General features: G+C 68.9%; 45 protein-coding genes. 18 read left to right on the top strand and 27 right to left on the bottom strand.

Annotation, left to right across the window (positions count from 1 at the left end; genetic code table 11):
- The first annotated feature begins 159 nt into the window (after window positions 1-159).
- The 4 genes from QHF84_RS31430 (at window position 160) to QHF84_RS31415 (ending at window position 3,789) form a co-directional block, all read left to right on the top strand.
- Window positions 160-489, top strand: coding sequence for a four helix bundle protein (locus tag QHF84_RS31430; RefSeq protein WP_281317167.1), 330 nt, complete (start codon window positions 160-162; stop codon window positions 487-489).
- A gap of 238 nt (window positions 490-727) precedes the next feature.
- Window positions 728-1,273, top strand: a complete 546-nt coding sequence (locus tag QHF84_RS31425; RefSeq protein WP_281317166.1) for a sigma-70 family RNA polymerase sigma factor — start codon at window positions 728-730, stop codon at window positions 1,271-1,273.
- 275 nt (window positions 1,274-1,548) lie between these two features.
- Window positions 1,549-3,081: an SBBP repeat-containing protein gene (locus QHF84_RS31420; RefSeq protein WP_281317165.1), complete on the top strand. Its 1,533-nt coding sequence runs from the start codon at window positions 1,549-1,551 to the stop codon at window positions 3,079-3,081.
- A gap of 288 nt (window positions 3,082-3,369) precedes the next feature.
- Window positions 3,370-3,789, top strand: coding sequence for a hypothetical protein (locus tag QHF84_RS31415; protein WP_281317164.1), 420 nt, complete (start codon window positions 3,370-3,372; stop codon window positions 3,787-3,789).
- Between the two features lie 694 nt (window positions 3,790-4,483).
- Here the strand turns inward: QHF84_RS31415 and QHF84_RS31410 are convergent.
- The 9 genes from QHF84_RS31410 to QHF84_RS31370 form a co-directional block, all read right to left on the bottom strand.
- Window positions 4,484-5,137: a DNA alkylation repair protein gene (locus tag QHF84_RS31410; RefSeq protein WP_281317163.1), complete on the bottom strand. Its 654-nt coding sequence runs from the start codon at window positions 5,135-5,137 to the stop codon at window positions 4,484-4,486.
- 221 nt (window positions 5,138-5,358) lie between these two features.
- On the bottom strand, window positions 5,359-5,700 hold the full coding sequence (locus QHF84_RS31405) for a YciI family protein (protein WP_348652898.1): 342 nt from the start codon (window positions 5,698-5,700) through the stop codon (window positions 5,359-5,361).
- Between the two features lie 521 nt (window positions 5,701-6,221).
- Window positions 6,222-6,935, bottom strand: a complete 714-nt coding sequence (locus QHF84_RS31400) for an SMI1/KNR4 family protein (protein ID WP_281317161.1) — start codon at window positions 6,933-6,935, stop codon at window positions 6,222-6,224.
- Between the two features lie 230 nt (window positions 6,936-7,165).
- The gene (locus QHF84_RS31395) at window positions 7,166-8,656 is read right to left on the bottom strand and encodes a S28 family serine protease (protein WP_281317160.1); all 1,491 of its coding nucleotides are present in this window, start codon (window positions 8,654-8,656) and stop codon (window positions 7,166-7,168) included.
- A gap of 224 nt (window positions 8,657-8,880) precedes the next feature.
- On the bottom strand, window positions 8,881-11,385 hold the full coding sequence (locus tag QHF84_RS31390) for an MXAN_6577-like cysteine-rich protein (RefSeq protein WP_281317159.1): 2,505 nt from the start codon (window positions 11,383-11,385) through the stop codon (window positions 8,881-8,883).
- Window positions 11,386-11,569: 184 nt separating this feature from the next.
- Window positions 11,570-12,997: a class I SAM-dependent methyltransferase gene (locus QHF84_RS31385; protein ID WP_281317158.1), complete on the bottom strand. Its 1,428-nt coding sequence runs from the start codon at window positions 12,995-12,997 to the stop codon at window positions 11,570-11,572.
- Between the two features lie 10 nt (window positions 12,998-13,007).
- A complete protein-coding gene (gene fabZ, locus QHF84_RS31380; RefSeq protein ID WP_281317157.1) occupies window positions 13,008-13,478 on the bottom strand; it encodes a 3-hydroxyacyl-ACP dehydratase FabZ in 471 nt (156 codons plus the stop codon).
- Complete coding sequence (locus tag QHF84_RS31375; protein WP_281317156.1) at window positions 13,475-14,476, bottom strand: UDP-3-O-(3-hydroxymyristoyl)glucosamine N-acyltransferase; 1,002 nt, start codon at window positions 14,474-14,476, stop codon at window positions 13,475-13,477. Before QHF84_RS31375 ends, fabZ begins: the two co-directional genes overlap by 4 nt.
- 25 nt (window positions 14,477-14,501) lie before the next feature.
- On the bottom strand, window positions 14,502-15,104 hold the full coding sequence (locus tag QHF84_RS31370; protein WP_281317155.1) for an OmpH family outer membrane protein: 603 nt from the start codon (window positions 15,102-15,104) through the stop codon (window positions 14,502-14,504).
- Window positions 15,105-15,287: 183 nt separating this feature from the next.
- Here QHF84_RS31370 and QHF84_RS31365 point away from each other — a divergent pair, with 183 nt between their 5' ends.
- Window positions 15,288-20,054 carry a MopE-related protein gene (locus QHF84_RS31365; RefSeq protein ID WP_281317154.1) on the top strand — a complete coding sequence of 1,589 codons (4,767 nt, stop codon included), beginning with the start codon at window positions 15,288-15,290 and terminating at the stop codon, window positions 20,052-20,054.
- 21 nt (window positions 20,055-20,075) lie between these two features.
- Here QHF84_RS31365 and aqpZ read toward each other — a convergent pair whose 3' ends face one another.
- Together aqpZ and QHF84_RS31355 are read right to left on the bottom strand one after the other, a co-directional pair.
- Window positions 20,076-20,825: an aquaporin Z gene (gene aqpZ / locus QHF84_RS31360; protein WP_281317153.1), complete on the bottom strand. Its 750-nt coding sequence runs from the start codon at window positions 20,823-20,825 to the stop codon at window positions 20,076-20,078.
- Window positions 20,826-20,947: 122 nt separating this feature from the next.
- Window positions 20,948-22,045 carry a class I SAM-dependent methyltransferase gene (locus tag QHF84_RS31355; protein ID WP_281317152.1) on the bottom strand — a complete coding sequence of 366 codons (1,098 nt, stop codon included), beginning with the start codon at window positions 22,043-22,045 and terminating at the stop codon, window positions 20,948-20,950.
- A 260-nt stretch (window positions 22,046-22,305) separates the two neighbouring features.
- Between QHF84_RS31355 and QHF84_RS31350 the strand changes: the two genes are divergently transcribed.
- Window positions 22,306-24,990 carry a hypothetical protein gene (locus QHF84_RS31350; protein WP_281317151.1) on the top strand — a complete coding sequence of 895 codons (2,685 nt, stop codon included), beginning with the start codon at window positions 22,306-22,308 and terminating at the stop codon, window positions 24,988-24,990.
- A gap of 93 nt (window positions 24,991-25,083) precedes the next feature.
- On the opposite strand, the gene QHF84_RS31345 is transcribed toward QHF84_RS31350, so the two are convergent.
- Window positions 25,084-25,914, bottom strand: coding sequence for a hypothetical protein (locus QHF84_RS31345; protein WP_281317150.1), 831 nt, complete (start codon window positions 25,912-25,914; stop codon window positions 25,084-25,086).
- 229 nt (window positions 25,915-26,143) lie between these two features.
- Entirely contained in the window at window positions 26,144-27,829 is a 1,686-nt protein-coding gene (locus QHF84_RS31340) for an aminotransferase class I/II-fold pyridoxal phosphate-dependent enzyme (RefSeq protein ID WP_281317149.1), read from the bottom strand.
- Window positions 27,830-27,960: 131 nt separating this feature from the next.
- On the opposite strand from QHF84_RS31340, the gene QHF84_RS31335 reads away from it, so the two are divergent.
- From QHF84_RS31335 to QHF84_RS31290, 10 genes are all read left to right on the top strand, one after another.
- Entirely contained in the window at window positions 27,961-29,322 is a 1,362-nt protein-coding gene (locus QHF84_RS31335) for a sigma-54 dependent transcriptional regulator (protein WP_281317148.1), read from the top strand.
- Between the two features lie 140 nt (window positions 29,323-29,462).
- The gene (locus QHF84_RS31330) at window positions 29,463-31,001 is read left to right on the top strand and encodes an aminopeptidase (RefSeq protein ID WP_281317181.1); all 1,539 of its coding nucleotides are present in this window, start codon (window positions 29,463-29,465) and stop codon (window positions 30,999-31,001) included.
- 126 nt (window positions 31,002-31,127) lie between these two features.
- On the top strand, window positions 31,128-32,459 hold the full coding sequence (locus QHF84_RS31325; RefSeq protein WP_281317147.1) for a PhoH family protein: 1,332 nt from the start codon (window positions 31,128-31,130) through the stop codon (window positions 32,457-32,459).
- A gap of 5 nt (window positions 32,460-32,464) precedes the next feature.
- Window positions 32,465-33,562: a tyrosine/phenylalanine carboxypeptidase domain-containing protein gene (locus tag QHF84_RS31320; RefSeq protein WP_281317146.1), complete on the top strand. Its 1,098-nt coding sequence runs from the start codon at window positions 32,465-32,467 to the stop codon at window positions 33,560-33,562.
- 65 nt (window positions 33,563-33,627) lie between these two features.
- Window positions 33,628-35,019, top strand: coding sequence for a hypothetical protein (locus QHF84_RS31315; RefSeq protein WP_281317145.1), 1,392 nt, complete (start codon window positions 33,628-33,630; stop codon window positions 35,017-35,019).
- Between the two features lie 105 nt (window positions 35,020-35,124).
- Window positions 35,125-36,015: an ion channel gene (locus QHF84_RS31310; RefSeq protein WP_281317144.1), complete on the top strand. Its 891-nt coding sequence runs from the start codon at window positions 35,125-35,127 to the stop codon at window positions 36,013-36,015.
- Between the two features lie 174 nt (window positions 36,016-36,189).
- Window positions 36,190-38,553 (top strand): Tex family protein, encoded by a 2,364-nt coding sequence (locus tag QHF84_RS31305; protein ID WP_281317143.1) that lies wholly within the window; start codon window positions 36,190-36,192, stop codon window positions 38,551-38,553.
- Between the two features lie 42 nt (window positions 38,554-38,595).
- Window positions 38,596-39,195 (top strand): Uma2 family endonuclease, encoded by a 600-nt coding sequence (locus QHF84_RS31300; RefSeq protein WP_281317142.1) that lies wholly within the window; start codon window positions 38,596-38,598, stop codon window positions 39,193-39,195.
- 26 nt (window positions 39,196-39,221) lie between these two features.
- Window positions 39,222-40,391: a hypothetical protein gene (locus QHF84_RS31295; RefSeq protein ID WP_281317141.1), complete on the top strand. Its 1,170-nt coding sequence runs from the start codon at window positions 39,222-39,224 to the stop codon at window positions 40,389-40,391.
- A 42-nt stretch (window positions 40,392-40,433) separates the two neighbouring features.
- Entirely contained in the window at window positions 40,434-40,808 is a 375-nt protein-coding gene (locus QHF84_RS31290; protein ID WP_281317140.1) for a hypothetical protein, read from the top strand.
- A 4-nt stretch (window positions 40,809-40,812) separates the two neighbouring features.
- Here the strand turns inward: QHF84_RS31290 and QHF84_RS31285 are convergent, their stop codons facing one another.
- From QHF84_RS31285 to QHF84_RS31270, 4 genes are all read right to left on the bottom strand, one after another.
- Window positions 40,813-41,631 (bottom strand): indole-3-glycerol-phosphate synthase, encoded by an 819-nt coding sequence (locus tag QHF84_RS31285; protein WP_281317139.1) that lies wholly within the window; start codon window positions 41,629-41,631, stop codon window positions 40,813-40,815.
- Window positions 41,631-42,692, bottom strand: a complete 1,062-nt coding sequence (trpD, locus tag QHF84_RS31280; protein ID WP_281317138.1) for an anthranilate phosphoribosyltransferase — start codon at window positions 42,690-42,692, stop codon at window positions 41,631-41,633. Before trpD ends, QHF84_RS31285 begins: the two co-directional genes overlap by 1 nt.
- Entirely contained in the window at window positions 42,689-43,309 is a 621-nt protein-coding gene (locus QHF84_RS31275; RefSeq protein WP_281317137.1) for an aminodeoxychorismate/anthranilate synthase component II, read from the bottom strand. Before QHF84_RS31275 ends, trpD begins: the two co-directional genes overlap by 4 nt.
- Before the next feature lie 153 nt (window positions 43,310-43,462).
- Window positions 43,463-44,389, bottom strand: a complete 927-nt coding sequence (locus QHF84_RS31270; protein WP_281317136.1) for an alpha/beta hydrolase — start codon at window positions 44,387-44,389, stop codon at window positions 43,463-43,465.
- A 159-nt stretch (window positions 44,390-44,548) separates the two neighbouring features.
- Here QHF84_RS31270 and QHF84_RS31265 point away from each other — a divergent pair, with 159 nt between their 5' ends.
- A complete protein-coding gene (locus tag QHF84_RS31265) occupies window positions 44,549-45,697 on the top strand; it encodes a formin (protein WP_281317135.1) in 1,149 nt (382 codons plus the stop codon).
- A gap of 87 nt (window positions 45,698-45,784) precedes the next feature.
- On the opposite strand, the gene QHF84_RS31260 is transcribed toward QHF84_RS31265, so the two are convergent.
- The 9 genes from QHF84_RS31260 to QHF84_RS31220 form a co-directional block, all read right to left on the bottom strand.
- Window positions 45,785-47,122: a hemolysin family protein gene (locus tag QHF84_RS31260; RefSeq protein ID WP_281317134.1), complete on the bottom strand. Its 1,338-nt coding sequence runs from the start codon at window positions 47,120-47,122 to the stop codon at window positions 45,785-45,787.
- Window positions 47,123-47,160: 38 nt separating this feature from the next.
- Window positions 47,161-48,222 (bottom strand): tRNA pseudouridine(55) synthase TruB, encoded by a 1,062-nt coding sequence (gene truB, locus QHF84_RS31255; protein ID WP_281317133.1) that lies wholly within the window; start codon window positions 48,220-48,222, stop codon window positions 47,161-47,163.
- A 25-nt stretch (window positions 48,223-48,247) separates the two neighbouring features.
- The gene (locus tag QHF84_RS31250) at window positions 48,248-49,780 is read right to left on the bottom strand and encodes a lysophospholipid acyltransferase family protein (RefSeq protein ID WP_281317132.1); all 1,533 of its coding nucleotides are present in this window, start codon (window positions 49,778-49,780) and stop codon (window positions 48,248-48,250) included.
- A 14-nt stretch (window positions 49,781-49,794) separates the two neighbouring features.
- The gene (locus QHF84_RS31245) at window positions 49,795-50,862 is read right to left on the bottom strand and encodes an NAD-dependent epimerase/dehydratase family protein (protein ID WP_281317131.1); all 1,068 of its coding nucleotides are present in this window, start codon (window positions 50,860-50,862) and stop codon (window positions 49,795-49,797) included.
- A 188-nt stretch (window positions 50,863-51,050) separates the two neighbouring features.
- The gene (locus tag QHF84_RS31240; RefSeq protein WP_281317130.1) at window positions 51,051-52,322 is read right to left on the bottom strand and encodes a hypothetical protein; all 1,272 of its coding nucleotides are present in this window, start codon (window positions 52,320-52,322) and stop codon (window positions 51,051-51,053) included.
- The gene (locus tag QHF84_RS31235) at window positions 52,322-52,933 is read right to left on the bottom strand and encodes a GNAT family N-acetyltransferase (protein WP_281317129.1); all 612 of its coding nucleotides are present in this window, start codon (window positions 52,931-52,933) and stop codon (window positions 52,322-52,324) included. Before QHF84_RS31235 ends, QHF84_RS31240 begins: the two co-directional genes overlap by 1 nt.
- Entirely contained in the window at window positions 52,930-54,513 is a 1,584-nt protein-coding gene (gene gatA, locus QHF84_RS31230) for an Asp-tRNA(Asn)/Glu-tRNA(Gln) amidotransferase subunit GatA (protein WP_281317128.1), read from the bottom strand. The genes QHF84_RS31235 and gatA overlap by 4 nt, the downstream gene beginning before the upstream one ends.
- 2 nt (window positions 54,514-54,515) lie before the next feature.
- The gene (gatC, locus tag QHF84_RS31225; protein WP_281317127.1) at window positions 54,516-54,833 is read right to left on the bottom strand and encodes an Asp-tRNA(Asn)/Glu-tRNA(Gln) amidotransferase subunit GatC; all 318 of its coding nucleotides are present in this window, start codon (window positions 54,831-54,833) and stop codon (window positions 54,516-54,518) included.
- A gap of 104 nt (window positions 54,834-54,937) precedes the next feature.
- The gene (locus tag QHF84_RS31220) at window positions 54,938-55,720 is read right to left on the bottom strand and encodes a hypothetical protein (RefSeq protein ID WP_281317126.1); all 783 of its coding nucleotides are present in this window, start codon (window positions 55,718-55,720) and stop codon (window positions 54,938-54,940) included.
- 63 nt (window positions 55,721-55,783) lie between these two features.
- On the opposite strand from QHF84_RS31220, the gene QHF84_RS31215 reads away from it, so the two are divergent.
- Window positions 55,784-56,884, top strand: a complete 1,101-nt coding sequence (locus tag QHF84_RS31215; RefSeq protein ID WP_281317125.1) for a hypothetical protein — start codon at window positions 55,784-55,786, stop codon at window positions 56,882-56,884.
- Window positions 56,885-56,909: 25 nt separating this feature from the next.
- Here QHF84_RS31215 and QHF84_RS31210 read toward each other — a convergent pair whose 3' ends face one another.
- Window positions 56,910-57,662 (bottom strand): hypothetical protein, encoded by a 753-nt coding sequence (locus QHF84_RS31210; RefSeq protein ID WP_281317124.1) that lies wholly within the window; start codon window positions 57,660-57,662, stop codon window positions 56,910-56,912.
- Between the last annotated feature and the right edge of the window lie 9 nt (window positions 57,663-57,671).

Below are 57,671 nucleotides of genomic sequence, written 5' to 3'. Positions count from 1 at the left end.
GCTCGCGCTCTTCAAGGCCAAGCCGTGCTCGCCGTGCTCGCAGCACTGCGTGCTGCTCCGCGCGGCTCCGCGCGGTGCTGCGCAGCCTTGAAGAGCGCTCCGCGCGACGGTCCGGGACGAGGGTCCCGGCGAATGGGTCGTCGGGCGGAGGGTCTCGTCATGCTGAGGATTTTCGAGGTCGTTTTGGCCATGGCTGGGGACGCGGCGGGGATTGCTGAGCAGATTGAGCGGAAGGATTCGGATCTGGCGCGGCAAATGCGGAGGGCCATGCAGAGCGTCGCGTTGAATGTGGCCGAAGGTGCCGGGAATACGGCTGGGCATAAACGACAACGTTATCAAACCGCATTGGGATCGGCCCGGGAGGTGCTGGCCTGCGTCCAGGTCGCCCAGGCCATGCGCTACATCGGCCCGGTCGATGCGCGGATGCTCGATCGCATGGACCACGTCATCGCCACCCTGGGCCGCCTCGTCTACCGCCGCGCGTCGTGAACCCACAAGGCGGGCCGTCCTTCCCAGGGCGGCCCGCCCAACGGCCTGGATCGCAGCACCCATAACGATGCGCCTCGTGCCATTCGCGGCGGATCGTGGGTTCTCCCGCGACGAACCAATTCCACATTTCGTGGTTGAGTCGCGCCCCGATTCATGAGACAAAACAAGCGACGCCAGCCGGTGCAGCGAACACCGACCGGCGTCTCCCCACAACCCCGAACGTCCCGGAGTCATGAGTATGGCAACGATACCGCTCCATCCGCCGCCGGCAAACTTTACGGCGGCGCACGCCCTGCTTGGGCGGCTTTACCTCGAACACCGCAATTTCCTTCGTCGCCTGCTTCTCAAGCAGGCCATCCCCTCCAGGGATGTGGACGATGTCGTCCAGGAGGTCTTCGTCACGGCGTGGCGACGCCTCGAATGTCTGGTCATGCCGGAGCAGGCCCGGCCGTGGCTCGTGGTGATCGGGCTCAACCGTGCGAGCAATTATCGGAAGCTCGCTCGTCACGAGCGAGAGGTCTTCACGGGGCTCGCGGAGGAATGTCCCGAGCAGGGGCAGGACGACGCGTCGTCGCCCGATACGCTCTTGCAGGCGATGTACGGGCTCTTCCGGCTGAAGCGGTTCCTCTTGAAGGTCGGCCCGCGCATCCGTGCGGTGGTCGCGCCGTACCTGGAGGGCCGTTCGATCCGGGAGATCGCCGAAGCGCTCGGCATCAAGACGAAGACGGCCTACGCCCGCCTCTCCCTCGCCCGACGGCACCTGCAAACGCTCGCGCTCGCCTGACCCCGCTTCCGCTTCCGCTCCCGCTCCCGCTTCCGCCTCGCTCCCAATTCGCGCGGCACCATCCTACGAGCCCGTGACGAGCCGCGTTCCATCCCGGTTCAGGCCGCCACGACGTCGGGGCTGACACGTCAGCGGTCCCGTCGACGTCACCCGCGCGCGATTGACGCGTCAGCCGCCCTTCACAGCCAACCCGCTCGAGCTTTTGCCCGCCATTCCCACCGCCCGAGCGTTGGCCCGGTTCCTGCGAATGCTGCCTCCGACACCGGAGGCATACGATGAATCCTGCGCATATCTTGGGCAAAGCGATGATGACGACGGGCCGATGGACGGCAGCGGGGCTCTGCTTGGCCTGCCTCGCGCCGGCGATGCTGGGTTGCGGGCCCGTGGACGAGATGGTCGTCGAGGAATGGGAAGAGGTCGAGGTACGCGGCGGCTCCGACGTGGTGAGCGAAGAGGAGAACGTCGCCGAGGCGACGGAGGCGCTCACCTCGGTGGGTTTCTCGACGTTCGTCGGAGGACCGGGAAGCATCTCGGACGTCATACCGGCGGTGGACCCGGCGGGGAACGTGTACGTGGCGGCCTCGGCGTTGACCATCAATACCAGCAACATTGATATCTTCGTCGCCAAATACAGCCCCAGCGGCGCGCTCTTGTGGACGGCGACATTCGGCGGCTCCAACACGGAGGATGTCCGGGATATCGCGGTGGACAACGCGGGATGCGTGTACGTGCTCGCGAAGACCTATTCGTACGGCCCGTCGCAGACGAACCTCGTCGCGAAGCTCAACGCCGCGGGCAACGCGCTCGCCTACTACAGCCGGTTTGGCGGCAGCGGAGAAGACCGGCCGTACGGAATCGCCGTGGATCCCGCTGGGAATGCTTACGTGGCAGGCAGTACGCTTTCGGCCGATTTTCCTGTGACGCCCGGGGCAATGCAGCAAACGCTCCGCGGGGACATGGATGCATTCGTCACGAAGCTGAATGCGGCGGGCTCGAGCCTCGTGTACTCGACCTACCTCGGAGGTAGTGGCTCCGAGGACGGCATGGACATCGCCGTCGATGCGGCCGGTTATGCATACGTCGTCGGGAGCACGTCGCCTCCGCCGAACGGCGTCGGGGTCGCCTTCCCGACGACATTCGGCGCATATCAGAGGACCTACGGCAACCCCGCGTATGGTTCGGATGTTTTCGTCACCGAGCTGATCCCCAGCGGGTCGGCGCCTTATTATTCGACCCTGATCGGAGGCAGCACGACCGACGCTGGGTACAGAATCGGGGTGGACAGCGCTTACAACGCATACGTGGTCGGGATTTCGGAATCCATCGATTTCCCCACGACGCCGGGCGCGTTCCGCAGGGTCAAGAAGGGGCTCGCCGATGAATTCGACGTATTCGTGACGAAGGTCAACGAGCCTGGCAGCGCTATTTGGTACTCCACCTGGGTGGGGAGCGGCCCGGGCCGCGAGATCCCCTTTATCGCCGTGAGCAGCAGCGGAAAGGCGTACGTCTCGGGGACGACCACCTCGAACAGCCTCCCAGTGACGGCGAACGCGCTTCAGAAGACGTACCGCGGCGCCTCCGACGGATTCTTGATGGAGCTGAATGTCTCGGGATCGGCGGCAGCGTACTCGACGTATTTGGGCGGGAGCGGCTACGATTCTCTGTACGGCGTCGCCGTCGATCCGTATGGAAACGCCGTCGTGGCTGGCTGGACAGATTCCGCGAATTTCCCCGTCTATAACGCCGCGCAGCCGACCCCGCCCGGCGCCCCCTGGGGCGGCTTTGTCACGAAGTTCCTAGGCCCCTGACGCTCCAACGAGCAGCCGTTCGGCGAGTTTCCGCTCGGAACCGGCCAGAGTACCACCCAACCATCGCGCGCATCGTGCCAAAGGCGCGCCGATTGTCGAGCTGGGTCCGTTTTCGTTTCAACTGCACGAGATGGGCGAGCACTGGACGCTGCAGTGGCCCACGCTCACGCATGCGTCGCCCGCGTTCTCGCATCGCGGGAACACACAGCAGGAGATCGATCGGCTCGATGGGAGCAGCGACGAGGCGGTGCTCACAACGGTGGGCGCGCTGTTCCGTGAACGCGAAGCGTGCGCGCGATCGCGCACGGCGGGACGCTGTGGGAGTACGTGACCAACGAAGCGCAGTGCCGCACGCTCACGGCGACGCCGCGCAAGGGCAACGGCCACGGCGTGAAGCTCTCGCAGCGTTACACCACGCGAGACGGGCGGCGCGTGGAGCGCGACACCGAGTTTGAGTCGGTGATGCCGTCCGCACGGCAAGCGATGCCCTATAGCGACTTCAGCTCGGTGACGTTTCCCGACGGCAGCCGGAGCCAGGGCTCGAGCGGGAGGACGATTCCGTCTCCGCCCGTGACGCTCTACTTCGGCGACCCGTTCATGCTCATCGACAATCGCTCGCTCTACCTCACCGCGGCGAGCTGCCGCGCGCGACAAGCCCAAGGCAGCGCGCCCGCGCTCCCGGCACCGTTCACCCGCGACGCGCAGTAAGCGCGCGTGAAGGCCGCCACCCTCCGCCATGGCGCCCGCCACACCTGGCAAGGCCCATGGCCCATCCGGCACTCGACCTACCGATGCCTGCGTCCCTGAACGCCGCGCCGAATTCTATTGGCGAGACCATTTCTGGGCCGGGAATCCGTTGCACCGCCAGATCCGCACCTGGGCTCCGGGCGTAGGGTTGCCGTTCGCGACGTCGAGGCACATGGAAGGCCCCACGGCGCTCCGAATCTCTCCGTTCTCCGCGACAGTCCATTTCTGGGCCGGGAATCCGTTGCACCCCCAGATCCGCACCAGGGTCCCAGGCGTGGGGTCGCCATTCTCGACATCGAGACAGATATAGGCGGCCACGGCACTCCGGATTTCCCCCTGTTGCGCTCCAACGTGCCCGGCCCAGGAAGCGCAAACTGCGACAATGCCGAACATCATGCCGCGCCGGGCGGTCCTCGTCGTCTTCGTACTCATGAGATGTTCCCCCCAACGAATTGCTGCTAGCATCCCGAGCGTCACAGCCACGCACAGATGGCGGCAGCTTTGGGCTGCCGTGTCGCACGAACGATGCCTGCCAGGTGCGGCTCTTCACGGAAAGGCGCCCCGGCACAGGCCGCTCGGTGAGCGATGTATCGGGGAAAACCTACATGCGGCCGGTGCGTTCGGCGGCCCGCGATCAGATTTGTCCCATTCGGTGTCATTCACGCTTGGCTACTTCGATCCTGATGAACTCTGGAAGGTACGACGGTGTACAGTTTTTGGCGACACGCTCGTCCTTGTAGAGCCCTAATGCTTCCCCGAGTTTGATACATCTGGATCGAAATTGAGGCTCGTGAATACCAATTTGGCCAGCGCAGAAATTCATTGCCCACTGAACTTCGGGTTCAGCATTCGCCATATCGTTTTCCAGGGAATCAAGCAGGTCTGCACTGTTGTCGGGAGGAACTTGCCCTGTCCAGCGCAAGCGAGCTTGGTGATACCAGAACAAGCGACGCAGAATGGGGGAAGGATTCTTCTCCCATGTCGCGATGAGGGAGACGAGTTTCTTGTCTTTGGCTAGCTGGTTTGCAAGCAGCCAGTCCGCCAATTGGTTGCGTTCTTCCGCGTCATGCCGAAGCACATCAGATGCAAGCTGATCGATGACATTTTCTGCGAGGAGCTTCTTATCGAAGATGAGGGTCGCGAGAAGTCGAGGGTAGTATTGGCCCGTCGACCAAAGCTCCATTGCCAGACCGTGGTCCTTCTTGATCTCGTTGCCACGCTTTCTCAGGTCGCCCAGCTTCAGGTTTCCGTTGGTGATCTCAGCGACGAGTTTCTTTGCTCTAGCCGATAAAGCCATTTTATCTGTCACCCCTCTGCTTGCCAGATGACGACGCAGCGCAGTAGCTGGCCCCCTGCACCGTTCCTCGACAGTCCCTTACAGGTTCACCCGCCCCACGCCTCCGCCGCCGAACGTTTGAGTTCACCCGCTCGCGGAAGCGGGCGAAGCCCGCTGTAGCGAATCGGGTGCAACGAAGGGTCAGGCCTCACGGATGTAGCGATGCGCTTGGGCGTGTTGCCTGTCCTCGCCGATCAGCTCTCGGGGTCGTACCCGAACTCGCGGAGTTCCTGCGAGCAGCGGCAGGCTTTGGCGATCTTCGCGGCCCATTGGACGGCGGCTTCGCGCGACGGGAGTTCCAGGACACAGAAGCCGCCGTCGAACTCCTTGGTCTGCGGGTAGGTCTCGTTCGTGAGGGTGCCGTCGGCGGCGACCATCAGCGGCGCGACGTCCTCGTTGATACCACCGCCGAACACATAGACGCCGGCATCCTTCGCCTCGCGTATGACCGCGTGTGCCGCTTCGCCGACGGCAGCCATGTCTTCGTCGGAGATGTCCATCGCCGATCCGGGGAAGGAGATAAGGTACTTCGTCATCGTTCGGTCCTCCGGGTGTGAGTTTCGAAATTGGGTGTGAGGCCTAACTGTGTAATCAGGCCGCCGCTGCACAACCTCTCAGTGCGCTGGTCAGGCCGTCGCGGCCTAACCACGGAACGGGCGCTGCCTTCAGCGATTCGCATGTGACGCCCGTTAGGATCCTCGCGAGTTCCACGGCTACGACGACATCGAGCTGGTCGTCCGTAGTCATCTTCAAGGACGGTCACCACGGGCTCCCAGCGACGGCCGATGCTGACGAGCTTACGATCACCCATCAGCGTTGGGAGGAGATCGCGTTTGGTGACCGTCATGCTTAGTCCTTGGGGTCCGGTCGGGGACATCAAAGACAGTGCTGGGACGCACGTCAACAGGGATGTTGACGCAGGGGGCCCCGAAGGCTGCGCCCCCTCTTGGAGGACCCCATGCAAATATATCCTGTTCTAGCCGCCCGAGCGGTACACAATCAGATCCCTCTTGCCGCTACCGCTACCGTGTCGCTCGGGCCGGGCGCCAGGCGCCGGCTACTCGTTCGGTGCCCAATGCCCGACGTCTTCGTGTGTGATGACCTTGCCCACGCGATCGCTGTCCAGGAGGAATCCGAAGGCTCTCTTGGCGTCACCCCGGCTCACGAGGAGCAGCTCGAGATACTCGCGAAAATGAATGAGCGCCGAGTCGTCGTACTCGTACCTGTCGTACGCCGCCGAAAGGACCGGATCGGGCTGGCCATTGAGCGCGAAGGCCACGTTCACGGTGGGGTAGAACATCTCGAACCCGCGATAGATGACCGCTTCCGGGTCTGCGAGAGCCGCCTTGTAGGCCTCGAGCATTCCGACGACGCCGGACCCGGAGTTGTTGTTGAAGCTCTCGTCCAGGAAGGCCCGCTTGATCGACGGGATGAGGATGACCCCATCGGGATGCATGGCGTCGCCGTTGTTGCCACCGTAGAACCAGCCTTCGTCGAAGCTGCCTCCTGACCGCTCGACCTCCTCGCGAACGAGCCGGGCTCGCTCCTCGTACTCCTCGTGGGTTTTACGGATCCACAGGAGCTGAATGCCCCCGCAGGCCTCGTAAAACTCCGTGATCGCCGCCCCCAGCGGGTACCCGAGGGCCCGCTCGACCTCCGCGATCTCCGAGGGGTTCGGCGGACGCACGAGGTAGTGAAGCACATCGATCTCCGGGTCCCGGCGAAGCTCATCCACCATGCCGTCGAATCTTGTAATCAGGTCTGATGCCATACCATATCTTCTTTGTCGTCCTGAGTTTCGTTGAGGTCGAGTGAAGAAGCAATCGTCCCTAGCGCCGACCCGCGTCGACGTAGCGAGGTCGAGGAGTATCTGCGCTGCGGGATCCTCAAGGGATGCGCAGGTATCCAGCACGCGGGCCCCCCATCGTCGAGGGGGCCGGTGCGCCCTTTGCGACCGAGTACGGTTGCAACTTGTTTCAGAACGAGCTGGCAAGCGCGGGATCAGGGCATCCGGTGCCGGCTTTGGGACGGCATCCAGCGGGGCGCCTTCGGGTACGCCGCCAGCGCGTGCGCCTTCTGGACCGGGGTGACGCCCGTCCAGGCTTGCAGCGCGGCGAGCGCCGCCTCCAGGTCGGCCTGCGGCAGCCCGCCGATGGACGCGCTGTGGTTCCCCGCCGGCTCGACGAAGCGGTACGAGTCCTGCGCGCCCCCGAGATCGAAGGCGGCGGCGGTGTACGGATCGTTCTCGCCGTAGATGAACATCATCCGCTCGCCCTTGGTGGTGAGCCACGCAGAGACGTCCTGCATCGCCTGGGGGTCCAGGATCGGGTTCTTGCCGCGTCCGGGTAGCGTGTACGAGGCGGCCACGTCAAAGCCGGGGTAGAGGAGCAGATCCGCGACGTTCTCCTCGGCGTAGCCCGGATAGCCGAGCTGCACCGCCGCCTGCCAATAGTACGGCTCGTAGGCGAGGGTGGCCCCGTCGGACCATAACGAGGGGCCGCAGACCAGGTCGAAGAACGACCACACCTCGTCGTCGCTCGCCGAGGTGGGCGGGATCTCGGCGCAGTGGCTTTCGTCGCCGTACTGCCAGAAGCTGAAGATGAACTCGATCACCGCGGTCTCCAGGGCCTGATCCTCGCCGAGCAGCTCATAGGTGAGGCCAGCGTCCATGGCCTGGGTCTGCATGCGCGTCAGCATCTCCGGCCGGCGCAGCAGCACCTCGCGCTGGAAGTCGAGGAGGGCCTGCTGGCAGGCCGCGTCGCCGCGCTGGGCCACGAAGTCGAGGTAGCGCGGGTCGGCGTCGCCAAAGTTGTGCGGGGCGACGTAAGCGACGGTGCCGTTCACGTCGTCGGGATAGAAGCGGCGGTGATAGACGGAGGTCATCCCGCCCTTGCTGCCGCCGGTGGAGATCCACTTGCCCTCGTAGAGCGGCCGGAGCACCTCGACAATGTGGTGCAGGTCCGCGGCGGCCTGCTCGATGGTGAGCTGCGACCAATCCGCGGGCTCCGGGCGGGAGGGGGTGAAGAAGCGGTGCTCGACCCGGACCTGGTTGGCGGCGAGCAGCTCGGCGGGCTCGTCGAGCCACTGGTACTCCGAATAGAGGTTGTAGCCCTGGGTGGCGAGCACCACGGGCGCGGTCGGGTCGCGGTGATGCAGCACGAGGCGCTGCTCGAAGCGCGCGCCGGAGGGATCGTCGTGATCCGCGGGCTGGTCAATCGTGAGCACGAAATAGCGGTAGCCAGGGATCTCGGTCTCCTCCTCCGTGACCGTGAGGCCCTCGATGTCCTGGAGCTTCTCGAAGATATCGGCCGACATCGCGCCGCCGGAGCCGCCGGAGCCGCCCGCACCGCCGGAGCCGCCCGCACCGCCGGAGCCGCCGGAGCCGCCCGCACCGCCGGTGCCGGAATCGGGGTGGGTGTCGTCGCCGCCGCAGGCGACGAGCGACAGGGAGGCCAGGGTGATGGTGAGCAGCGGAAGAAGCAGAGTGCGCATGGCGGGGAGCCATAGCAGCGGGCGTGCCAGGCCCAAATGGGCGCCGTGGCGCGAGGATTCGTGGCCTTGCTCTCTGCAACGCGCGTACTTCCGGCTGCTGCGTGGTGGTTGCACCGGTTGCACCCCCTGTTGCACCGGTTGCACCCGTTGCATCCTGCTCGCCCCCGGAATCGGCAGTGGGAGCGGCAGCGGGGGTTTTACACGGAAAACCCCCGCCCTCCGAATCACATGCCCGTTCCCTGCAGCAGGGTCGTGGCCTTGCTCGCGACCCCCGATAGCGTCGCCGAGAGCGTCGCGGCCCGGAGACCCGTGCCCGCGGGCGTGAACCGGACGTCGACCGTGAACGTGCCGCCCGCCGGGACCGTGGCCGGCAAGGGCGACGACGGCGTCACCGAGAACTCGCCGATGTGCGATCCGCCCAGCGAGAGCGCCGTGATCGTCTGCGGCTTGGTCGACGGGTTCGTGTACGTCACGGTTTGCGGCGCGCTCTGCGCGTAGAGCGCCTGGCTCGTGAAGCTGAGCTGCTGCGCCGTCAGGATGGCCGGCAGCGGCATCGACGCGATCAGCGCATTGCGGATGAGCTTCGCGCCGTCGGTCGTCGCGTCCCATCCGTTGTAGGAGTTGCCCGCGGACGACTGGCCGAAGCCATTGATCTCGATCAGCGCCCGTCCTGCTGCGGGGCCGCTCGCCACTTCGCCCCGGACCACGGCGGGCGTGCCGTCCGAGAACAGCGCGACGAAGATCGGGTTGTTCTTGTTGAACGCCGACGTCGGCATGTGGAACGGCGACGAGGTCTGATAGCCGAACGTCGCGACGCCCGTGAGCAGCGGGCTGCCCGGCTCGAGGATCGTGCCGAGCGTGACCTTCGTCGTGAGGAACGCGATGTCTGCGATGGGCGTCGAGAGCGTGTATTGCGTGGCGAAGCGGCCCTTCAGGGCGTAGGTGCCCGTCTCCTGCGACTCGTAATCGAAGAGCACGACGCCGCCGCCCTGCTCGTAATAGTCGGCCAGGTTGTCGCCGAACGCCGCCGTGGCCGTCAGGTACGTCATGACCGCGACTGCGTCGTAGGCCTTCATCTGCGCCAGCGTCGGCGTCGTGGTGTTGATGTTCACGAAGCCGACGGACGCGAAGGCACCCGTGGCCTGGAGCTTGGTCTGGAGGTCGGTCGTCGAGCCCGCGTACATGACGCCGACCGTCGGGAGCGCCGAGCCCGTGTACGTGGTGCTCGCCCTGCCATTGCCGGGCACGAGATTCGTGCAGACGCCGGCCGCGCAGACCTGGTTCGCGCCGCACACGGTGTTGCAAGTGCCGCAGGAGAGGCTGTTGTCCGAGAGGTTCACGCAGCTCGCGCCGCACGCGCTTTGTCCGGGGAGGCAAGCGCAGGCGCCGCCCGCGCAGACCTGGCTCGACGAGCACGCATTGCCGCACGCGCCGCAGTTCGCCTTGCTGCTCGACGTGTCGACGCAGGTGCTGCCGCATTGCGTGGTGCCGCCGCCGCAGCTCACGCTGCAGGCGCCGTTCGAGCAGACCTGGCCGGCCGCGCAGGCATTGCCGCAGGCACCGCAGTGGGCGGGGTCGTTCATCGTGTTCACGCAGGCGCTGCCGCATTGCGTGGTGCCGCCGGCGCAGGTGAACGCGCAGGCGCCGTTCGAGCAGACCTCGCCCATGGCGCAGGCGGTGTTGCAGGCGCCGCAGTTCGCCGGGTCGTTCATCGGATCGACGCAGGCGCCGCCGCATTTCATGGTGCCGCCGGCGCAGGTGAACGAGCAGGCGCCCTGCGAGCAGACCTCGCCGGCGGCGCAGGCGGTGTTGCAGGCGCCGCAGTTCGCGGGGTCGTTCGAGATGTCGACGCAGGCGCTGCCGCATTTCGTCGCGCCGCCGGCGCAGTTGAACGAGCAGGCGCCCTGCGAGCAGACCTCGCCGGCGGCACAGGCGGTGTTGCAGGCGCCGCAGTTCGCCGGGTCGTTCGAGGTGTCGACGCACGCGTTGCCGCATTTCGTGGCGCCGCCGACGCAGGTGAGCGCGCACGCGCCGCCATTGCAGAGCTGACCCGCCGGGCAGGCGTTGTCGCAGGCGCCGCAGTTCGCCGCGTCGTTCGAGAGGTTGACGCAGGCGCTGCCGCATTTCGTGGTGCCGCCGGCGCAGGTGAGCGAGCAGGCGCCTTGCGAGCAGACCTCGCCGGCGGCGCAGGTGTTGTCACAGGCGCCGCAGTTCGCGGGGTCGAGGTTGGTATCGACGCACAGATCGCCGCACTTCGTGGTGCCGCCGGCGCAGGTGAGCGAGCAGGCGCCTTGCGAGCAGACCTCGCCGGCGGCGCAGGTGCTGTCGCAGGCGCCGCAGTTCGCGGGGTCGAGGTTGGTATCGACGCACAGATCGCCGCACTTCGTGGTGCCGCCGGCGCAGTTGAGGGCGCAGGCGCCCTGCGAGCAGACCTCGCCCGCCGCGCACGCGCTGCCGCAGGTGCCGCAGTTCGCGGGGTCCGTATCGAGGTCGACACACGCCCCGCTGCACATGTCTTGCCCGGGGGCACACGTGTTTCCGCCGCTCGACGACGACGAGGCGCCGCCTTCGCCGCCGGTGCCACCGGTCCCGCCGATTCCGCCGGTCCCGCCGGTTCCCCCCGCGCCGCCGGTGCCATCGCCGCCCCCCGAGCAGCCGAGCGAAACGAGCGCCGTGACGAGCGCAGAGAGCGCGAGCCGTCCGCGTCGCGCGCCGAGCATCGTCGTCATCGATTCATGTTCGTAAGATCGGGACTTCTTCATTGATTCATCCCCGTAAGAGCGTGGTTGGGTCGCAAAGCACTCGTCGACCAACCTCCCATGGTATCATTGTTCGATCCCCGGGACGCAGGCGTGTGCGTGGTCCACATCACGATTGCGCGCGATGGCGGACGTTGATGCGCTGGCGCCGATGTCAGATGGAGCGACCGAGCGCCTTCAGCGATATCGACTGCAAGAGGGCCTTCCCGATCGGCCTCTTGTCCTCCCAGAAGACGCGCGCTTCGAAGAAGGCCCGCGCTTCCTCGCTCCGCAAGGCCCGGAGCGCCGCCTCGGCCTCCTCACGGGCCTCGAACGGCAGGAAGTAACACGTGTCGTCGAGCACCACCGGGCGCCCCTCGTGTGGCTCCACCAGCGAGAAAGAAAATTTCTTGTAGAGCCCGCAAATCGCCACCTTGTACGGTGCGAACGTATACGGGCCGATGCCGAAGACGGAAAAGGGAGGTTTGTCCCGGTAAATGGAGCTCTTGCGGACGTCGAGCTTGCCCTCGTGTCGGACGAGGTAGGACCACGCCCGCGGCGCCTGATCGCGCAAGGTCAGCGTATCCTCGCCGAGCGAGCGTTGCGTCACGAGCACGAAGCGCCTGCCCGGGCGCCGGCCATTCGCCACGTCCGAGCCCTTGAGCAGCGGGAAGACCACCGAATCCTCGATGTCGACCCGCTCGCCGAGCCCATTGACGAGCGCGCCGTCCTTCGCTTCGAGCTCCATCACCGGCGCGCAGTCGTGCTTGAGCCCCGAGCGCCACGCCGGCGTGCATTGGCCTTCGAGGCCCTTCGTCCGCTCGAATCGATCGATGTCGCTGTAGAGCCGGCCGCGGTGCACGCCCATCGTGCGCCGAGGCGCCTCGGCGTCGAGCGAATCGAAGACAGCCCAGCCGCGCGCGGGCAAGGCGCCGGGCGGATCCGTCGCGAGCGTCATCACCACGGCCGCCGTCGCCACGTCGAAGGCGCCACGCGCGTCGATCCGGTAGGTCGCGCCCGAGAGCGCGAGGCCTTCGCGGGCCACGTATTCCATCACCCGCCGCGCCACGCTGCTCTTGCAGAGCATGACCATGCGAAAATCACGGCCCCGGAGCGCCGTGAGCAGGCGCAGGAGGATCCACTCGGAGACGTCGAAATTGCTCTTGCCCGTCCGTGCGTCGAGGCCCGTGAAGCGCTTGAAATTCGATTTCTTCGGCAGATTCCGCGAGCCGAGCGCGCCGAGGTCCGCGCTCGTGACCCAGGGCGGATTGCCCAGCACGAGCACCGGATCCGGCATCGCCGCGAGCACGTCCTCCCACGCGACGTCGAAGCAATCGCCGAACGCAACCTCGACCGGGTAGCCCAAGAGCGCGCGGCGCGCGGCCTCCAGGTGGCCGGGGTCGATGTCGAATCCACGAGCGGGGGTGTCCGGAAAAACCTCGGCGGCAGCCGTGAGGAACGCGCCGCGGCCACACGTGGGCTCGAGGATCGAGGCCGGGCGCGCGCCGATGCGCTCAGCAAGGCGAGAGACTTGCCGTGCGAGATCGATGGGCGTTTGCCAGTCCCCACGCTCGACGCGCGAGGGCCGCGAAGGCGCGGTCATGGAGCGCTCCTCAACGCGAGGCGTCCGCGACCTGCGCGAGCATCTCCGCCTCGGCGCAAAGGTTGCCGTCGACGCGGGCCTCGCCCCGGAGCTTCCACACCGGGCCCCGCCGCTGGAGGGCCGTGGCCGAGAGATCGAGCCGGTCGCCCGGCACGACGGGCCTGCGGAAGCGCGCCTTGTCGATGCCCAGGAAAAGCACGACCTTGGGCTGCTCGGCCGGCGCGGGGTCCGACGCGTGCGCGAGCAGGCCGCCGAGCTGCACCATCGATTCGACGATGAGGACGCCGGGCATGATCGGGTGCGCGGGGAAATGGCCCTGGAACCAGGGCTCGTTGTACGCGACGCACTTGTGCCCCGCGATGCGCTCGCCCGGGACGAGCTCCGTCACGCGGTCGACCATCACCATCGGATACCGATGCGGCAAGATCGTGAGGATCTCGCGCACCTCGATCGGGAGTTTTACGTTGGCCCCTTCGGTCACCCTGACCGTCCCTTCCGTTTGCGCCCGGGATCTTCGGTCGACGCTCGGGGCTTCGGGTCGCCTTCGGCGCCCTTCGCCCCGAACCCCAAAAGACGCGCCGTCGCGCGCAGCCACCGCGCCTTGTCGACCGCGGGATACCCGCCGAAGACCGCGCCCGCGGGCACGTCGCCGATGACGCCCGCCTTCGCCGCGAGCCGCGCCCCCGCGCCGACCTCGCAATGATCGGCGACGCCGACCTGCCCGCCCACGAGCACGCCCGCGCCGATACGCGACGAGCCCGCGAAGCCCGATTGCGCCGCGACGAGCGCGCCCGCGCCGATCGAGGCGTTGTGGCCGACGTGCACGTGCGCGTCGAGCTTGGCGCCGCGGCCGATAGCGGTCGGCGCGAGCGTGCCGGCGTCGACGGTGCAGAGCGGGCCGATCTCGACGTCGTCCTCGATGACGACGCCGCCGAGCTGCGGCATCCGCACGACGCCGCCCGCGGGCGACGTGGCCCAGCCGAAGCCCGGGCGCCCGAGGACCGACGAGGCGCCGACCGTGACACGCGCGCCGAGCGAGACGCCGCCGTACACGACGACGTGGGGCTCGATGCGGCAGTGCGGGCCGATCTCGGCGCCGGCGTACACGACGGCGAAGGGGCCGATGATCGCGGTGGGATCGACGCTCGCGAGCGGATCGATCCGCGCGAGCGCGCGCGCGTCCACGGGCTCGGGCCGGGGCACGCCTTCGAGCACGCAGGCGAGCGCGTACGTGGCGTGCGGGTGGATCCAGCGTTTGCCCGCGGGCACGAGCGAGGCGAGCGGGCCGTCGACGAGCAAAAAGGCAGTTTGTTTCGCGCGCGCGGCTTCCAGGTAGCGGCGCGAGAGCAGCGGCGCGAGCGTCGTGGTTGCGTCGACCGTCTCGGCTTCGTCGACCGGGGCGACGCGGGACACGACCGCGTCCTCGAGGCCCGGATCGAGCGTGCCGCCGTGCTTGTCCGCGAGCTCGCGGAGAGGCACGGGCGCGGGGAGCACCACGCCGCTGCTACTTCTTTTCGTCGCCGCCTCCCGACGGCTTGTCGCCGCCGCCCTCGGGCGCAGCGTCGCCGCCGCCGTCGCCGCCGGAGTTGTACATCTGCACGACCTGCTCGGTGAGGTCGAGATCCGGCCGCGCGTAAGGCGTCGCGGAGCGGTCGAGGATGAGCTCGTAGCCGCTCTTCTTCGCGAGGCGCGTGATGATGCCCATCATCTTGCGGAGGATCGGGCCCGTCAGATCGCCCTGCTTCTTCTGGAGCTCCTTGTTGTAGTCGACGAAGCTCGTCTGCAGCTCGACCATGCGGCGCTGCCAGTCCTCCATGCGGCGGGCGAGGGCCTCGCGCGAGAGCACGCGGGCCTGGCGCTCGATGTCCTCACGCGCGCGCTGGAGCTCCTCCTGCTTCGCGTCGAGCTCTTTCTGACGCTTGTCGAAGAGCTTCTTCAGCGTGCCCTGGGCGCGGATGCCGTCCTCGGTCTGCATGACGGCCTGCTGGACGTCGACGACCGCGATCTTGCTCTCGGCCGAGGCCGAAGCCGGGGCGAGCGAGACGAGCGCGGAGAGCACGGAGGCGGCGAGGGCCGCGTGGAGGCGGGGGAGGCGACGCGGTAGCATGAAGACGATGAAGCTCGCTTACCTGCGCACGGAGAGGCGGTCAAGCTCGCCGCACGTCGCGCGGGTCGGAAGCAGAACCGAGCCTCCGTGAAGCACGACGGAGAAAAGCGGGAAGGGTGCGCGGCATCGCCCTTGCGTCGTGTTTGTCACCGCGGTTATGTCGGAGAACCATACGAGGACTTCATGGGAACGTTCGACTCTCGCAGACGCCGGGGGCGCAGCATCGCGCTGCTGTTCGCGCTCGCTGCCACCACGCTCTCCGCGGCCGCGACCGCGCAAACCTTCCCCGCCGCCGCGACGTGGGCGCCGCTCACGCGCTTCGACGCCGGCTCGGGCACGCACCTGCCGATCGGCGATGTCTCCGGCGACGCGACCGGCGCGCGTGACATCGTGGGCAACACGGCGAACCCCGTGTCGTACGTGCACGCGGACGGGACGCACTTCTACTTCCGCCTGCGCGTCAACACGACGGCCCTCGCCGCGCCGACGAACTTCGACAACAGCTCGAGCTTCGGGTGCGTGATCGACGCGGACGCCGACGCCACGGATTTCGAGTTCAGCGCGATCGTCGACGGCATCTCCGCGCCGGACGCCGTGCGCTTCTGGGTGAACACGACCCAGCAAACCCCGGGCTCCCCGGCCGATACGCCCGAGGTGATGGTGAAGGCCTACCTCGGCCCGCTGCAGGTCGGGCAGCCGGGCTTCGGATACGCGCGGCAGGTCGCGGCGGGCTCGGTGTTTCCGATCGCGGCGCCGGACGCCGATTTCTTCGTCGACTGGGCGGTCGAAAAATCTCTCCTCCAGGCCGCGGGCGTCGGCGATGGGACGCCGCTCCGTTTCGCGTGTGGCACCGGCGTCAGCACCTCCACGCTGTCGACCGATTTCACGAGCACGGCGAGCCTCGCGCTCGTCCTGAGTGATCCGTATCTCTGCGGCGGATCGGGCTGCATTCCGCAGACCTGCGCCGGATACGGGCAGCTCTGCTCGGACGGGATCGGCGCGTGCGCGACGTCGGGGTCGCTTTACTGCAACGCGGCGGGTCAGGCCGTGTGCGACGCGTTCCCGGGCGAACCCTCGGACGAGACGTGCAACGCGGTCGACGATAACTGCGACGGCGTGGTCGACGACGGAAACCCCGAGGGCGGCGGCGCCTGCACGACGGGCCTCGCCGGCGTGTGCGGCGCGGGCACGGAGAACTGCCTCTCCGGCGTCGTCCAGTGCACGCCGAACGTGGCGCCCGGTTCGACCCCCGAGACGTGCAATTCGCTCGACGACGATTGCGACGGCCAGACGGACGAAGGGTTCGCCCTCGGCACGAGCTGCACCGTGGGGCTCGGCGTCTGCGCGGCCTCGGGCGTGACCATCTGCAACGGGCAAGGCGGCGCGACGTGCAGCGCGACGCCGGGCACCCCGCAAACCGAGACGTGCAACGGGCTCGACGACGATTGCAACGGCTTCGCCGACGACGGTGATCCGGGTGGCGGACAGCCCTGCGCGACCGGCCTCGACGGCGCCTGCAGCGTGGGGATCACGGCCTGCTCGTCGGGCGGCGTGGCCTGCGTGCCGGCGGTTCTCCCGGGCGAGCTCCCCGAGACGTGCAACTTCGCCGACGACGATTGTGATGGCCTCGAGGACGAGGATCTCGGGCTCGGCGCCGCGTGCGTCGCGGGCCTCGGCGCGTGCGCGGTCCTCGGCTCGGTCGTGTGTACGCCCGAGGGCGGGACGGCCTGCAACGCCGTCGCGGGGACGCCGAGCACCGAGATCTGCGGCAATACGATCGACGAGGATTGCGACGGCGTGCTCGACAACGGCTGCCCGGACACGGACGGCGATGGGCTGATCGACGCGATCGAGGAGAAGATCGGGACCGACCCCGCGGACGCCGACACCGACGACGACGGCGCGGCCGACGGCAGCGAGATCAACGGCGCGGTCGACACGGACGGCGACGGGCTCATCAACGCGCTCGACCCCGACAGCGACGACGACGGGCTCTTCGACGGCACCGAGCTCGGCAAGGATTGCAGCGGGCCCGGTACGGACGCGGCCGCCGGCCATTGCAGGCCCGACAAGGACGGAGGCCTGACGAAGACGGACCCGCTCGATCCGGACACGGACGGCGGCGGCGTGAACGACGGGTCGGAGGACACGAACCTCGACGGCGTCGTCGACCCGAACGAGACGGATCCCACGGCCAGCCACGCAGCGGACGACGGCCAGACGCAGGACACGGACGGCGACGGGCTGAGCGACGGGCTGGAGAAGACGATCGGCACGAATCCGAACGACCTCGACAGCGACGACGACGGCCTGCTCGACGGCGACGAGGCGAACCCGTCCGACGACACCGACGGCGACGGGCTCATCAACACGCTCGATCCGGACAGCGACGACGACGCGCTCTTCGATGGCACGGAGGCCGGCAAGAACTGCTCGCACCCCTCGACGAACCCGGTCGCGCAAAACTGCCGGCCCGACATGGACGGCGGCAACCTCCAGACCTCGCCGGTCGCTCGGGACACCGACGGCGGCGGCGTGAGGGACGGGGCCGAGGATCGCAACCTGAACGGCCGGACCGACCTCAACGAGACCGATCCGACCGAGGGCAACGCGCCCGACGATCAGCAGCTCGCGAACCTCGACAACGACGGCGACGGGCTGACGAACCAGCTCGAGGTCTTCCTCGGTTCGAATCCGAACGACGCCGACAGCGACGACGACGGCGTGCTCGACGGCGACGAGGCGAACCCGTCCGACGACACCGACGGCGACGGCAAGATCAACGTCCGCGATCCGGACAGCGACGGCGATGGGCTCTTCGACGGGACCGAGGTCGGCAACGATTGCTCGCACCCGTCGACGAACCCCGCGGCGAACGCTTGCCTCGCCGACGCGGACCTCGGCGCGACGCGCACGTCGATGGTCGATCCGGACTCGGACGACGGCGGCGTGTCCGACGGCGACGAGGACAAGAACAAGGACGGCAAGCTCGATCCGGGCGAGACGAACCCGGTGAAGGGCAACGGCGAGGACGATCCGCTCGACAGCGACGGCGACGGCCTGCTCGACAAACTGGAGCTGATGCTCGGCACCGATCCGTTCGACTGGGACTCGGACGACGACGGTGTCTCCGACGCGGAGGAGCCAAACCTCGGCGAGGACACGGACGGCGACGGGTTCATGAACGCGCTCGACCCCGACAGCGACAACGACGGGCTGCCGGACGGGCTCGAGATGGGCAAGGGCTGCGATAACCCCGACACCGACCCGTCCGCGGGCCAATGCATCCCCGACGGCGACGGCGGCGCGACGAAGACCGATCCGCTCGACTGGGACACAGACGACGGCGGCGCGAGCGACGGGGCCGAGGACAAGGACAAGGACGGCGTCATCGATCCGGGCGAGACAGACCCGACCGTGGGCCACGGCGCCGACGATCCGCCGGACACCGACGGCGACGGGATCTTCGACGACGACGAGGAGGTGATCGGGACCGATCCGAACGACGCGGACACGGACGACGACGGCGTGCGTGACGGCGACGAACCTGCCTTCGCCGAGGACACGGACGGCGACGGGCTCATCAACGCGCTCGATCCGGACAGCGACAACGACGCGCTCTTCGACGGCACCGAGCTCGGCCTCGATTGCACGGATCCGGCGACGGACATCACGGCGGGCCATTGCGTGGCCGACGCCGACGGCGGGCTCACGAAGACCGATCCGCTCGATTGGGACACCGACGACGGGACGGTGAGCGACGGGTCGGAGGACTTCAACCTCGACGGCAAGATCGACCCGGGCGAGACGAACCCGACGGCCGGGAACGGCGCCGACGACGTGGCCGTGACGGACACGGACGGCGACGGGCTGAGCGACGAGCTCGAGGATACGATCGGCACCGATCCGACCGATCCCGACACTGACGACGACGGCGTGATCGACGGGCAGGAGCCGAACCCGACCGACGACACCGACGGCGACGGCACGATCAACGCGCTCGATCCGGACAGCGACGGCGACGGGCTCTTCGACGGCACCGAGATGGGCAAGGATTGCAGCGCGCCGGCCACGGACCCCGCCGCGGGCACGTGCGTCGCGGATGGCGACATGGGCGCGACGACGACCTCGCCGCTCGATCCGGACACGGACCACGGCGGCGTGTCCGACGGCGACGAGGACACGAACGGCAACGGCGTGATCGATCCGGGCGAGATCGATCCGAACGACGGGAGCGACGACGCGACGAAGCTCGACTCGGACGGCGACGGGCTGACGGACGCGGAGGAGATGCAGATCGGCACCGATCCGTTCGACGCCGACAGCGACGATGACGGCGTGTCGGACGGCAAGGAGCCGAGCGTCGGGGTCGACACGGACGGCGACGGGCTCATCAACGGGCTCGATCCGGACAGCGACGACGACGGGATCTTCGACGGGACCGAGCTCGGCCTCGATTGCTCGGGGCCGGGGACGAACCCGATGGCGGGCAACTGCATCCCCGACGGCGACAAGGGCGGGACGAAGACCGATCCGCTCGACGCCGACACCGACGACGGCGGCGTGAGCGACGGCCTCGAGGACAAGGACAAGGACGGCGTGGTGGACGCGGGCGAGACGAACCCGCTCGATCCGGCCGACGACAAGGTGGTGCCGAACCCCTGCGAGACCGACGAGGATTGCGGCGGCCCGAACAGCGGTCAGATCTGCGTGGAAGGCTCGTGCACGGAGGGCTGCCGCGGCGAAGGTGGCAATGGCTGCCCGACGGGCGAGGAGTGCACCTCGACGAACACCGCGCCGGGCCTGTGCGTGTCCCCGGAGGAAGCGATTCGCCTGGCCGGCGGCGGTTGCGCCTGCGCCACGGGGCAAACGGAAGGCGCGCCGGGCGGCGTGGCCCTCGCCTTCGCCGCGCTCGGCGCGCTCGTCCTGCGCCGCAAGCGGCGCGCGTAACCCTCTCCCCTCTCTACCTTCCTACGCCCGCGTGGGCAGCTCCTCCGCCGGCCCTGGCGGACCGGGGCGCGCCTTGCGAAGCACCTGATCCGGCTCGAGCGCGCGCGCCGCGAGTCCCGCGAGCGCGGCGCCGAGCAGCGGCGCGACCCAGAACATCCAGAGCTGCCGGAGCGCCCAGCCACCCACGAACAGCGCAGGCCCCGTGGAGCGCGCGGGGTTGACCGAGGCGTTGGTGATCGGGAGGTCGACGAGGTGAATCAGCGTCAGGCACAGGCCGATCGCGATCCCGCCGAACGTGTTCATCGCGCGTTTCGACGTGGCGCCGAGGATCACCACGACGAAGAAGAATGTCAGGACGACCTCGACGAAAAACGCAGCCGACGCCGAGTAGCCGGCCGGCGAGTGCGCGCCGTAGCCGTTTGCGCCGAGGCCACTCATGGCGGGGTCGTACCCGCCCGGCATCCCGCGCGCGATGATCAGCAAGAGGCCTGCGCCGATGAAGCCGCCGACGAGCTGGGCCACGATGTACGGCAGCACCTCCGCGCGCGGAAAGCGCCCGGCCGACGCGAGGCCGACGGTGACGGCCGGGTTCAGGTGCGCGCCCGAGATGTGGCCGAACGTGTAGGCCATGGTGAGCACCGTCAGGCCAAACGCGAATGCGACGCCGACGTTTCCGATCTTCTCACCCGCGATGACCGCGCTGCCCACGCCGCCGAGCACGAGCCAGCACGTCCCGACGGCCTCTGCGATGGCCTTTCGTCCGATGGACATGAGACGTCCCCCCTTTCCCCACAGAGGAACGTGGGGTAGGGCGCGCCCGCGTCCAGGCGCCGCCCTGCTTCTCCGCGCCCGCGTCGAACGTGCTCATCGCCTCCGGGGCACGTCGTCCGAGGTCAGCCGGGCGCGAGCTCCAGGAGCGAGTGGTAGATCCCGAGCCGCTCGTGCGTCGCCTGCAGCGCGAGCCCTTCCTCGCGGGCGAGCGCGAGGATGTCCTCGGCGCGGTACATGCGGCTGTTGCCGTTCGCGATCGTCGTGAAATACGGCGACGTGTTGATCAGGCAATACGCCGCCGCGTCGAAGCGCTGCCGATCCCAGAACGTATCGAGGATCCAGAGCCGACCTCCGGGGCGCAGCGCGCGCCCGGCGCGGCGCAGGATCGTCCGCACCTCGTCCTCCGAGAAACACACGAGGAACTGACTCATCCAGACGGCGTCGAAGCCCGAGGGCAGCTCCGCGTGCGGATCGAGCACGTCGACGGGGCAGGGCACGGCGCGGCCGTCGAGGCCCATTTCGCGCAGGGTCTTCATGGCCATGTCGAGCTGGCCCGGCAGGTCGACCAGCGACACGCGCAGATCGGGCGAGCGCGAGAGGCATATCGAGGCCCATTTGCCGGTATTGCAGCCGATGTCGAGCAGGTTCCGCGGCTCGCGTTCGAGCACGAGCCGGCTCGCCGCGGGGAAGGCGGCGTCCGAATAAAAATGGTCGAAGCGCAGCCACGCGCTCTTCGCGTGTTCGGGCAGGTGCGCGAGCGCCTCGTAGACCGTCTTCCATTCGCCGAAGACCTCGAGCCCCGCGGGCTTGCCGAGGCGGAGCGCGTCTTCGAGCTTGTGCATGCCGAGGTAACAGACCTCGTGGACGAACTCCATGTTCACGGCCGTCATCTCGTCGCGGCGGATGAACGCGCCGAGCGTGGTGATGACGAATTTGCCGTCGTCGTAGGCCACGAGATCCGCCGAGAGCCCGCATTCGAGCAGGACCGTCGCGGCATAGATGGAGAGCCCCGTCTTCGCGGCCGCCTCGGAGGCCGTCATCCCCTCGGCGCCGCGATCCTCGACGGCTTCGAGCAAACCTGTCGATCGCAGGAGCCGCGTGGCCTGAAATACGATCGGCGCGAAGGCGATTCGTTGGGCGTCAAAGCGTGTTTCCAGGCCAGTCTTGTCGGTACCGAAGCGTTTGTGTAACACCATCACCTCCGCGGGGGGACGCATCATGCCCGGGACGGAGAAAAAGTCCCACGATAACTTTCCACGAAGGTGTGAATCGTGGCGACGTGGATGAGGACTCCCGTCCTCAATTGCAGGGTCTTGTCCTCATTTCGAGGCTGGTAAGCGGGCAGTGCATGCGCAAGATGCCAACACATTCAGGATCTCGTCCAGTACGTTTTGTGTGATATGTGTCCCTGACGATAGCCATGAACCCCAGTCCGAGGGAGAACATGAAACGACGAGGTATATTGGGGCACAAAACGATCGTGAGCGGCGTCGCTCTCATCGTGGGCTTCCTGGGGCTCGCCGTGCCCGTCACGGCGCGCGCGCAGACGTTTCCGCCCGACGCTTCGTGGGTCGCGTTGACGCGCACGGATCCGGCGACGGGCATGACGACGCCGCTCAGCGATCCCGAAGGTGATGCCCAGAACTCGCGCGACATGGTCGGCAATGAGCAATTCCCGCTCGCCTACGTGTACAGCGACGCGACCCATTATTACTTCCGGTTGCGGATCGACGAGACCGTCCTGCAGGGCCCGACGAACTTCAGCCCGTTCGGCTGGGGATGCGTGATCGATACGGACAACGATTCGAGCAATTACGAATACAGCACGCTCGTCAACGGCATCTCGAACCCGGACGAGGTGCGGCTTTGGGCCAATACGACGCAGCAGATGCCGGACAATCCCGGCGACGCGCCGGAGACGCTCCTCCATACGTACCTCGACCCGCTCACGATGGGCGCGATGGGCTACGGATACGCGCGTGAAGTCCCGGCGGGCTCGAATTTCCCGCTCGCCGCGCCGACGGCGGACTTCTTCATCGACTGGGCCGTCGAGCGGAACGCGCTCATCGCCGCGGGCGTGAGCCTCGATCAGCCGCTTCGTATCGCCTGCGGCACGGCCTCGAACGGCACGTCCCTCTCGCAGGACTTCACCGGCCCGGCGAGCCTGCCCGATCTGCTCAGCGATCCGGTGAGCTGCGGCGCGGGCGGCTGCATTCCGCAGACCTGCATGGGCGCCGGCGAGGCGTGCTCCGCGGGCGTCGGCGAGTGCCTCGTGACGGGCGTGATGGTCTGCAACGCCGAGGGGCAGGCGGTCTGCAACGCGTTCCCGGACGAACCCGGGACCGAGGTCTGCGACGGCCTCGACAACGATTGCGACGGCGCGATCGACAACGGCTGTCCCGACACCGACGGCGACGGGATCCCCGATTTCGCGGAGGGCACGCTCGGCACCGATCCGAACGACGCCGACAGCGACGACGACGGCATTCCGGATGGCCAGGAGCCGAGCCTCGACGTGGACACGGACGGCGACGGGCTCATCAACGCGCTCGATCCGGACAGCGACGACGACGGTCTCTTCGACGGGACCGAGGTCGGGAGCGGTTGCAATGCGCCCGCGATCGATCCCGCGGCAGGCCATTGCATCCCCGACGGCGACATGGGCGCGACGAAGACGAACCCGCTCGACCCCGACACGGACGCCGGCGGCGTGAGCGACGGCGCAGAAGACAAGGATCGCGACGGCGTGGTCGACGCAGGCGAGACGAACCCGACGGAGGGCAACGGCGGGGACGACGGGACGAACACGGATACGGACGGCGACGGGCTGACCGACGATTTCGAGACGGGCATCGGGACCAATCCGAACGACGCCGACAGCGACGACGACGGCTTGCCCGATGGAGAGGAGCCGAATCCGACGCTCGATTCGGACGGCGACGGGCTCACGAACCCGCTCGATCCGGACAGCGACAACGACGGGCTCTTCGACGGCACCGAGCTCGGCAAGGATTGCTCGAACGCAGGGACGGACCCGGCCGCCGGGAGCTGCGTGCCCGACGGCGACATGGGCGCGACGACGACGTCGCCGCTCGACGCCGATACGGACGACGGCGGCGTGAGCGACGGCTCGGAGGACAAGGACCTCGACGGCGTGGTCGACGCGGACGAGTCGGACCCGACGGCGGGCCACGGCGACGACGATTCGACGAACCCGGACGCGGACGGCGACGGGCTGAGCGACGCCGTCGAGGGGAGCCTCGGCAGCGATCCGAACGACGCCGACAGCGACGACGACGGCGTGCCCGACGGAGAGGAGCCGAACCCGGCGGACGACACCGACGGCGACGGCATCAAGAACGTGCTCGATCCGGACAGCGACGGCGACGGGCTGAAGGACGGCACGGAAATGGGCAAGGGTTGCTCGGGGAACGGGACCGACCCGGCCGCCGGCAACTGCGTGGCCGACGGCGACAACGGCGCAACGACGACCGCGCCCCTGAACCCCGACACCGACGGCGGCGGGCTCGCCGACGGCGACGAGGACACGGACAAGGACGGCGTGGTCGACCCCGGCGAGACCGATCCGACGAAGGGCCACGGCGGCGACGACGACGGCGATCCCGACGACGACGACGACGGGCTGACCGACGACGAAGAGACGGCGATCGGGACCAACCCGAACGACGGCGATAGCGACGACGACGGCGTGCCCGACGGCGAGGAGCCGAGCCCCGGCGTGGATACCGACGGCGATGGGCTCGTCAATGCCCTCGACCCGGACAGCGACAATGACGGCCTCAAGGACGGCACCGAGCTCGGCAAGGATTGTTCGGCGGCGGGGACGAATGCCGATGCCGGCCAATGCGTGCCCGACGGCGACAGCGGCGCGACGACCACGGATCCGCTGAAGCCGGACACCGACGGCGGCGGCGTGAGCGACGGCGACGAGGACACGGACAAGGACGGCGTCGTCGATGAAGGCGAGAAGGATCCGAACGACAAGGCCGACGACGCGCCCGTCGAAGAGCCGTCGGACGACGGCATCCTCCTCACGGGCCACGGCCTGATTTGCGCGGCCGGTCGCGGCGGCGAGAGCGGCAACGCGGCGCTCGTCGCGCTCGCGGCCCTCGGGGCCCTGGCGATCCGCAGGAAGCGTCGCTAGCTCGACGTGAGGCGGTGAAACGAACACGGGGAGCGGTCGGCGAAAGCCGGCGCGCTCCCCGTGCTCTTTTGTGGCGGATTCGTCAGCCGACGGTCACAGGCATTCGTTCGAGATGCAATCCTTGCCGGCCGGGCAGGGGGTATCGAGGTCGCACTCGGGGTTGACCTCTTCGTTCGTCTTGCAGGTCCCCTGATCACAAGCGACGAAACGATTGTCGATGAGCTTGCAGGCGGTGAGGTCGGCGCACGGGTAATGGCAGTAGCCGTCCGCGCCGCACTGGGCCGCGCCGGGGCAGGGCTCCTTGCCCGGGCCGCAGCCGGGGATGGGGGAGGGATCGGGGATGCAGCCGCCGGCCGTGCTGTCGCAGATCTCGCCGGCCGGGCAGTCGCTGTTCTTGGTGCAGGAGGGCTCGCAGATGCCGTCGATGCAGGCCTCGTTGCTCGCGCAGGGCTTCATCGGACACGCGGTCACGGGGTCGGCGACGCAGACGCCCTTGTCGCAGATGTATCCAGACTGGCACGGGCTGTTCGCGTCGCAGCCGACCTCGCACTGCCCGTTCACGCAGACCTTGCCGGCGCCGCATTCGTAGCTGTGGTTGCAGCCGACGAGGCAGAGGCCGTCCAGGCAGACCTTGCCGGAGGGACAGTCGCCATTGTCGACGCACGCGCAGGTGGTCACGTTCGGGTCGCATCCGGGATTGCCGCCGCCCTGGCCGCCGGCGCCGCCGCCGCCGCCCTGGCCCACGTTGGGATTGGCGGGGTGACAGCCGTAACCGTCACAGATCATGCAGTTTTCCCCGTTCGCGTCGCATTGGATCTGGGCATCGGCGTCGGAGCAACCGCCGTAGCCGCTGCCGCTCACGGCGAGGACGAGGAACAAGGCGCTCGGGCCAAAAAGCTTGGCGAAGGATGGACGCAAGAACATGAAAACCCTCCAGCGACGGACGCGCCGCAACGAGCGCGCGGGGCGCCTGCGTATTCGTACCACGGGGGTGCGTAACACGCACCGTGCCACCGTCTTACGTTGCTTGGGGTGCAGCTTCACGCGTCGCTGTGAACGCCGGGCTACGCGTCATGGTACGCGCGCGTTCACGCGGAGGGAGTCGCGGGAGCGTCCAAGGGGGACGATGGACGCTCTTCGGGCAAGCGTGGCGCTACGAGATCACGCCGAACTTCTTGCCGACTTTTTCGAATGCTTCGAGCGCGCGATCCAGGTGATGGCGCTCGTGCGTCGCCATGTAGCTCGTACGGAGGACCTGCTGCTTCGGGGGGACGCCGGGCGTGATGAATGGGTTCACGTAGATCGAGTGCTCGTCGAGCAGCGTCTTCCACATCATCACGGTGCGGAGATCGTCGCGGATGTAAATCGGGATCACGGCCGTCTCGGTCTTCCCGAGCTCGAAGCCGAGGCGGCGCAGCTCGTTTCGCATGTACGTGAAGTTCTCGCGCAGCTTCTCCTGTCGCTCGGGCTCCTCCTGCATGACCTCGAGCGCGGCCATCGCCGCGGCCACGCACGGCGGCGCGGCGCTCGCGGCGAAGAGGAAGCTAGAGGCGAAGTGCTGAATGTAATCGAGCACCTTGCGTTCGCCGACGAGCCAGCCGCCGATCGACGCGAGCGATTTCGAGAACGTCCCGCCGATGAGGTCGACCTGATCCGCGACGCCGAAATGGGCGGCCGTGCCGCGGCCGCCGGGGCCGATCACGCCGAGCGCGTGCGCGTCGTCGACGAAGAGCCGCGCCTTGTGCTTCTTCACCACCGAGGCGATGCCGGGCAGGTTCGCAATTTCGCCCTGCGCGCTGAAGACGCCGTCCGTGATGACGAGCGCGCCTTCGCTCGTGTCGAGCTCGGCGAGGGCCTGGTCGAGCGCCTCGGGGTCGTTGTGCCGGTAGCGGACCATGCGCGCGCCGGCGGCCTGGCCGAGGCGGACGCCGTCGTAGATCGAGGCGTGGTCGTCCTTGTCGATGACGGCGACGCTCTTCTTGTTGGAGAGAAGGGCGCTGATGGTGGCGATGTTGACCTGGTAGCCCGTGGTGAACACGAGCCCCGCCTCCTTGCCGTGGTAGGCCGCGAGCTTCTCTTCGAGCTCGTTGTGCAGGCGCATCGACCCGTTCACCAGGCGCGAGCCGGTCATGCTCGTGCCGTACTTGTCGATCGCGTTCCTCGCGGCCTCGCGGACCTTCGGGTGCGTGGTCAGCCCGAGGTAGTTGTTCGAGCCGAGCATGATGACCTTGCGGCCCTCGAGCTGCGCTTCCGGCCCGTTGTTGAAGTCGAGCGGGCGGAAGAACGGGTAGACGCCCATGGCGCGGGCGTTGTCCGCGGTCATGAACTTGTAACACTTCTCGAAGACGTCCCGGCCGCCGATGCGCGAGAGCGACGTGCGCGACGCCATCTGCTGCGCGAGCTTCTCCTCGGCCGCGCTCCCGGGGCCCGCGGGCTTCGGCGCCTCGGTGCTCGTCGCTTCGCCGCTGCCCGCTTCGCCGTTCGTCGGGGCGTGCGCGGCGGCGCCGTTCGTCGCGGCGCCGTTCGTCTTGGCGTGCGCGGCCGCTCCGTTCGTTGCGCCGTTCGCCTTGGGCTCGGCGGGTTTCTCCGCGGGCGCGGGGCTCTTTTTGGCTGCGCCCACGACGTCGTCGCCGCCTTCGAGGGCCGGGTCGATCGTGGGCAGGGCGTGGCCGTTGAGGAGGATGCTCCAGGCTTCGGAGGCGCGCTCTTTGGCCGCTTCGAGCCGGCCTCGCGCGTCCATGAGGCCCGTCGCCACCTGCATCACGCGGTCGTTGCTGATGAGGCGCATCACGGCGCTGGAGGACGAGAGCTTTTTTCCCAGTCGATCGATCACGCTCATGAAAGGATCCTCGGCCCCCGCCGCATCTTCCGGACCCGGGGATACGGCTCATGGAAGCCCCTGTCAATCGTGCCCCCAGTGCAACCGTTGCAGGGTAGCCTCGATCCGTGTAGAAAAGTTTGCGAGGATCCATGCGTCGAGTCCTGGTCGTCGACGATGAAGAGAACTTGCGGGTCGTCGTTCGCTCCTTCCTGAAGCGCGACGGCTACGAGGTGGAGCTTGCGCCGGGGGTCGAGGAGGCGCTCGCGCTGCTCGAATCTTTCGGTCCGGATTTCATCCTCACGGACGTGCGGATGCCCCGGCTCGGAGGGCTCGATCTGCTCGCGACCCTGAAGGCGAAGGGTGATCCGGCGACGGTCATCGTGATGAGCGCGTACGGCAACGTCGACCTCGCCATCGAGGCGATGAAGGCCGGCGCGTACGACTACATCCAGAAGCCGTTCAAGGCCGAGGAGCTCTTGCTCACGTTGCGCAAGGCCGAGGAGCGGGAAACCCTTCGCCGGGAAAACCGCGCGCTCAAGCAAGAGATCCTGCGCGAGAGCACCTTCGAGGAGATCCTCGCGAAGAGCGAGAGCATGCAGGCGATCTTCAGGACGATCGCCAAGATCGCCGACTACAAGACCACGGTGCTCGTGACCGGCGAGAGCGGCGTGGGCAAGGAGCTCGTGGCGCGGGCCATCCACCGGCGGAGCTCGCGGCGCGGCGGGCCGTTCGTCGCGGTGAACTGCGGGGCGATCCCGGAGAGCCTGCTCGAGAGTGAGCTCTTCGGTTACCGGCGCGGCGCCTTCACCGACGCGACCACCGATCGCGTGGGCCTGTTCGAGCAGGCAAACCACGGCACGCTCCTGCTCGACGAGATCGGCGAGCTGCCGCTCCCGCTCCAGGTGAAGCTGCTCCGGGTGCTGCAGGAGGAGACGATCCGGAGGCTCGGCGACTCGAAGGACATCAAGGTCGACGTGCGGATCATCGCCGCGACGCACCGCGACCTGCACGCCGAGACGCAGGCGGGTCGGTTCCGGGAGGATCTCTTTTATCGGATCAACGTGCTGCCGATCGGCATCCCGCCGCTCCGGGAGCGGCGCGAGGACGTGCCGCTGCTCGTCGAGCACTTCATGAACCGCAACAACGCGCGCTTCGGGACGAACATCCGCGCGCTCTCGCCCGAGGCGCGCCGCCTGCTCCTCGAGTACGGCTGGCCGGGCAACGTGCGCGAGCTCGAAAACACCATCGAGCGCGCCATGGTGCTCGCCGAGAAAGACAGCATCGAGGCCGACGACCTGCCCGAGCGCATCCGCGAGGCGCGTGATCCGATCCAGCTCCACCTGACGAGCGGGGAGCTCTCGATCAAGAAGACCGCGCGCGTCATCGAGGAGATCCTCATCCGCCGCGCGCTGCAGAAGACGAAGGGCAACCGCACGCGCGCCGCCGAGGTGCTCGAGATCAGCCACCGCGCCCTGCTCTACAAGATCAAAGACTACCGGATCGACCTGTGATCCCAGGGCTCGGGCGCGAACCGAGCTACGCGGGATCCATTCGTATGGCGGTTTTGTGCCATGGGGTTGAAAGCGTCAGCGGACCGACACGGCGCCTGACACGTCGCGAAAAATTGGGTAGCTTTTCGACCGTGACGACCATGAAGGGTCCGCCCGGCGCACCGGGACCGACGCCACCTTCGCCGGGGCGCGGGTCGTCGCGGCGCGCGTTCTCCGAGCTTCCTTCGAACGGCGAGCCGAAGGCCGCGCGTGAGCCGTCGTCCCCGGCGACGAACCCGGACGACAAACCCGCGCCTTCGACGAGCGGCAAACCGTATTTCTCGCCGCCCCCGCAGCGCGGTCCGACGCCGACGCCCCCGCCGCCGGCCACGCGCCCGACGAACCCGGCCTCCGTGCCGCCGCCCATACCGTCCGGGCGCTCGACGCCGCTGCCGCCCTCGCCCGTGGGGTTTTCCCGCGGCGTGACGCCGCCGCCGCCCTCGACCGCGCCTCGCTCCTGGGCGCCGTCGACGCAGCCGCGCCGCACGCCGCTCCCTGCGTCGCCGGGCTCGCAGGCGCCGCGGACGATCTCCACGATCCCGCCGCCGCCGACCTCGCCGCCGCCCTCGTCGCTCGCGCACTCGACCTCGCGGCCGCCGGCGCCGCCGCGGGCGCAGACGCTCCTCTCGGCGCGGCCGGCGGTCGATCCGGGGCTCGTGACGCCGGCGGCGCGTGTGCTCGACGAGCTCGTCGCGCTCGAGACGAACGAGCGGCTGCTCATCGTGCACGACCGGCAGAACGAGGGCGTGGCGCGCGCGTTCGAGCAGGTGGCGCAGGAGCGGCGGGCGCGGGTGGAGCGGATCGACGCGGAGGCGCTCGCGCCGCGGCCGTGGGGGCGCTGCCCGCCGGACGTGCTCGCGGCGGTGCCGGGCGCGGACGTGACGCTGTTCGCCGCGACGTACGAGGAGGGGGAGTACGACGCGCGGCACACGTTCGTCATGGCGGCCACGGCGAACCGCGCGCGTCACGTGCACATCGTGGGGACGAGCCGGCGCGCGTTCGTGAACAGCATGCTGGCGAGCTCGACGCGGGTCTTCGACCTCATCGCGGCGCTCCGGAACGCGATGAAGCCGCATTCGAGGCTCCAGGTGCGCTCGCAGGCGGGCACGTCGCTCGAAGTGGAGATGGCGCCGAACCTGCGCTGGTTCGCGAACGGCAGCACGATCCGCTCGGGCCAGTGGCTGAACGTGCCGTACGGCGCGCTCGTGACGTCGCCCGGGCAGGTGACGGGCACGTACGTGGTCGACGCGTCGATGGGCGGCGGTTATGGATCGCGGCTCGGCTCGCTGTCGAGCCGGCCGATCCGGCTCACGTTCGAGGGCGGGCGGGTGCAACGCGTGGAGTGCCGCGACAACGCGGTGAAGACGTACGTCGAGAAGTTCATCAACGAAGCGATGGGCCACGATCGGGTGGGGCTCTTGTCGCTCGGAGCGAACATCGGCATCGCGGCGCCGCTCGGCGAGCTCATCCACGACGAGAACATGCCGGGCTTGCACCTGTCGCTCGGGGAGAATTTCGCCTCGCGGACGGGGGCGCTCTGGACGTCGCACGGTCAGCTCGCGTTCGCCGCGGCCGACACGGACGTCGATCTGGACGGCGAGCCGCTCATCCGTCACGGGCGATACGTGCGAATGGTATAGCCTTGCGCAGTTCCCCGTCGGGGGCTACGCCGCCTGGCCGTCATTCCTGACAACGATTGGGGCTGCGCTCGGACAAGCCGAGCTACGCCCCAAACCCCAGTTGCAACGGGCCGAAGAAGCTCAGCCATGAGGAAAAACTACGTCCTCGACGCCAACGTCCTCCTCCACGACCCGCACGCGATCTTCAAGTTCGAGGACAACGACCTGATCATCCCGATCTACGCGATCGAGGAAATCGACCAGTTCAAGCGGGAAGGGAGCGAGCGAGGGCGCAACGCGCGCACGATCGCGCGGCTGCTCGACGGCCTGCGCAGCTCCGCGGGGGCGCTCTCCGTGGGCGTGCCGCTCGAACGCGGGGGCTCGCTCCGCATCGCGATCCCCGAGCGGCGGCCGAATGCGCTCGTGGGGCTCGACTCGAAGTCGCAGGACCTCGCGATCTTGCAGGTGGCGATCGACGTCCGCGACAAGGACAAGGGCAAGCCGACGATCTTCGTCACGATGGACACGAACCTGCGCATCCGGGCGGACGCGCTCGGCGTGACGTCGGAGACGTACGAGAGCCAGAACGCGCCCGATCCGGAGAACGAGCTGTCGGTGCTGGAGGTCGAGGTGCCGGGGACCGACGTGGACCTGTTTTTCCAGAACGGGTTCGTCGCGGCACCGCACCGCTCGGCGCTCTACCCGAACGTGGGCGTGCTCCTGCGTGACGAGGCGACCGCGACGCACACGGCGCTCGGTCGGTACGACGCTTCGAAGGGGCAGGTCGTGTCGCTGCGTACGCCGCGCGACGGGGTGATGGGCGTCCGGCCGCGCAACAAGGAGCAGGCGTATGCGCTCGACCTCTTGCTCGACGACACGGTCCGGCTGGTGACGCTGATCGGCAAGGCGGGCACGGGCAAGACGCTGCTCGCGCTGGCGGCGGGGCTCAAGCGGACGGTGGAGGACGGGAGCTACTCGCGGATGCTCGTGAGCCGGCCGGTGATGCCGCTCGGCCGGGACCTCGGGTTCTTGCCGGGGGACGTCGACGAGAAGCTGAACCCGTGGATGCAGCCGATCTTCGACAACCTCGAGTTCTTGTTCTCGAGCGGAGCCACGCGTGGCAAGAGCGGCGGCGCGGACGGGCGCGGGTTCGTGCAGCTTCTGGAGAGCGGGATCGTGCAGGTCGAGCCGCTCACGTACATCCGCGGCCGCAGCTTGCCGCATCAGTACCTCATCGTGGACGAGGCGCAGAACCTCACGCCGCACGAGGTGAAGACGATCATCACGCGCGCGGGCGAAGGGACGAAGATCATCCTCACGGGTGATCCGCACCAGATCGACAATCCGTACGTGGATCACGCGTCGAACGGGCTCAGCGTGGTGGCCGACAGGTTCAAGCAGGAGCAGATCGCCGGGCACGTGGTGCTGGCGAAGGGCGAGCGTAGCGAGCTCGCGGAGCTCGCGGCGAACTTGCTGTAGGGACCGTGCCGCGCGCGCCAGGCCCTCACTCGTCGCCATGGATCACGGACGCGGGAAACGCGCTCGTGCAGGCGGCCGCGCGCGTGCGCGTGATCATGTGCACGACGCCGACGAACCTGCGGGCGGAGCTCGACAGGCTGGGCAGCGCATGGGCGCGTGGTGATCACGAGGCGCCGCGGTTCTCGTACGAGCCGCCGCCCGATCACGAGGGCCTCGTGCGCGCGCTCGGCGAGCTCGCGGCGTTCCTGGAGAACGAAGGGCCGCTCGGCGCGGTGTACGCCGGAAGGGCCCGGGAGATCGCGGCGGAGGCGCTCATCTGCTCGGCGGTCGGGACGAAGGGGCTCTGGGCGGCGGCGCGAAAAAGGTTTGGCCGGCGCGACCATTACGACGACGCCGCGGACGACCTCGCGCGGCGCTGGCTCGCGGAGCCGCCGCCGCGCGCCTCCGAGGAGGACATGCCGATTCGCAGCGACGACGAGGCGGCGGAGGGATCGCTGCTCGTGCGGATGCGCGCGGAGATCGGGGCGCGGCGATTGCCGTTCCGGGTGGTCGTGGTGCGGGATCTGTCGTCGCTCGCGGCGACGGGCGAGGGCGTCGTGCAGGTCGCCGCGGGGCGGTACATGACGCGGGCCGACGTGGAGCGGACGGTGCTCCACGAGATCGATGGGCACGTCTTGCCGCGGTGCCGGGCGGCGGGGATGTCGCTCGGGATTTTCGTGATCGGGACGCAATGCGGCGCGGATGATCAGGAGGGGCGCGCGCTCTGGCTCGAGCGGCGCGCGGGGGCGCTCGTGGGCGGGCGGCGGCGCGAGCTCGCGTTCCGGCACGTGGCGGCGCGGAAGCTCGAAGCGGGGGCCGATTTCGTGGAGGCGGCGCGGCTCCTGCTTTCGTACGGGGCGAGCGTCCCGGACGCGCTTCGGATCACGGCGCGGGTCTATCGAGGGGGCGGGCTCGGGCGCGAGGTCGTGTATTTGCCGGCGCTGCTCCGCGTGGAAGCGGCGCTCGCGGTGGATCCGTCGCTCGACGGGGTGCTCGGCGCGGGGCGCGTGTCGGTGGACGCGGCAGCCGTGCTTCGGCCATTTGCGTCCCGTTCCGGGGCGTGACCCGGGCATACCGGATCTGCTAGCGTCGCGAGAAGGCTTATCCTTTTCGTTGCGTGAGGTGACGCGTGTCCATGCTTCGCTTGCTCGGGGTCGTGGGGCTTTCGGCATTTTTCGTGGGTTGCGGCGACGCCTCGGAGGCCTCGTTCGGGGATCCGGGGACGACGTTGTGGGTGCGCCGGTTCGGGCGCGACAGTTATGCCGGGTCGTTGGGGCTCGCCGGTGTCGCGTCGGGCGGCGTGATCGTGTCGGGTCGGTTTTACGGAGACGTCGATCTCGGCGGGGGCACGCTGCCGGGGCCAGGGAACAACTATCAGGCGTATGTCGCGCGGTACGACGGCGAAGGCAAACACGTCTACAGCCGCGCGTTCGGCGTCGAATTCGCGGAGGTGTCGGACGACGTCGCGGTCTTTCCGGACGGCTCGGCGCTGATTGTGGGGACGTTCGGCTGGCCGATCGATCTCGACGGCATTTCGCTGCCGTGGGACGGCAGTGACGACGCCTTCGTGGCGAAGCTCGATCCGGCGGGGAAAGTGGCCTGGGTGCAGACGTTCGGCGGCGCGGAATCGCAACGCGGCACGGCCGTCGCGGCGATGCCGGACGGGGGCGCGGTGGTCGCGGGGACGACGCGCGGCCCGCTGGATCTCGGGATCGGCGAGCCAGAGGACACTTCGTTCCGCAGCTTCCTCGTGCGGCTCGACGCGAAGGGCGCGCCCTTGTGGTCGCGGATGCTGAAAGGCGCCGAGCTCTCGACCGTCGAGGACATCGCGGTGCAGGGGGAGAGGATCGCCGTCGTGGGTCAATTCATGAACAGCCTGGATGTGGGCTTCGGAGAAGAGTATCTGCAATCGAGCGGGTGGCATGATGGGTTCGTCATGACGTACGATCTCGACGGAAAACCGCTCTGGGGCCATGCGATGGGCGCCGCGGGGTATTACGACGATGCGAGGAGCGTCGCGTTCACGGCCGACGGCGGGCTCGTGATCACGGGAGACGTCGAGGGGAACGTCGACCTCGGCGGTGGACTCATCCAGGCCGTGAACGAATACGACTCGAACACGTATCTCCTGGAGCTCGACGCGGCGTCGAATCACCGGCGGAGCGTTCTCTACGGGGGCGACGGCTGGGATCGTGGGCACGGCGTCGCGGTGACGGCCGACGGGGGCGTGATCCTCACGGGAGAGATGGCCGGGCGCATGTCGTTCGGCGAGGCGAGCCTCGCGGCGAACGAGGGCGAGATCTGGGGCGACGCATTCGTGGCGGAGCTCGACGCCGATCGGAAACCGGTGTTCCTGCGTCGTTTCGGCGGGTCGGAGATGCAAATGGGGCAGCAAGCCGTGGTGGACGGGCAGGGGCGCGTGTTCGTCGCGGGGACGGCGCTCGGCGCCGTGGACTTCGGGCTCGGGCCGACGCCCGGCACGGGGTACTACGAGACGTTCCTGGTCGCGCTCGCGCCCTGAGCCGCGTTTCCCCCGTCGCGCGAATTCGGTACGCTCGCCGGCGCGATGAGCCAAGAGCAGGTCCCTCCATCTCCCTCCCGGTCGCCGGCGAAGTGGACACGAACCTTGACCCGCAGCGGAGAGTTCGCCGGCGTCACGGTCCAAGGGCAGATCACGTCGTGGCACGACTTCTACCATTCGGTGATGAAGGCCCGCTGGCCGGTCGTGGCCCTCTCGCTTTTCACGGCCTACCTCGGGACGAACCTCGTGTTCGCGGGTCTTTACCTCCTCGGCGGGGACGACATCGCCAACGCGGAGCCGGGTTCGTTCACGGACGCGTTTTTCTTCAGTGTTCAAACGATGGCGACCATCGGCTACGGAGCGATGGCGCCGAAGACGCTCTATGCGCACGTGCTCGTGACGGTGGAGGCGATCTTCGGGCTCTTCGGCCTGGCGCTGGCGACGGGCATCGTGTTCGCGAAGTTCGCGCGGCCGCTCGCGCGCGTCGCATGGAGCGAGGTCGCGCTGCTGACGAAGCGCAACGGCATCCCGCACCTCGTGTTCCGCGTGGCGAACGCGCGAGCGAACCAGATCGTGGAGGCGAGCATGCGCGTCTGCGCGCTGAAGTTCGAGACGACGAGCGAGGGCGAGCGGATGCGGCGGTTCTTCGATCTCAACCTGGTCCGCGCCAACAACCCGATCTTCGCGATGACGTGGACGGTGATGCACCCGATCGACGAGCACAGCCCGCTCCACGGAATGACGATCGAGGATCTCGGCCAGGGGAACGTGGAGATCCTCGCGATCCTGACGGGCCTCGACAGCACGTTCGGGCAGACGATTCACGCGCGGTACGCCTACGCGGCGGACGACATCGTGGAGAACGCGCGCTTCGAGGACATGATCGTGGTGCGGCCGGATGGTAGGCGCGCGTTGGACATCACGCGGATCAACCTGTGCGTCCCGCACGAGCCGAAGGTCGAGGCGGCCCCGGACGAGGCGCCGAAGGCGGCGTGATTTCGCGGGCGTGATTGCACGCCCGACATGCAATCGATATTTCAGTTTTCCCGGGGAAGGGGCCCGTCCCGCACGGATGGACGTGGTCTTCCTCCGGCAGGCGTGCGGACGCGGGGGCAAACGGTCGATTCCCGCTGGACAGCCGTGCAGGCCATGGATAAAGCGTCCCCTCCCATGACCGTCACGACCGACTCCACCACGGTGGCCTCGCCCACGATCACGCTGCCCGCTTTCGACCCTGTCCCGACCCTCTCGGAGGAGCTGACGCTGCCCCGATCGGGTGTCTCGGCAGTTGTAAAGCTGCTCGCCGAGGGCGCGACGGTGCCGTTCATCGCGCGGTACCGCAAGGAGGCGACGGGCGGGCTCGACGAGGTGCAGATCCGCGCCATCGAGGAGCGCCGCACGTACCTCGTGGAGCTCGACGAGCGGCGCCGGCAGGTGCTCGACGAGATCGGCAAGCAAGGCAAGCTGACGGACGAGCTGAAGAAGAAGATCGTCGGCTGCGCGACGAAGGCCGAGCTCGAAGACCTCTACCTGCCGTTCAAGCCGAAGCGCAGGACGCGCGCGATCATCGCCAAGGAGCGCGGGCTCGAGCCGCTCGCGGACCGGATCTGGTCGCAGGCGAAGGAAGGCAACCCCGACGAGGAGGCCAAGGCCTTCGTCGACGCGGCCAAGGAGGTGCCCGACGTCGCGGCGGCGCTCGCAGGCGCGCGCGACATCTGCGCCGAGCGGATCGCGGAGAACGCCGACGTGCGCAAGCTCGTGCGCGAGGCGTACATGCAAGACGGCGTGATCCGCGTGAAGAAAAACGAGGAGCACGAGGGCAAGGCGACGAAGTTCGACACGTACGCGACGTTCGAAGGGCCCGTCGCGGGGATGCCGTCGCATCGCTACCTGGCGATCCGACGCGGCGAGGCGGAGGGGATCCTCCGCGCGTCGGTGGATCTCGATGGGGAGAAGCTCTTCGCGCCGATCGGGAAGATGAGCGGGCTCGACGGCGGCTCGCCCTGGGCGGGCGAGCTCGGCAAGGCGGTGAGCGACGCGTACAAGCGGCTGCTCGCGCCGAGCGTGCAGATCGACGTGCGCGTGGAGCTGAAGCAGCAGTCGGATCGCGCGGCGGTCGAGGTGTTCGCGCAGAACCTGCGAGAGCTCCTGCTGGCGGCGCCCTTCGGGACGCACGCGGTGCTCGGGATCGATCCGGGGCAACGCACGGGCTGCAAGTGCGCGGTCGTCGACGACACGGGCAAGCTGCTCGCGAACGAGACGATCTACCTCGTGCAAGGCGCGGACGCCGAGGAGCGCGGCAAGCGGACGATCCGCGATCTGTGCCGGAAGTTCGGCGTGCGCGCGGTCGCCGTGGGCAACGGGACGCACGGGCGCGAGACGGAGCAGTTCGTCCGGGATGTGCTCGCGGCCGAGGGGCTGAAGGAGATCTTCTGCGTGCCCGTGAGCGAGGCCGGCGCGAGCGTGTACTCGGCGAGCGACGTGGCGCGTGAGGAGTTCCCGGACCTCGACCTGACGGTGCGCGGCGCGATCAGCATCGCGCGGCGGCTCCAGGATCCGCTCGCCGAGCTCGTGAAGGTCGATCCGAAGAGCATCGGCGTTGGGCAGTACCAGCACGACGTGTACCAGTCGCTGCTCGCGCGCAAGCTCGACGAGGTCGTCGAGAGCTGCGTGAACATGGTCGGCGTGGAGCTCAACACGGCGAGCGCGCCCTTGCTCTCGCGCGTGGCGGGCATCGGTCCTTCGCTCGCGAAGAAGATCGTGTCGCACCGCGATCAACACGGCGCGTTCTCGAGCCGGAAGAAGCTGCTCGACGTGGCGGGCCTCGGGCCGAAGACGTTCGAGCAGTGCGCGGGCTTCTTGCGCATCCGCGGGGGCGAGCATCCGCTCGACGGGAGCGCGGTGCACCCGGAGCGTTACGTGCTCGTGGAGAAGATCGCCGAAGACCTCGGTGTGCCCGTCGCGTCGCTCGTGGGCGACACGAAGCTCATCGGGCGGATCGACCCGAAGAAGTACATCGGCGGCGACGTCGGCGAGTACACGATGAACGACATCCTCGTCGAGCTGAAGAAGCCGGGGCGTGATCCGCGCGCGAGCTTCGAGCCGCCGAAGTTCCGCGATGACGTGCGGACGATGGAGGACCTGAAGCCCGGGATGGAGCTCGAAGGGGTGGTCACGAACGTGACCGCGTTCGGCGCGTTCGTGGACGTGGGCGTGCACCAGGACGGGCTCGTGCACGTGTCGCAGCTCGCGGATCGGTTCGTGAAGGATCCGAGCGAGGTGGTGAAGGTCGGCGACAAGCTGAAGGTGCGCGTGCTCGAGGTGGACATGGTGCGCAAGCGGATCTCGCTCACGGCGCGGAAGGGCGAGCGTCCGCAGCCGGGGGCGCAGTCGCAGGGCGCGCAGCAGGGCCGCGGCGGGCAAGGTCCGCAGCAAGGGCGTGGCGGGCCGCAGCAGGGCAAGGGTCCCCAGGGCAAACCCCAGCCGCAGGGGAAGTTCACGAACAACCCGTTCGCGACGCTCTTGAAGCGGTAGGCGGGCGGTCGGCGCGGGGTCGGTTCGTGCTAGCTTCGCTGCATGGGCGACCCCGCGCGGAAGGTTCCCACGTTCGAGGAGCTGCTCGCCGAGATCGATCGGCTGCCGGAGTATCTGAGCGGAGAGATCCTCGAGCCGGGACAGCTTCGCGTGTTACCTCGGCCTGATGCGCCGCACCGGCGAGCGGTGGCCCAGTGCGAGCGGGCCCTCTACTACGTCAGCCCGATGGACACCCCCGGCGACGGAGCGTGGTGGATCGAGCGCGAGGCGGCCATTCGCTTCGGCGATCGGCTCTTCAACCCCGACCTCGCCGGCTTTCGCGTTACGCGCTCTCCTGAGCAGCCCGACGGGTACCCCATCACGCTGCTCCCCGATTGGTGCTGCGAGGTCTTCTCACCCGTGACCGCGCGCGATGATCGAAAGATCAAGCTGCCGCACTACGCGCGATCCGGCGTGGGCTGGGTGTGGTTGATCGATCCGGAGATCCGTCTGGTCGAGGTTTGGAAAACCGAGCGTGAACACCCCATGCTCATAGCGTCCGCCATCGACGACGAAACCCCGCGTCTTCCGCCCTTCGACCTCGAGATCAACCTCGCGCCCTTCTGGATCCTCCCCAAGCCTGCCGAGCCCTCTTCTCCCTGATCCCGCGCGCCGGTACCCTGCGCGGCATGTCCGATACGGCCGCCGAGACCGCGGTCGCTCGTCTCTCCCCAGACGCGCGACGCTTGCTCTGGATCCTCACGCGCGCGCTGCCGCCCGTGCCCGAGACGCTCGTCGAGAAGGTGTTTGCGCGCGAGTCCGTGGAGGACGAGAGGTTCCGCCAGATCGGGCGCATGATCGACGCGTTCGAGCGGATGCCGCCCGCGTCGCGGCCCGAGATGCCCGCCATGCCCGACGAGGTGAAGCAGCGCATCGCGGCGCTGCGGGAGGCTGGGGAGCCCGAGCGTCCGGATCTGGAGCCGCTCGTCGGTGAGCTCGTGGAGGCGCGGCTCGTGTCGCGCGCGCCGCTGCTCGAAGGGGGCGCGGCGATGGGCCTGGAAGCGACGGAGGCAGCGGCGCTCGCAGTGACGGCGTGGATGGAGGCGCGGCCGGAGGAGCGCGCCGGGCAGGACGAGGCCCAGGTGTTGATCGCGTTCGGCGAGCGGTACGGGGCCGCGTTCGTCGCGTCCGTCGAGGGCAAGGTCCCCGGCGGAACGAAGGAAGCAGGCATCGAGGCCGGGATCACGGCGACGTCGTATTTCCTCGCTGCGGGCGCGCCCGCGGCGCTCGCCGCGATGTTCGGCGAGGCCGTGCGCGCGGCGAACGACGCATCGATCGTCGGGCCGGTCGCGGGGGCCGTGGAGGAGAAGGGCGGGCTCGACGTGTTGCTCGGCGCGTTCGACGCGCAGAACGACGCCCTCGGCCACGCCGGGATGCTGGCGGCGCTCGCGGGGTACCACAAGGACGCAGGCGATCTCGGCAAGGCGATCGCGCTAGAGATGCGAGCCCTCGCGCCGCTCGCGCGGCTCGACAACGTGGTGCCGCGGGCGATCGTGCACCTGCGTGTGTCGGAGCTCATGGAGGTCGCCGCGCGCCGGGACGAGAGCGCCGCGCACCTCGTGGCTGCGATCCTGTATCGGGCGCTCTCGGGCCTGGAGTTCCGCGCGGAGATCCGCGTGCTCGTGCAGCGGCTCGGTCGGGATCGCGGGTACACGCTTCCGGTCGTCGCGGCGTTGCTCGAGGATCCATCGTTCGCCGATCTCGCGCGATTTGTGCGGGCGAAAGGCGTGCCTGCCCTGGACGTGCAGGCCGATCTCGATGCGCTCACGACGCAACTGAAGCAACACATCGGCGCCTGAAGGCTTTACGAAGCCGCTTCGCCGGGGCATGAGGATCGCTCGATGCGTACGATCCTGCCGCTCCTCGCCTCGCTGCTCTTCGTGTTCGCGTGTAGCCCCACGTCGTCGGAAGGCGCGAGGAACGCGGAGGATGTTCGTCCTCCGACGGACACGCCGCCCCCGGCCGCGCCGTCGCCCACGGGATCCTCGACGGAGGCCGCTGCCCCGGGCGATGCCGCATGCAGCACAGACGCAGATTGCGCGCCGGCGGCGTGTTGCCACGCGGCGTCGTGTGTCGCGAGGAGCGCGGCGCCCGATTGCAGGGCCGTGTTGTGCTCGATGGAGTGTCGTCAGGGGACGATGGATTGCGGCGGCGGATGCGTTTGTCAGGGCGGTCGCTGCGCGGCGCGCATGATGACGGGGCCGGCCGCGATGTGAGCGATCAGCGGGCGGCGGCCTCTGCGACCATCGAGGCAAGCAGCGGGCCCGGGTCGTCCTGCCGCATGAGCGCTTCGCCCACGAGCGCCGCGTCGGCGGGACTTCGTGCGATGCGCGCGACGTCGGACGGTGAAGCGAGCCCCGAGAGGTGGACCCGCGCGGCGTCGCGATCGGCGCGGCTGAGCACACGCTCGGCGCGCGCGTGATCCATGGCGAGCGTATCGAGATCACGCGCGTTGACGCCGAGGACACGCGCGCGGGCACGCTCGGCCGCGGCGAGCTCGTCCTCGGTCGCGACCTCGACGAAGGGCTCGAGTCCGAGATCCCGCGCCGCGTCCGCGAGCCGCGCGAGATCGTCCGCCGTGGTGATGCGCGCGATCAAGAGCGCCGCGTCCGCGCCATGCGCCGCCGCCATGGAGATCTGGATCGGGTCCAGGATGAACTCCTTGCAGAGGAGCTTTGGCCGCGCTGCGCCGAAGGCCGCGTCGAGCGTGTCGCGACAGGCCGCGAGGTCGTCGTACGAGCCGCCGAAGAAAGGACCGTCGACGAGCACGCTGATCATCGTCGCGCCCGCCTCCGCGTAGCGCCGCGCGCGCTCGGCCGGCCTCAGCACGGACGAGAGCGCGCCTGCCGACGGTGAACGCAGCTTCACCTCGGCGAGGAGCCGCAGCGCCCCGCCTTCCGGCCTGCGGAGCGCCTCGAAGACGCCGCCCGAAGGCGTGTGGCTCATGCGCGGCGGAGGCGCTGCGAGCAGCGCTGTGATCTCGGCCCGCTTCGACGCGAGGATCGTGTCGAGGACGCGCCTTTTTGCCTGCCCGCTCATCACGGCGCTCCCATCTCTCGCGCGCGCTCTGCGGCGTCACGGAGCGAATCGAGCGTGCGCATGGCCGCGCCGCTGTCGAGCGCCGCCGCTGCTTCCGCCGCGAGATCCGGCCAGTCGCGCGGGTCGTCCGTCTCGCGGAAGATGGCGAGCGCCGCGGCCGCGTTGAGCACGATCGCGCATCGCGCCGGATGCGGCTCGCCGCGCAAGACGGCGAGGATCGCGTCGGCATTCTCCGCTGCCGATCCGCCCTGGATCGCGCCCGGCGGCGAGACTGGCAGGCCGAAGTTCTCGGGCCGCACGACCATCTCTCGTAACGATCCACGCGCGAGCTCCGTCACGCGTGTCGGCCCGAACGGGCTCACCTCGTCGAGCCCGTCCTCACCGCGCACGACCCACGCGCGTCGTACGTCGAGCTCGGCCAGCGTCGCAGCGAAGACCGGGCGGAGCGCGTGATCGTACGTGCCGAGCAGTTGATGCGTCGTGCACGCCGGGTTCGAGAGCGGCCCGAGCGCGTTGAAGATCGTGCGGATCGCGAGCTCGCGCCGCACCGGCGCGCCGTGCCGCATCGCCGGATGATGCGCCGGCGCGAACAGGAACGCGATCTGCGCCGCGCGCAGCACCTCGGCTTGACGTTCGGGCGGCACGTCGATCGGCACGCCCAGCGCTTCGAGCACGTCGGCGCTGCCTGAACGGCTCGAAACGCTGCGATTTCCGTGCTTGGCGACGGGCGCGCCGGTCGCGGCGCAGACGAGCGCCGCCGCCGTCGACACGTTGAGCGTGCCGAGCCCGTCGCCTCCGGTCCCGCACGTGTCGAGGACCGCGGGCAGCCCGTGATCGACCCGCACCATCACCGCGCGCATCGCCTCGACGGCCGCCGCGATCGTGGACGCGTCCTCGCCGCGCAGCCGCAGCGCGACGACGAACCCGGCCACTTGCACCGGCGTCCACGCGCCCGCGAGGATCGCGTCGAATGCCTCGCGCACGACCGCGCGCGGCAGCGATCGCGGTTCCCGCGCGATCTGCTCGAACACGTGGGCGAAGCAGGCGCCGTCCGCGCTCACAGGAGCGCTCCCGTGAGCGCTCCTCCCGTCCGAGCGCGCGCGTGCTCCTTCACGAGATCGAGCCAGTTGCGGAGCAGATCCATCCCGCGCGTCGTGAGGATCGACTCGGGGTGGAACTGCACGCCTTCGATCGGCAGCCGCGCGTGGCGCAGGCCCATGATCTCGCCCTCGGTCGTCCACGCCGACACCTCGAGCTCGCTCGGCAGCGAGCTCGGCTCCACGATGAGCGAGTGGTACCGCGTGGCCACGAACGGCCGCGGCAGCCCTGCGAAGATCGTGCGCCCGTCATGCTCGATCGGCGACGTCTTGCCGTGCATCACGCGCCCTGCGCGCACCACGTGCCCGCCGAAGACCTGCGCGATCGCCTGATGCCCGAGACAAACCCCGAGCAAGGGGCGCTCGCCGCCGAGCGCCTCGATGATCGTCAGGCTCGCGCCCGCCTCGTTCGGCGAGCACGGTCCGGGCGACACCAGGATGCCGTCCGGATCGAGGGCGCGCGCGCCGTCCACGTCGATCGCGTCGTTCAGCCGCACGACGCACTTCGCGCCCAGGATCTCCAGGTATTGGACGAGGTTGTAGGTGAACGAGTCGTAGTTGTCGACGACGAGCAGCCGCATCGATCCCACCTTGCTAGCGATGGACGAACGCGCGCGTCACGCCGAGGCGCCCGCTGCGGCCATCCATCCCCCCGGCCACAAAGTAGCACCGCGCCACGGTGCGGCTGGCCGCTCGATGCGTCTTTTTCCGGGGAAAATCCGGCAAATCGCGCTCTATTCGTTCGTCGTTCCGCCCGGGCCCGGCGCGGCCTTCGCGAGGAACTTCTCGAGCCGCAAGCTCACGAGCTCGGGGAACTCGACCGCCGTGTAGTGCGTGCCTCCGCGCACGACGTAGAGCTCCGCCCCGGGGATCTGCTTGGCCATCTCCTTCGCGAGCGAGGCCGGCGTCATCGCGTCGCGATCCCCCGTCACGAGGAGCGTGGGCACGTCGATCGTGCCGAGCACGTCCGAGGCATCGTGATCGCCAAGCGCGCGCAGGTTGTGAAAATACGCCTCCATGTCGAGCGTGCTCATGCCCTGGACGAGCTCGTTGAAGACCGCGTCGTCGAGCGACGCGTTCATGACGCCCATCGCCTTGAGCCACCCGAGCGCCTCGGGCACGTCCGCGGCCCTGCGCGTGACCTGCGACGCGAGCGCATGCGCGCGGCTCGCGAGCTCCACGAGCGAAGGCAGCACGGTCTTCATGCCCGGCAAGGGGCTCACCGTGTCGAGCGGGCGACCGCTCGTACCATTCAAGAGCACGATGCAACGCGCCCGATGCCGCGCCTTTCGGTACGCTTCGAGCACGACCTGGACGCCCATGCTCCAGCCCACGAACGCCGCGCGTGGTTCGCCCTCGGCGTCCAGGATCGCAAGGAGATCCTCGGCGTGGCGCGTAATCGCATACGACGCGGGCGTGTCCTCCGGCGGCCGCGCGGAGCCGAAGAGGCCGCGGTAGTCCCACGTGAGGAAGCGGTAGCGCCCGCGCAGGTGCTCGATCTGCGCGCTCCACGTGATGTGCTGGCCCCCCAGGCCGTTCGCGAGCATGACGACGGGCGCGCCCGGATACGGCGATCGGGTGGCGTAGTACCTGATCCGCGCACCGTCCGGCGCCGTGACGGCGCGGGTCTCGACGGCGAGGGGCAGACGCGGAGGAAGCATGCGCTCCGCTAGGTACCACCCCGATCGCGCGCCGTCGTCGAGAAACCAAGGAAACGCGGCCCTCGGGCTTCCAAGCCCGGGGGAGAATTTCAGCGGACGCGCCGTTGACACGACGTACGTCGCGCCGGTAACTTGCCCGCTGGTCGCTACGAGGAGCCGATGGCTGCTGAAGACAAGAGCAAGAAACCCAAGATCGATCTGAAGGCGCGGCTCGGGAAGACGAACATCGGGACGCAGGCCGTGCCGCTGCCCGTTCCTGGTCAGTCGCAGCCGCCGCCTTCTGGTTCGGGGAAGTCTCCGAACATCGCTCCGCCGCCCGGGATCTCCCCCGGCATCCCGGTTCCTCCGTTCGCGCAGCCTGCGAAGGCCGCTGCCGCCGAGCCGCCGCCGCCGAAGCCCACCGCCGTCCAGCAGACCATCAAGGTCGAGGTCGGCGAGGAGATCATCAAGGAGCGCGAGAAGGCGAAGAAGCGCCTCTACGCGGCCGCCGCGGGCACGGCGATCCTCGGCATCGTGATCGGCTATCCGGTCGGCGGCGCCGCCGAGCGCAACGCGCGCGGCAAGATCGTCGTCGAGAACGCCAAGGGCCTGCTCGGCGACGTCAAGGCCGCGAACGACAAGATGAAGGAGCTCGACACGCTCCTCGGCGACGCGGCGGAGAAGCTCGGCAAGAAGGAGTACCCGGCCGAGCTCTCGGGCCAGCTCGCGGCGCTGAACGTTCCGTTCGACGCGACGAAGGTCGACGGCTCGAAGATCTCGGGCCTCAAGGGCACCGCGCTTCGGCTCCTGCTCAACTACACCTCGGGCGTCGAGGATCTCAACAAGAAGAAGGACAGCCTCAAGGCCCTGCTCGACCTCGCGAAGACGCCCGTCGAGAAGGCCTGGAAGGAGGAGAAGGAGCCGGTGATGAACTTCTCCGTCCTCTTCCGCTCCGACCAGAAGGGCGTGATCGCCGAGCTCGTGCCCGTGAAGGAGCCCTTCGACATCGGCAAGGACTGGCCTGCGAACTACGCGATCCTCAAGCCGGAGCGCACGCAGCAGGGCATGAAGTCGGTCGAGAAGAAGCTGAACCGCTACACGAAGGGTGATCTGCCCGGCAGCGGCGATCCGCAGCTCATCCCCGTCGATCCGGTGACGACGGCGGCGTTCACGAGCCAGGAAGGCATCCGCAACCTGCGCAAGGCGTTCCTCGATCTTCGCACCGAGCTCAAGGGCGAACACGAGGTCCCCGGCCAGGACAAGGACGGCCTCATCGAGGTCGGCGACAAGCTGTACACCGAGATCCAGAAGGTCACGACGGGCGGCTGATCACCGTTCCTTCGGACAACGTAAAACGGGGCTCGCAAACGCGGGCCCCGTTTCGTTTTGTCCTCACGAGGAGGAACGGAAGGACGCTCAGACCTCGACGCTGCGAGGCTTGACGATCTCGACTTTGCCGATGTGCTGCTCGTCGCAGTCGCGCACGATGAAGCGCAGGCCGTACTTGCTCACGCTCGCGCCGTTCTCGGGCGTCTTGCCGAGGTGCTCCGTGAGAAGCCCTTCGAGCGTGTGCTCCTGCTCCACCGCGCCCTCGCCGTCCGTCACCAGATCCGAGCCGAGGAACTCCGAGAGATCGCGGATCGACACGGCCGCGTCCGCCATCAATCGTCCGTCGCCGAGATCCTGGATCGGCGGCGCTTCCTCGGCGTCGTGCTCGTCGCGGATGTCGCCGACGATCTCTTCGAGCACGTCCTCCAGCGTCACGATGCCGCTCACGCCGCCGAACTCGTCCATCACGATCGCGAGGTGTTGCCTGCGGCCGCGCATCTCCTTGAGCAGCGTCGAGAGCGGCTGCGACTCGGCCACGAAGTTCGCCGGGCTGCGCACGATCTCCTGCAGCGACTTGTTCTTCAGGCGATCTTCCTCGAACGCCTTGAACAGGTCCTTCGCGTAGAGGAGCCCCACCACGTTGTCGAGCTGCTCGCGATAGACCGGGTAACGCGAGTGACCACTCTCCGTGACGAGCGCGAGCGTCTTGTCGAGCGGCGTGTTGACGTCGATGGCCTCCACGCGCGACCGCGGGATCATCACGTCCTTCGCCGTGCGATCCTGGAACTCGAGCACGTTGCGGATCATCTCCGCGGGCTCACGACCGAAGAGGCCGCTCCGCGCGCCCTCCTCGACCAGCATCTCCACCTCCGCCTCCGTGATGTGCGGATCCGGCGGCTCGCTGCTCTCCTTTGCGGCGATCGACTCACCGAGCCAGCCGAGCGGGACCGCGAGCGGGAGCATCACGATCTCCAGCGGCCGGAGCCAGCGCGCGGCCATCGGCGCCACGTGGTCGGCGTGCTTGCGGCCGAGCGTGGTGCTCACCTCGAAGAGCGTGCTCGTGAAGACCACGGTCACGCCGAAGGCGAGCCACGGCGCCGCCTGCGGGTACAGGGGCGCGAAGAACAGCACCGTGAAGATGGCCGACAAGGTCGTGCTGAGGACCCTGCCGAGCAGATAACGAGACCGGAGCTTGGCGTCGGCGCTGCGGATGCGCTCGAGCGCCGCTTTTTCCGGTCCTTCCGCCTGCTCGATGAGCGCCGCCAGGCGGGTCGGGGTGAGGCTCGTCAAGGCCGTGTCCGCGCCAGCGAACAAGGCCCCGACGAGCGCCGACGCGATGGCCCCTGCCAAAAGCGCCAGTGGTACGTCGTTTGGACTCAAAACCGAACTCCCTACGCGTCGAATCGTAGCGGACCTTGCTTCCACGGCGCAACCCGCCGCGGTCGCTCGGCAGCTACGGATGGTCAGGGCGGAAAGCGACGTCCAGACGCGACGTGCTTCTCCGTCTCGACCTCGCGGCCTGTGGGGACATCCGTGAAGCCGCGTTGAACCACGTAACCATCATGATCCGATTTCCCCACGGCGACCAGACGGCCCTCCGGGGAAAGCCAGGCGCTCGTTGCAGATTCTTCGGATTCGGAAGGTTCGTCCGGACGAGCCGCGGTGCTCTCCCGGGTTTCCACCTCGCGCGGGGGAGGCTCGGAAAAATCCGCCACGCCGAGGCGTTTGCCCTGGGACGCGCGCACGACGCCCTCGGCCGTGAGAACGGCCGTGGGTAGGCCCAGACGAACGGCCGCGGCGAGGGGCACGACGGCCGCGCGAAGCGCATCGCCGGGCGCGTCGAGCGTCTTCGCGACGTCGAGCCCGAACGGCCCGCTCCGCGTGCGACGGAGCGCGCCGAGGTGCGCGGGCACCACGAGGGCCTCACCGAGATCACGCGCCAGGGAGCGCACGTAGTATCCCTTGCTCACGTCGAGCGAGACGTCGAGGAACGCGAGCCTCCCCGGTTCGAGGATCCCCGCGCCGCGGAGCTCGATCGCACGCACGGCGACCGGACGGGCGGGCAGCTCCACGACCTCGCCCCGCCTCGCGCGATCGTAGCTCTTCGCGCCGTCGACCTTGATGGCCGAGAACGCCGGCGGCGCTTGTTCGGTCCGCGCGCGCTCGTGATCGAGCGCGGCCGTGATCCTCGGCAGCGCCGCGCCCGCGCCTTCTTGCGCGAACCGCGTGATCTCGTCTTCGAGCCACGCCGGCTGCGGCGCCTCGGCCGTGACCGTGCCTTCCGCGTCGAGCGTGTCCGTCCCGCGGCCGAGCACCACGCGCGCCTCGTAGGCCTTGTCGTGCGCGGTGAGGTACGGCCCGAGCTTCGTGGCTTCGCCGAGCAGCATCACGAGCACGCCCGACGCCATCGGATCGAGCGTGCCGGCGTGGCCGATGCGGCGCATGCCGAGGGCGCGCCGCAGCTTGCCGACGACGTCGTGGCTCGTGGGACCTTTGGGTTTGTCGAGGACGAGGACGCCTGTCACGTCCCCGCGATCCTTTGGGCTCATCCTACCCCAGCCAGACCGATCGCCGCTCGGACAGCATCCGGTCGAGCATGCTCTGGATCGACGCGCGCACGCGCTCGGAGAGGCGTCCCACGAGGATCTCGTCGTCCGCCGCCTCGGGGCCGTAGTTGCTCCAGGTGAGCGGCTCGCCGAAGCGGATGCGCCACTTCGTCGGCGCGGGCATGAGGCCGAGGGGGCCGAGCGCCGGGAAGGTCGGCGTGATCGGGAAGTACGGGATGCCCAGGGTCTTCGTCATGTACTCGAAGCGGTAGAGCATCGGGTTCGCCTCCTCGGCGCCGACGATGGCACACGGCACGAGAGGCGTGCGCGTGCGCAGGCAGAGGCGGATGAAGCCGCCGCGGCCGAAGCGCTGGAGCCGGTACCGATCGCGGTAGAGCTTGCCGATGCCCTTCGCGCCCTCGGGGAAGACGGCGACGAGCGAGCCCTTGTTGAGCAGCCGCTCCGCGTTCTCCTGGCAAGCGCGCACCGCGCCGAGGCGGTTCATGAACGTGCCGACGAAGGGCAGGTAGTAGACGAAATCCTCGGCGAGCCAGCGAAGCTCGCGGTGCGCCGGGTGATCACGGCGGACGGCGGCGCGTAGCATCGCGCCGTCGTAGGGCAGGGGACCGCCCGCGTGGTTCGCCACGACGAGACAGCGTCCCTCCGTGGGGATGTGAAAGGCGCCCTCGACCTCGACGCGGAAATATCGCTTCGTGAGGAAATCGAGGACGGGCAGGAGCTTCGCTTCGAAGGCCGGATCGAGGCCGAACTCGTCGACCTCCTCGGAGCGGCTGCGCAGGCCCGCGCGTCCCCACTGCTTCGCGTAAAACTCGGGCGAGAGGACCTCGCTCGCCGTGGCCGACTCCGGCACCGAAGCGCGCGGCGCAGGGACGTCGCTGCCTGGCTTGGTCTTGGGGACGTCGCTCTTTCGCGCAGGAGGGATCGGCGGGGGCTTGGGCACGTAGGCCGGCTCGTCCGCGCGATCGCGTCCCTGGCCGATCATCAGGTCGAGCCGGGCTTCGAGGTCGCGGATCTGCTGCTCGATCTCGGCGGCGCTGGTCGCGGTCGCGCCCGCGCCGTCGGTCTCGGCGCGCACGGTGGCCGGGGGGATGCTCGGGCGGACGACGGCCTCGGTGGGGCCGATCGGCGCGACGTCCTGCGCCTCGTCGGCGTCGAGGTCGTACCCCGGCACGAGGCGCGGCGAGGCCTGCGCGTCCCCGTCGAGAGCGGTGCCGAAGGGCAGGGCGGGCGCGATCTCGGCCGCGGCCCACGCGTCGTCGTCGTCGTCGTCGTCGTCGTCGTCGTCGTCCTCGGAGGACACGGGCGCTTCGTCCGCAGCGGGTGGCGGCTGCGCGAAGAGCCGGCTCGCCGCGAGCTCACCTTCGGCCGGCGGCGCGTCCGCGAGGATCGAGAGCGCCTTCTCGGGGGCTCCAGCGTCGGCAGCGACGAACGCCGCGCTCGCGAGGGGCTCTTTCGGCGCGGCGTCCGCGCGCGTCTCCCTCGACTCCTTGTGCTTGCGCTTCTGCTTCTTCCCCATGGAAAACTGCCCGCCTAGGCAGGGCTCTCCTGCAGCAGGTTCGCGTCGCGCAGGCGCTGCGCGGCGAGGTAGTCGAGCAGCGCCTCGCGGGTCGTGTAGGCCGGCCTGAAGCCCATCACGCGCGCCGCCTTGTCGCCGTCGGCGACACAGACGTACTTGAGGTACCGCAAAAAGCTCGGCGGCACGGCCGAGGCCTGCGTGATCCAGAGCGCGCCGACGAGCGAGCTCGCCAGCGTGTGCGGCAGCGGCATCGACGAGCGGCCGGCCAGACGCAGCACCGTGGACAGCGGCAAAACGCCGTCGGACGCGATGTTGAACGTGCCCGGATGATCCCGATCGAGCGCGAGCTTGAAGGCCGCGAGCGCGTCGACTTCGTGCACGAACTGCAAGAGCGGATCGAAGCCGAGCAGCGTGGGCACGACGCGCATGCCGAGATACCGCGTGACCCAGTTCTGCACCGTCGGCCCGACGATCGGCGCCGTGCGCAGGACCGTGACGACGGTGCCCTTCGACTTCGCGGCGAAGGCGTTGAGCTCACGCTCGGCGGCGATCTTGTCCGCGAAGAACGGCTCGTCCATGTCGGCACGTAGAGCGTGCCGCTCCGTAAGGAAGTTCGGGTTCGTCGGGTGCGCGCCGTAGAGCATCGTCTGGCTCCACTGCACGAGCTTGCGCAGCCGGACCTGCCGTACGGCGTTGAGCAGGTGCATCGTGCCGACGGACTCGAGCTCGTGCGCCCAGCCCGTCGCGTGCGTGGGCGACGAGAGGAAGCAGAGGTGCACGAGCGTGTCGACCTCCTCGGAGGCGAGGATTTCGGCGACACGATCCTCCGAGGCCGGGTTCGTCAGATCGACCTCGAAGTGCCGCGCTTTCGGGCCTGCCGTGTCGGGCGACTTCACGTCGATCGTCACGATGCGGGTCGTGGCTGGATCTTCTTCCAGGAGGCCGACGAGGTTTCGGCCGAGGAAACACGCCGCGCCCGTGAGCGCGACGACGCGCCCGCCCGAGCGGCTCCGCGAACCCCTCGCCGGCGGGATCACCGGCTCACGAGGCTCGCTGTTCGAGTTGTCGATCGGATCTGCCATGCGGGGCGGACTCGACACTACCCGCTCGCGCGGCGATGGCAACATCTCGATTGACGCTCGGGGGCTACGTTCGGACAAGCCGAGCTACGTCCCCGAACTCTCGATTGACGCTCGGGGGCTACGTTCGGACAAGCCGAGCTACGTCCCCGAACCCCCGTTTGCCCGGCACGACGGGTTCGTCCGTAGCGTTACGGAGCCGCGCACGTCGCGCGCACCCACGAGACCTCGTCCCCCATCTGAATCCACATGTCCACGTCGGCGCCGCGCGCCGCGACGGCAAAACTCGTCGCGTCGGCCACCGGCATCGGCGTGGAAATCGGCGTGCCCTCGGCATCGAGGACCACCGCGTACGCCACCTTCCGCGCGACGCCGCAGCCGAGCGGGGCGAGGTAGGTCGCGAGCACGCCTCGCTCGAGCGGCCGGAGCGCCCCCGAGATCGGCGGGGCGTGTGCGCGCACCTCGGCGGCTTCCTTGCCGACCCGTTCGAACCGGAGCTTGCCGCCCTCCTTCGCGCAGCCCTCCTCGTCGATGGAGGCCCCGTACACGAGCGCGATCGGCCCCGCCGCCACGGTCGCGTCCACGATGCCGAACGGCGCCGGCACGCGCCCGATGGAGCGTGGCGCGCCGCCGTCCGACGCCTCCCAGAACACGAGCTCTTGCCCTTCGAGCAGCGCCGCGACCACGCTCCCGCCCGCGCCGGCGTCGCTTCCGGCCGGCGCCTCGATCCGTGCGAGGCACGACGGGCGCGCGTCGCTCTCGGGCGTGTCCGGGACGAGCTCGGTCCGCTTCCACGACGACGCCGGCTCGTTTGGCGCGCCGATCCAGAGCTCGGCGCCCGCGGTCGCGACGTTGCCGAGGCGCGTCGTGAGCAGCGCGCATCGCGAAGCGCCGCATGCGAGGTCGAGCGCGTCGAATCGATCGCCCTCGCCGAGCGGCGTCGCGTGATCGCCCTGATGCACGAACACACGGGAAAGCTTGTCCTCGCCCTGCTCGCTGTACGCCGCGAGCCACGCGCCTGCATCGGTGCGCGCGAGCCGTGGCATGGCCTCGGCGTCGAGCCAGGGCAGCGGCGTCGCCCCCTTGCTTTCGCCTTCCGCGTCGAGGACGAGCCCGGCGACCCCGACGAGCCGCGGCGGCGTCTCTTTCTCGTCCGCGTCGGCCACGACGAGCACCCCGGTGGCGCGTGGGGCGGCGACGAACCGCGTCGAGGCGGCGACCTTCGCGCGGACGAGCGGCGCGCGCATCTGGCAGCCTTCGGGGAGCGCGATCCCCGGGATTCCCGGCCCGATCCGCGCGGGCTTGAAGACCCAGGGCGCGGGCGGCGGCAAGAGCTCGTCCTTGGGGATCGGGATCGGCGCGGGCGGGCCTGCGTCGGCTTTCGTGTCCTTGTCCTTGGGCGTGCAACGATTGCAGCCCGCGGCGAGAAAGATCAGCGCCGCTGCCGTGAGGGAGTTTTTCACTACAGCACCCGACGCAGCACCGGATACGGCTCGAGCCCGCCCACTTCCTCGAACCCGTTCACCTCGAACGCGCCCATCGGCCCGGTCCAGAGCTCCTCGTCGTTCACCGGCTCCTTCGGCCGGCGCGGCAAGGCTTCGAGCACGCGCGCGCCGAACGTCTCCTTCGCGTACGCAACGGCGCCCGCGACGAGCGCCTTCGCCACGCCCTGCTTGCGGAAGCTCGGATGCACGAGCGTGCAGCCGATCAAAAACACGCCCTGCCGATCCCCCTGAAACGCCGGGAGCTGCTTGTAGAAGCGACGCTCGTAGGCCTTGCGCATCGCAACCGCGGGCGTGACCTTGAGCCAGCCGACGAGCGTCTGCTTGCCCGCGTCGTCTTCGTGGATCGCCACGATCCCCTTCGCCTCGTCGCCGCCCACCGCGAGCGCGCCGAAAAACGCCGACGCGTTCTCCTCGGGAGCGTTCGCGCAGCGGTCGAGCCATTCGTTGTTCGTCCCGTCGAAATGCCAGAACCGGCAAAAACACGGCGACGAGGCGGCCTTGAAGAGATCCCGCAAGCCGGATGCGTGCTCGGGCCCCGCGGGGGCCGTGACGAAGCGGGGAGCGCTCATGCTTCCGAGACCTTCGGACGAAGCCCGCGCGCCGGCGAGATCCCTTCCCACGCCGCGGCGAGCGCGCAGAGCCTCGCCTCTTCGAGCGGCGGGCCCACGAGCTGCAGGCCCACGGGGAGCGAAGGAACGCCGTTTTCCGCGGGCGTGGGCGCGCACGGGACGCTCAGCGCGGGCACGCCCGCGAGGCTCGCGGGCAGCGTGTAGATGTCGGCGAGGTACATCGCGAGCGGGTCGTCGACACGCTCGCCGAGCGGGAAAGCCACCGTCGGCGAGACCGGCGCCGCGATCACGTCGACCTCGCGGAACGCCTCCTCGAAGTCGCGGCGGATCAGCGTCCGGACGCGCTGGGCACGCAGGTAATACGCGTCGTAGTAGCCCGACGAGAGCACGTAGGTCCCGAGCACGATGCGCCGCGCGACCTCGCGGCCGAAGCCCTCGCCGCGCGTCTTCGCATACAGCGCGCCCAGGCTCTCCGCGCCCTCCGCCCGCGCGCCGAACCGCACGCCGTCGTACCGCGAAAGGTTCGACGAGGCCTCCGCCGTCGCGAGCACGTAATACGTGGCCACCGCGTACCGCGTATGCGGCAAGCGCACAGGCCGAAGCTCACAACCGAGCGAAGCGAGCCCCGCGAGCGCCTCGCGCACGCTCTTCTCGACGGCCGGTTGAATCCCGGTCGACGCTTGGGGCATCGGGTCGCCTTCGGCGCCCTTCGCCCCGAACCCCTTGGCAAAATACTCCTCCGGCACGCCGATCCGCATCCCCCGCACATCGCGCCCGCAGGCCTCCTCGTACGCCGCGACGGGCGCGCCGAGGCTCGTTTGATCGTGCGGATCACGCCCCGCGATCACGCCGAGCAGGCGCGCCGCCGAGCGTACGTCCGCCGCGAAGGGCCCGACCTGATCGAGGCTCGACGCGAACGCGATGAGCCCGTAGCGCGACACGCGCCCGTACGTCGGCTTGATCCCGACCGTCCCCGTGAGCGCCGCGGGCTGGCGGATGCTGCCGCCCGTGTCCGATCCGAGCGCGCCGAGCGCGAGCCCCGCCGCGACCGCGACCGCGCTCCCGCCCGACGAGCCGCCCGGGATGCGCGACGGATCCCAGGGGTTCTTCGCCGGGAAAAACGCGCTGTTTTCGTTCGACGAGCCCATCGCGAACTCGTCCATGTTCGTCTTGCCGACGAGCACCGCGTCGGCCTCGCGCAGGCGCGCGACCACCGTCGCGTCGTAGGGCGGCCGGAAGCCGCGCCGCGGATCGGGCGTCGCCTCGCCTGTCGAGGAAGGCCTGAGGAGGATCCGCGATCCGGCCGTGGTCGGCGCGTCGCGCGTGCAGAGCGCGTCCTTGATGCCGATGGGCACGCCGGCGAGCGGCCCCAGCGCCTCGCCACGCGCGCGCTTCTGATCGACCGCGCGGGCAGCCTGGAGCGCCTCCTCGGCTTGCACCGTCAGAAAGGCCCCGAGCGCGCCGTCGCGCCGCGTGATGCGATCGAGGCAGGCCTTCGTGACCTCCTCGGCCGAGACCTCGCCCCGCGTGACGAGGCCGGCGAGCTCCGGGATCGAGCGATCGAGCACCGTCGCGTCCATGATCAATCCTCTTCCACGAAGCCGGGCACCGCGAACCCATCCATCGACGTCCGCGGCGCCTCGCGGAGCGCGATCTCGTGCGGCAGGCTCTCGTGCGGCTCGTCGGCCCGAAGCTCTGCCCGCTCGATCGCCACGTACGCCGTCGGCTCGATTCCCGTCACGTCGAGCTCTTCGAGCTGCCGGACGTACGCGAGGATACGGCCGAGATCCCCGGTCAAACGTCGGATCTCGGCGTCGGGGAGATCGAGGTTGGCGAGGCGAGCGAGCGAGCGGACCTCGTCCTCGGCGATGGGGGCAGATCCTTCGGGCGCGGGGGGCATCGTCCGCGGATGTAGCACGGGGGAGCGGCGGCGGAAGCTCGGGCGGACGCGGAAGCGGCCGGCGGAGGCGGCATTCCGATCGGAATGCTGCCCATTGCGAGGTTTCAGGGTGCGAGCGTCGGCACGTCATTCTCCCACCGGACGCGCGCGAGCGCCGAGGAGAACTCCACCGCGAGACGCGGGGTCAGGCCCTCGTAGGTCAGGTGGCACGAGGTCGTATCCACGCTGATCATGCGCCCCGCGCGCTCCTGCGCCGGCAAGCTCGCCGTCTTGGCGCGCCAGGCCTCGAACCCGGCCGGGCTCCCGCACACGAGCGACGCTTGTTCTGCGCCGAGCACGAGGCGCGCGCCGAGCTCCTCGCGGTCCTGCTCGCACGTCCCGCGCCCGAGCGCCTTCGCCACGACCCGGCAGGCCTTGACCTGCGTGTTCACCACGCACCCTTCGAGCGTGGCGTGTTTGTCGAATTTCACGAGCTTGCCGACGACGTCGACGGAATCGTCGGCCTTCCACGCCGCGACCTCGGCCGCCTCGCTTTCCCGCACCGAACACCGCACGGACGGTGCGTCGGGCTTCGCCTCCTTGGGCATCGTGACCACCGTGTTCGCCCCCTCCTTCACGACCTCGCCGACCTTGCCCCGGACGAGCACGCGTTTGCCCTTGAATCGCTCGTCCGCGCGCGCCGCGCTCGCCTCGTAGGCGTCGAGCAGCTCGACGTGGGACACTTCCACCTCGGGCGCATTCGACCGGACGGAAGGGGTGGGGGGCGGCGGGGCAACGCTCGCGGAGGCGGATGCGGCGCCCTCGCGCGAGGCATTGTCGGAGCGGGAGCAGGAGACGACCCCGAAGGCCACGAGAGCGACCCGGAACCACGAGCATCGGCGCGTCATGGCGCCACAGGCTACGAGGTCCGCACGCCCGAGACAACCGGTGGTAAGGTCTCTCGACCCCCGATGTCCGCCGATCCCCCTCGCTCGAAGGCCCGGGCCGCATTCCTTTTCGTTGCGAAGCTCGCGTCCGTCGGCGTGGCGCTCGCCGTGACCTCGTTTGCCGCTTCGCCCACGTGGATGCACGTCCTCGGCGGCTCCATCGCGGCCCTCGTGCTCGTCCTCGCCGTGAGCCTCGCGAAAGGCCGGCACATCGTCACTGCCTTCGGCCTGCTCGCGACGGTGCCCCTCCTCGTGTTCTCTGCGGATCTCGGCATGGATGCGCGTATCACGTCCGCGCCGCTCGGCTGCGCTTGCAGCTATTGCATCGGCGATTGGGAGATGGCGGGCTTGTCCTTCTGGCCATTCGAGGAGCCCGATGGCTGGTTCGCCTTCCTCGCGCCGTTCGCGTTTCCCATCGTCGGCGCGCTCGGCGCGCTCGTCCCCCTCTTGCTCGTCCGCGCGCGTGATTCTTTTTCTCGACGCATTCGCGCGGCGGGAAGCCTCCTTCTCCACGCCGGAAGCCTCGCATCCCTTTTGCTCGCCGCGGCGCTGCTCGTCCACGCATTCGTTCGCGCAGGGCGGTATCCAGCGGCCGATACCTATCTCGCCTCGCTCCCCGAGCTGGGCGTCCTCCCGCCTGCGCAGGGCAAACCCGCGGAGGTGCTCGACCACCGCCACAGCCGATGGCCCGCCATGCTGGACGTCTACCGAGACCAGGTGGATGGGCTCTCCATCGAGCGATCCTGCAATACCACCGCGAGCCTGTGCGAATTCAGCATCGGCGGCCAGCGGAGCTGCCAGAATCTCGTGGAGAGGAGCGCGCCCGTGACCCTTCGGCGCGACGTCGTGCACGATTTCGTCACCATCGACGACGGCTCGAACCGATTCGCTTTTCGTGGAGGAACGCTCATTCACGTCACCACGAGCGACATCGCCGCTGCCATAAGCCCCGCGCACGCGTGGCTTTCCGTGGGATGTGCGGGGATGCTGCTCGCGATGGGGCTCATGGCCCGAAGGCGCCGCGCCGAGGAGCGCCTCGACGCGGCCGCATTCGATGTGCTCGCGGCCGCCGCCGCGTGGATCGGCGTGGCGCCGCTTCTCGCGGCGCTGCCGATGTCGTTCTGATGTCCGAGGGCCTGGGTGCCCGCGTTCAGGGACCGCAGAGAATGGCGCAGTAGTTCGCGGGGTCGGCCGAGCACGAGGGATCGATGTCGGCGCTCGGGTCGAGGTCGCCGCAGTTGCACCCGCCGTAGTTGTCCGGCACGCAGCCGCAGTCGAAGGCAGCGGTGGCGTAGGAGTACTCGGGGACATCGATCTCCGCGCAGGAGATGAACACGAAGTCCTTGTCGGTGTTCTCCGAAACGCACAGGACCTTGTTCAGGAGGTCTCCGGGCGGCAGCTCCTCGTTCGCGGTCTGGTTCGGGTAATCTTGCGTGAGGAAGTCATCGGCGGCGTAGCAGACGAAGTCGTGGGTGTTGTTCTCGTCGTTGATGACCGTGCCGTTGCAATTCTCGCCGGCGTAGATGACGTACGTGAACGTCACGTTCAAGCTGCCCGGATAATCGGGATCGGGCACGTCGACGGAGGAGCAGAGCTCATCGAAGGCCTTCGCGGCCTTGTTCTGGCCCGTCGCGGGCTCGATCGTGCCGTCGGCGTTGAAGTTGAAGCACGCTTCGGCCTCGTTGTAGCAGCGGTACTTGCTATCGGCCTGCCCGTCACGGGTGGCCGTGATGAGCACGGAGTTGCCCTCCCAGCTCACGGCGCCGGTGAACGCCATCTGGACGCTCGACGTCATGCCATTCTCGCCCTCCCCCGGGCCGTTCATGTCATTGCAACCGCTCATCGTGACGAGGCCACCGAGCACCATCATGCTGCCGAACGCGATAAGTTTATTGAAGTGCATTGTCGTTTC

Origin of the sequence: Polyangium sp. y55x31 (assembly GCF_029946505.1) — a bacterium.
Lineage (GTDB): Bacteria > Myxococcota_A > Polyangia > Polyangiales > Polyangiaceae > Polyangium.
Note: the sequence above shows the minus strand (reverse complement) of the source record. Positions and strands in the feature narration are given on the sequence as shown.

What these genes read in the sequence shown, in the direction of transcription:
- QHF84_RS31405 (WP_348652898.1), bottom strand. Translation starts at nt 5,700, where the DNA reads ATGACGAAGTACCTTATCTCCTTCCCCGGATCGGCGATGGACATCTCC.
- QHF84_RS31385 (WP_281317158.1), bottom strand. Translation starts at nt 12,997, where the DNA reads ATGACCGCGCCTTCGCGGCCCTCGCGCGTCGAGCGTGGGGACTGGCAA.
- QHF84_RS31300 (WP_281317142.1), top strand. Translation starts at nt 38,596, where the DNA reads ATGGGCGACCCCGCGCGGAAGGTTCCCACGTTCGAGGAGCTGCTCGCC.
- QHF84_RS31270 (WP_281317136.1), bottom strand. Translation starts at nt 44,389, where the DNA reads ATGCTTCCTCCGCGTCTGCCCCTCGCCGTCGAGACCCGCGCCGTCACG.
- QHF84_RS31210 (WP_281317124.1), bottom strand. Translation starts at nt 57,662, where the DNA reads ATGCACTTCAATAAACTTATCGCGTTCGGCAGCATGATGGTGCTCGGT.
- QHF84_RS31220 (WP_281317126.1), bottom strand. Translation starts at nt 55,720, where the DNA reads ATGACGCGCCGATGCTCGTGGTTCCGGGTCGCTCTCGTGGCCTTCGGG.
- QHF84_RS31325 (WP_281317147.1), top strand. Translation starts at nt 31,128, where the DNA reads ATGAGGAAAAACTACGTCCTCGACGCCAACGTCCTCCTCCACGACCCG.
- QHF84_RS31215 (WP_281317125.1), top strand. Translation starts at nt 55,784, where the DNA reads ATGTCCGCCGATCCCCCTCGCTCGAAGGCCCGGGCCGCATTCCTTTTC.
- QHF84_RS31245 (WP_281317131.1), bottom strand. Translation starts at nt 50,862, where the DNA reads ATGGCAGATCCGATCGACAACTCGAACAGCGAGCCTCGTGAGCCGGTG.
- QHF84_RS31265 (WP_281317135.1), top strand. Translation starts at nt 44,549, where the DNA reads ATGGCTGCTGAAGACAAGAGCAAGAAACCCAAGATCGATCTGAAGGCG.
- QHF84_RS31370 (WP_281317155.1), bottom strand. Translation starts at nt 15,104, where the DNA reads ATGCTACCGCGTCGCCTCCCCCGCCTCCACGCGGCCCTCGCCGCCTCC.
- QHF84_RS31345 (WP_281317150.1), bottom strand. Translation starts at nt 25,914, where the DNA reads ATGTTCTTGCGTCCATCCTTCGCCAAGCTTTTTGGCCCGAGCGCCTTG.
- QHF84_RS31395 (WP_281317160.1), bottom strand. Translation starts at nt 8,656, where the DNA reads ATGCGCACTCTGCTTCTTCCGCTGCTCACCATCACCCTGGCCTCCCTG.
- QHF84_RS31305 (WP_281317143.1), top strand. Translation starts at nt 36,190, where the DNA reads ATGACCGTCACGACCGACTCCACCACGGTGGCCTCGCCCACGATCACG.
- QHF84_RS31425 (WP_281317166.1), top strand. Translation starts at nt 728, where the DNA reads ATGGCAACGATACCGCTCCATCCGCCGCCGGCAAACTTTACGGCGGCG.
- QHF84_RS31250 (WP_281317132.1), bottom strand. Translation starts at nt 49,780, where the DNA reads ATGGGGAAGAAGCAGAAGCGCAAGCACAAGGAGTCGAGGGAGACGCGC.
- QHF84_RS31430 (WP_281317167.1), top strand. Translation starts at nt 160, where the DNA reads ATGCTGAGGATTTTCGAGGTCGTTTTGGCCATGGCTGGGGACGCGGCG.
- QHF84_RS31340 (WP_281317149.1), bottom strand. Translation starts at nt 27,829, where the DNA reads ATGAGCGTGATCGATCGACTGGGAAAAAAGCTCTCGTCCTCCAGCGCC.
- QHF84_RS31285 (WP_281317139.1), bottom strand. Translation starts at nt 41,631, where the DNA reads ATGAGCGGGCAGGCAAAAAGGCGCGTCCTCGACACGATCCTCGCGTCG.
- QHF84_RS31400 (WP_281317161.1), bottom strand. Translation starts at nt 6,935, where the DNA reads ATGGCATCAGACCTGATTACAAGATTCGACGGCATGGTGGATGAGCTT.
- QHF84_RS31420 (WP_281317165.1), top strand. Translation starts at nt 1,549, where the DNA reads ATGAATCCTGCGCATATCTTGGGCAAAGCGATGATGACGACGGGCCGA.
- QHF84_RS31390 (WP_281317159.1), bottom strand. Translation starts at nt 11,385, where the DNA reads ATGACGACGATGCTCGGCGCGCGACGCGGACGGCTCGCGCTCTCTGCG.
- QHF84_RS31235 (WP_281317129.1), bottom strand. Translation starts at nt 52,933, where the DNA reads ATGAGCGCTCCCCGCTTCGTCACGGCCCCCGCGGGGCCCGAGCACGCA.
- gatC (WP_281317127.1), bottom strand. Translation starts at nt 54,833, where the DNA reads ATGCCCCCCGCGCCCGAAGGATCTGCCCCCATCGCCGAGGACGAGGTC.
- QHF84_RS31335 (WP_281317148.1), top strand. Translation starts at nt 27,961, where the DNA reads ATGCGTCGAGTCCTGGTCGTCGACGATGAAGAGAACTTGCGGGTCGTC.
- aqpZ (WP_281317153.1), bottom strand. Translation starts at nt 20,825, where the DNA reads ATGTCCATCGGACGAAAGGCCATCGCAGAGGCCGTCGGGACGTGCTGG.
- QHF84_RS31365 (WP_281317154.1), top strand. Translation starts at nt 15,288, where the DNA reads ATGGGAACGTTCGACTCTCGCAGACGCCGGGGGCGCAGCATCGCGCTG.
- QHF84_RS31330 (WP_281317181.1), top strand. Translation starts at nt 29,463, where the DNA reads ATGAAGGGTCCGCCCGGCGCACCGGGACCGACGCCACCTTCGCCGGGG.
- QHF84_RS31290 (WP_281317140.1), top strand. Translation starts at nt 40,434, where the DNA reads ATGCGTACGATCCTGCCGCTCCTCGCCTCGCTGCTCTTCGTGTTCGCG.
- QHF84_RS31275 (WP_281317137.1), bottom strand. Translation starts at nt 43,309, where the DNA reads ATGCGGCTGCTCGTCGTCGACAACTACGACTCGTTCACCTACAACCTC.
- gatA (WP_281317128.1), bottom strand. Translation starts at nt 54,513, where the DNA reads ATGGACGCGACGGTGCTCGATCGCTCGATCCCGGAGCTCGCCGGCCTC.
- QHF84_RS31355 (WP_281317152.1), bottom strand. Translation starts at nt 22,045, where the DNA reads ATGATGCGTCCCCCCGCGGAGGTGATGGTGTTACACAAACGCTTCGGT.
- QHF84_RS31295 (WP_281317141.1), top strand. Translation starts at nt 39,222, where the DNA reads ATGTCCGATACGGCCGCCGAGACCGCGGTCGCTCGTCTCTCCCCAGAC.